Annotated in this window: 42 protein-coding genes (1 of these 42 cut by a window edge); 23 read left to right on the forward strand and 19 right to left on the reverse strand. The window is 42.8% G+C overall.

Features of this window, described 5'->3' with window-relative positions:
- On the forward strand, positions 1-261 hold a 261-nt coding region (locus BSAG_RS07610; protein ID WP_008997636.1), incomplete at its 5' end, for a transposase.
- 165 nt (positions 262-426) lie between these two features.
- Here the strand turns inward: BSAG_RS07610 and BSAG_RS07605 are convergent.
- From BSAG_RS07605 to ruvB, 5 genes are all read right to left on the reverse strand, one after another.
- Positions 427-2,568 carry a S46 family peptidase gene (locus tag BSAG_RS07605; RefSeq protein ID WP_004313752.1) on the reverse strand — a complete coding sequence of 714 codons (2,142 nt, stop codon included), beginning with the start codon at positions 2,566-2,568 and terminating at the stop codon, positions 427-429.
- 19 nt (positions 2,569-2,587) lie between these two features.
- A complete protein-coding gene (locus BSAG_RS07600; protein WP_004313751.1) occupies positions 2,588-3,943 on the reverse strand; it encodes a TIGR00341 family protein in 1,356 nt (451 codons plus the stop codon).
- 2 nt (positions 3,944-3,945) lie between these two features.
- A complete protein-coding gene (locus BSAG_RS07595) occupies positions 3,946-5,442 on the reverse strand; it encodes a polysaccharide biosynthesis C-terminal domain-containing protein (RefSeq protein WP_004313750.1) in 1,497 nt (498 codons plus the stop codon).
- Between the two features lie 30 nt (positions 5,443-5,472).
- Entirely contained in the window at positions 5,473-6,249 is a 777-nt protein-coding gene (locus tag BSAG_RS07590; RefSeq protein ID WP_004313749.1) for a dienelactone hydrolase family protein, read from the reverse strand.
- A 62-nt stretch (positions 6,250-6,311) separates the two neighbouring features.
- Positions 6,312-7,343 carry a Holliday junction branch migration DNA helicase RuvB gene (gene ruvB, locus BSAG_RS07585; RefSeq protein ID WP_004313748.1) on the reverse strand — a complete coding sequence of 344 codons (1,032 nt, stop codon included), beginning with the start codon at positions 7,341-7,343 and terminating at the stop codon, positions 6,312-6,314.
- 127 nt (positions 7,344-7,470) lie between these two features.
- Between ruvB and BSAG_RS07580 the strand changes: the two genes are divergently transcribed.
- Both BSAG_RS07580 and ybeY read left to right on the forward strand, forming a co-directional pair.
- A complete protein-coding gene (locus BSAG_RS07580) occupies positions 7,471-8,703 on the forward strand; it encodes a nucleoside recognition domain-containing protein (protein WP_004313747.1) in 1,233 nt (410 codons plus the stop codon).
- 16 nt (positions 8,704-8,719) lie between these two features.
- Positions 8,720-9,139, forward strand: coding sequence for an rRNA maturation RNase YbeY (gene ybeY / locus BSAG_RS07575; RefSeq protein WP_008770468.1), 420 nt, complete (start codon positions 8,720-8,722; stop codon positions 9,137-9,139).
- Positions 9,140-9,307: 168 nt separating this feature from the next.
- On the opposite strand, the gene BSAG_RS07570 is transcribed toward ybeY, so the two are convergent.
- From BSAG_RS07570 to BSAG_RS07525, 10 genes are all read right to left on the reverse strand, one after another.
- The gene (locus BSAG_RS07570; protein WP_008770469.1) at positions 9,308-9,724 is read right to left on the reverse strand and encodes a lipocalin family protein; all 417 of its coding nucleotides are present in this window, start codon (positions 9,722-9,724) and stop codon (positions 9,308-9,310) included.
- A 6-nt stretch (positions 9,725-9,730) separates the two neighbouring features.
- Positions 9,731-12,454, reverse strand: coding sequence for a prolyl oligopeptidase family serine peptidase (locus BSAG_RS07565; protein ID WP_004313745.1), 2,724 nt, complete (start codon positions 12,452-12,454; stop codon positions 9,731-9,733).
- On the reverse strand, positions 12,438-14,792 hold the full coding sequence (locus BSAG_RS07560) for a S9 family peptidase (protein ID WP_008770470.1): 2,355 nt from the start codon (positions 14,790-14,792) through the stop codon (positions 12,438-12,440). The genes BSAG_RS07565 and BSAG_RS07560 overlap by 17 nt, the downstream gene beginning before the upstream one ends.
- 17 nt (positions 14,793-14,809) lie before the next feature.
- Entirely contained in the window at positions 14,810-17,170 is a 2,361-nt protein-coding gene (locus BSAG_RS07555; RefSeq protein WP_004313743.1) for a S9 family peptidase, read from the reverse strand.
- 45 nt (positions 17,171-17,215) lie between these two features.
- The gene (locus tag BSAG_RS07550; RefSeq protein ID WP_004313742.1) at positions 17,216-18,928 is read right to left on the reverse strand and encodes a PKD-like family lipoprotein; all 1,713 of its coding nucleotides are present in this window, start codon (positions 18,926-18,928) and stop codon (positions 17,216-17,218) included.
- 17 nt (positions 18,929-18,945) lie between these two features.
- Positions 18,946-19,704, reverse strand: a complete 759-nt coding sequence (locus tag BSAG_RS07545) for a DUF4843 domain-containing protein (RefSeq protein WP_008770472.1) — start codon at positions 19,702-19,704, stop codon at positions 18,946-18,948.
- A gap of 43 nt (positions 19,705-19,747) precedes the next feature.
- A complete protein-coding gene (locus BSAG_RS07540; RefSeq protein WP_008997637.1) occupies positions 19,748-21,262 on the reverse strand; it encodes a RagB/SusD family nutrient uptake outer membrane protein in 1,515 nt (504 codons plus the stop codon).
- Positions 21,263-21,272: 10 nt separating this feature from the next.
- Positions 21,273-24,614: a SusC/RagA family TonB-linked outer membrane protein gene (locus BSAG_RS07535; RefSeq protein ID WP_008770474.1), complete on the reverse strand. Its 3,342-nt coding sequence runs from the start codon at positions 24,612-24,614 to the stop codon at positions 21,273-21,275.
- 39 nt (positions 24,615-24,653) lie between these two features.
- Positions 24,654-25,853, reverse strand: a complete 1,200-nt coding sequence (locus BSAG_RS07530; RefSeq protein WP_008997638.1) for a FecR domain-containing protein — start codon at positions 25,851-25,853, stop codon at positions 24,654-24,656.
- A gap of 246 nt (positions 25,854-26,099) precedes the next feature.
- Positions 26,100-26,669, reverse strand: coding sequence for an RNA polymerase sigma-70 factor (locus BSAG_RS07525; RefSeq protein ID WP_004307824.1), 570 nt, complete (start codon positions 26,667-26,669; stop codon positions 26,100-26,102).
- Between the two features lie 1,360 nt (positions 26,670-28,029).
- Here BSAG_RS07525 and mnmG point away from each other — a divergent pair.
- From mnmG to BSAG_RS07485, 7 genes are all read left to right on the forward strand, one after another.
- On the forward strand, positions 28,030-29,916 hold the full coding sequence (gene mnmG / locus BSAG_RS07515) for a tRNA uridine-5-carboxymethylaminomethyl(34) synthesis enzyme MnmG (protein WP_004313736.1): 1,887 nt from the start codon (positions 28,030-28,032) through the stop codon (positions 29,914-29,916).
- A 50-nt stretch (positions 29,917-29,966) separates the two neighbouring features.
- Positions 29,967-30,497 (forward strand): adenine phosphoribosyltransferase, encoded by a 531-nt coding sequence (locus BSAG_RS07510; RefSeq protein ID WP_004313735.1) that lies wholly within the window; start codon positions 29,967-29,969, stop codon positions 30,495-30,497.
- Positions 30,498-30,566: 69 nt separating this feature from the next.
- On the forward strand, positions 30,567-32,411 hold the full coding sequence (gene uvrC / locus BSAG_RS07505) for an excinuclease ABC subunit UvrC (protein WP_004313734.1): 1,845 nt from the start codon (positions 30,567-30,569) through the stop codon (positions 32,409-32,411).
- Between the two features lie 245 nt (positions 32,412-32,656).
- Positions 32,657-33,109, forward strand: a complete 453-nt coding sequence (gene dtd / locus BSAG_RS07500; protein ID WP_004313732.1) for a D-aminoacyl-tRNA deacylase — start codon at positions 32,657-32,659, stop codon at positions 33,107-33,109.
- A 39-nt stretch (positions 33,110-33,148) separates the two neighbouring features.
- Positions 33,149-33,487 (forward strand): nucleotide pyrophosphohydrolase, encoded by a 339-nt coding sequence (locus tag BSAG_RS07495; protein WP_004313731.1) that lies wholly within the window; start codon positions 33,149-33,151, stop codon positions 33,485-33,487.
- Positions 33,474-34,376, forward strand: a complete 903-nt coding sequence (deoC, locus tag BSAG_RS07490; RefSeq protein ID WP_004313730.1) for a deoxyribose-phosphate aldolase — start codon at positions 33,474-33,476, stop codon at positions 34,374-34,376. The genes BSAG_RS07495 and deoC overlap by 14 nt, the downstream gene beginning before the upstream one ends.
- A 398-nt stretch (positions 34,377-34,774) precedes the next feature.
- Positions 34,775-35,455, forward strand: a complete 681-nt coding sequence (locus BSAG_RS07485; RefSeq protein WP_008020027.1) for a DUF1266 domain-containing protein — start codon at positions 34,775-34,777, stop codon at positions 35,453-35,455.
- Here BSAG_RS07485 and BSAG_RS07480 read toward each other — a convergent pair whose 3' ends face one another.
- Positions 35,456-36,430, reverse strand: a complete 975-nt coding sequence (locus BSAG_RS07480) for a polyprenyl synthetase family protein (RefSeq protein ID WP_004313728.1) — start codon at positions 36,428-36,430, stop codon at positions 35,456-35,458.
- Positions 36,431-36,518: 88 nt separating this feature from the next.
- On the opposite strand from BSAG_RS07480, the gene polA reads away from it, so the two are divergent.
- Entirely contained in the window at positions 36,519-39,368 is a 2,850-nt protein-coding gene (gene polA, locus BSAG_RS07475) for a DNA polymerase I (RefSeq protein WP_004313727.1), read from the forward strand.
- A 129-nt stretch (positions 39,369-39,497) separates the two neighbouring features.
- Here polA and BSAG_RS24470 read toward each other — a convergent pair whose 3' ends face one another.
- The gene (locus BSAG_RS24470) at positions 39,498-39,641 is read right to left on the reverse strand and encodes a hypothetical protein (protein WP_008997641.1); all 144 of its coding nucleotides are present in this window, start codon (positions 39,639-39,641) and stop codon (positions 39,498-39,500) included.
- Positions 39,642-39,758: 117 nt separating this feature from the next.
- Between BSAG_RS24470 and BSAG_RS07470 the strand changes: the two genes are divergently transcribed.
- The gene (locus BSAG_RS07470) at positions 39,759-40,154 is read left to right on the forward strand and encodes a DUF3836 domain-containing protein (protein WP_004313726.1); all 396 of its coding nucleotides are present in this window, start codon (positions 39,759-39,761) and stop codon (positions 40,152-40,154) included.
- An 89-nt stretch (positions 40,155-40,243) separates the two neighbouring features.
- Here BSAG_RS07470 and BSAG_RS07465 read toward each other — a convergent pair whose 3' ends face one another.
- Together BSAG_RS07465 and BSAG_RS07460 are read right to left on the reverse strand one after the other, a co-directional pair.
- The gene (locus BSAG_RS07465; protein WP_004313725.1) at positions 40,244-41,023 is read right to left on the reverse strand and encodes a LytR/AlgR family response regulator transcription factor; all 780 of its coding nucleotides are present in this window, start codon (positions 41,021-41,023) and stop codon (positions 40,244-40,246) included.
- Positions 41,020-43,071, reverse strand: a complete 2,052-nt coding sequence (locus BSAG_RS07460) for a histidine kinase (RefSeq protein WP_004313724.1) — start codon at positions 43,069-43,071, stop codon at positions 41,020-41,022. Before BSAG_RS07460 ends, BSAG_RS07465 begins: the two co-directional genes overlap by 4 nt.
- Before the next feature lie 123 nt (positions 43,072-43,194).
- Between BSAG_RS07460 and BSAG_RS07455 the strand changes: the two genes are divergently transcribed.
- From BSAG_RS07455 to BSAG_RS07405, 11 genes are all read left to right on the forward strand, one after another.
- Positions 43,195-44,100 (forward strand): serine O-acetyltransferase, encoded by a 906-nt coding sequence (locus BSAG_RS07455; RefSeq protein WP_004313723.1) that lies wholly within the window; start codon positions 43,195-43,197, stop codon positions 44,098-44,100.
- A gap of 16 nt (positions 44,101-44,116) precedes the next feature.
- Entirely contained in the window at positions 44,117-45,559 is a 1,443-nt protein-coding gene (locus tag BSAG_RS07450; protein ID WP_004313722.1) for a class I SAM-dependent RNA methyltransferase, read from the forward strand.
- A gap of 144 nt (positions 45,560-45,703) precedes the next feature.
- Positions 45,704-46,252, forward strand: coding sequence for an ORF6N domain-containing protein (locus BSAG_RS07445; protein ID WP_004313721.1), 549 nt, complete (start codon positions 45,704-45,706; stop codon positions 46,250-46,252).
- Positions 46,253-46,266: 14 nt separating this feature from the next.
- Positions 46,267-48,465, forward strand: coding sequence for a S9 family peptidase (locus BSAG_RS07440; RefSeq protein WP_004313720.1), 2,199 nt, complete (start codon positions 46,267-46,269; stop codon positions 48,463-48,465).
- A gap of 68 nt (positions 48,466-48,533) precedes the next feature.
- Positions 48,534-49,808, forward strand: a complete 1,275-nt coding sequence (gene purD / locus BSAG_RS07435; protein WP_004313719.1) for a phosphoribosylamine--glycine ligase — start codon at positions 48,534-48,536, stop codon at positions 49,806-49,808.
- Between the two features lie 114 nt (positions 49,809-49,922).
- Positions 49,923-50,933, forward strand: a complete 1,011-nt coding sequence (locus BSAG_RS07430) for a hypothetical protein (protein WP_004313718.1) — start codon at positions 49,923-49,925, stop codon at positions 50,931-50,933.
- Positions 50,918-51,397, forward strand: a complete 480-nt coding sequence (locus BSAG_RS07425) for a YqaA family protein (protein WP_008023780.1) — start codon at positions 50,918-50,920, stop codon at positions 51,395-51,397. Before BSAG_RS07430 ends, BSAG_RS07425 begins: the two co-directional genes overlap by 16 nt.
- Positions 51,398-51,441: 44 nt before the next feature.
- Positions 51,442-52,245, forward strand: a complete 804-nt coding sequence (mnmD, locus tag BSAG_RS07420) for a tRNA (5-methylaminomethyl-2-thiouridine)(34)-methyltransferase MnmD (RefSeq protein WP_004313716.1) — start codon at positions 51,442-51,444, stop codon at positions 52,243-52,245.
- A gap of 38 nt (positions 52,246-52,283) precedes the next feature.
- Positions 52,284-53,213, forward strand: coding sequence for a metal ABC transporter solute-binding protein, Zn/Mn family (locus BSAG_RS07415; RefSeq protein WP_004313715.1), 930 nt, complete (start codon positions 52,284-52,286; stop codon positions 53,211-53,213).
- A gap of 37 nt (positions 53,214-53,250) precedes the next feature.
- Positions 53,251-54,087, forward strand: coding sequence for a metal ABC transporter ATP-binding protein (locus tag BSAG_RS07410; protein ID WP_008770478.1), 837 nt, complete (start codon positions 53,251-53,253; stop codon positions 54,085-54,087).
- Positions 54,088-54,649: 562 nt separating this feature from the next.
- Positions 54,650-57,671: the 5' portion of a DUF2723 domain-containing protein gene (locus BSAG_RS07405; RefSeq protein WP_008997643.1), read on the forward strand. 392 nt of this gene lie beyond the right edge of the window; the window shows 3,022 of its 3,414 coding nt (coding positions 1-3,022); it begins with the start codon at positions 54,650-54,652; the stop codon falls past the right edge of the window.

Genomic DNA, 57,671 nt, shown 5'->3' on the forward strand with positions numbered 1-57,671 from the left:
AAAGACAGTTATTACACACGCAAGAAGAAACATAAGCTATTCTGCAAGCGTGCAGGAATAGAGCCGACTATCGGGCATTTGAAATCAGACTTTCGTTTAGGACGCAACTTTTATAAAGGTGTGTTCGGGGATGTTGTCAATCTGCTCTTAGCCGCAGCAGCGTACAACTTCAAAAGAGCCATGAGGGTTCTTTGGCTACTTGTTGAAAAAATCTGCGGGACACTGTTTTCTTGCAATATCCCGCAGATGAGTACTTTTTAAGGGACGACTAAATAGGCTCTACATTAACGTCAGTTCGATATAAGCTTGTACTATTCCTATTCTCCTCCTTCCAGAAGGAGGAGTCCCCGTAGGGGGGAGGTGGTAGGTAAACACATAAGTTTATCATCCACAGTAAGATAGGAATACTTTATCAAAACATTTGCTTCATCGAGCTATCTTCAACTCCTGAACAAGATTGCCCGCCTTACCATATTTCTCCATAATAAAGAGCATATACCGCACATCTACCCCGATACAACGCTGCAAGTCAGGTTCAAATACGATGTCACTGCTCATTGCTTCCCAGTTGCCATCGAAAGCCAACCCAAGCAATTCTCCTTTGGCATTGAACATCGCACTGCCGGAATTACCGCCTGTAATATCATTATTAGAAATAAAGCAAACATTCATGTCTCCCTGTGCATTGGCATATCTTCCGAAATCACCGGAAGAAAGCAAACTCAACAACTCGGGCTGGACGGCAAAGTCAATATCACCTGCATGTTCCTTCACCTTCTCAAAGATGCCTTTCACGGTGGTATAATAATCGTAAGTGGCCCCATCAAAAGGAGTATACCCCCCAACCGTTCCGAAACTAAGCCGCATGGTGGAATTGGCATCCGGATAGAAATTCCGATCAGCATACATACGGCGCATGGCAGCGTTGAACAAACGTTCCCCCTGCTCTATCTGCTCGGAAACCTCGGAAATACTCTGATTCATCTCATAATACTTCACGATCAGATCCAGACTCAAGGAAACAGCCGGGTCCTCTATCAGATTATAGGTAGTATCCCGTTCCAGGAAACGTTTTAGGCCCTTAGGAGACGTTATATTGGACGTTGCATACAAAGAGTCTACATAAGCCTGAATATTCCCGTTATAGAGTGTATCTATCTTTTCATACATAGCAGGCAGATACTTCTTATCCACTTTCAACTGATACTCTTTGAGCATGGCAGCAAAAACCTCCTTATCAATGGAAAGATCAAGATTATCATACTTCTCCAATAACTTCTTCATGCGGGTAATCACCAGCTTCTCCTCAGCCTCAAAGTCGAAATTGAGAATTTCAAGAGCAAGCTGCACCAATTCGGGACCATTGATAAACGATTCACCGAAATAAGCCAACGCACGATTTGTTTCCCGACGATTACTATAACTCAACTCCAGAGAAGAGAATAAACGAATCAGTTTCTCTCTTTCTTCCGGATGAGACTGAATCCAGTCGCGAAGGGCTACTTCAGCCGCCCGCTTCTTTTCCAACACCTTCAGATGCTTGATGGCCTTGTTTGTTCCGATGCTATTCTTCCAATAATTGGAACTTTCATCGTATTTTGAAGCATACTTGATACGAATATCCGGACGACGATCCATCTCCCGTTTCCAAACCGTTTGTTTTACTCCCCGCACATCAATCATTGCCTGGTTGATTCCATTCATCATCTCTTCGATACCATACGAAGAAAGATAACGTTCCGTAGTTCCCGGATAACCAAGCGTCATACAGAAAGAACCTTCCTTGTATCCATCCAAAGAGATGGGCGCTACATATTCAGGGTGATAAGGGACGTTGTCAGGAGAATAATCAGCCGGACCATTCTTCGTATTAGCATAGATACGAAATACACTGAAATCGCCCGTATGCCGCGGCCACATCCAATTGTCCGTATCCCATCCGAACTTCCCGACAGAAGAAGGAGGCGCAAAGACTAAACGAACATCGTTATAATCACGATAAACGGAAAGCCAGAATTCATTACCTGCATAATAAGCATCGACAATACCGGTCAGCGTAGAATCTTTTTCGGAAACTTCCAGACCGATTACATTCATGATCGAATCGACAGCTACACGGCGTTCTGTTTCCGTTTTAGCATAGCGGGCGGCAGATAATACCCGTTTGGTTACGTCTTCCGTACGAAGCAGAAAACGGACATATAACTCCGGATTCGGCAGTTCTTCGTCAAGGCTACGTGCAAAAAAGCCATCTTTCAGATAATCATGTTCCACAGAAGAGTGTTGCTGGATACTGCTGAAACCACAATGATGATTGGTAAACACCAGACCGTCTTCGGAAACCACCACTCCCGAACAGAAACCTCCAAAGCTGACAACAGCATCAGAAAGAGAAGGTTTCTTCGGATTATATATTTTATTCACAGGCATTTGCAAACCAAGTTCTTTCATTACCCGGTCTGTCTGTTTGTTCTTGCGGAGATTTCCCAGCAGCCACATTCCCTCATCGGCAAATACATTCGACAGACAGAGGGAAAAGACTATCAAGACAGTTAGTCTGAATTTCATATTACTATTTTTAGATTCATTATTCGGTAATCAGCCTCAACTTCTTCGCTCCTACACGGGCTTTCAGCCATTCGCTGATTTTCTGTTTCTCGGCAGCAGACGGATGTCTGTCGAATTTCAAAACAGCCAATGTTACCGTATCGGTCTTCATCGAGTCAACCCGCACTTCGAGCGAATGAGCGATGGAGAGCGTAGTGATGGAAGGATAAAGCACTTTCAGTTCGGGCACTAATGTACGACTCATTGCGTCATACGTTCTGTATTGTTCCAACGTTGTCTCCAGTTGGGAAATCTTCACTGCCTGTTGCTGAAGTCGCTGCTCGCTGTTTTTGTAGAAGTCTTCCATGACCATGGCACGGATAGAAGTCACATCTACCGCTTCATTGTTCATCCCCTGCAATACAACTAGCTTCGTATCTTCCAACTTATATTCTTTCATCTTGCTACGGGCAATAGAAATCGAAGCATCGGGCACTTCAGGACCAATCAAAACAACCCGCACTTCTTTATGTTCATAGCTGATCTTTTTATCAAGTACCTGTGTATTTTCAAAGCTTAACTGATCGCTAATAAAACGATTGGCTGCCGCCTCATAGAAGGTGCTTTTTATAATTCCAAATGTCAGATAAACCGCAGGGCACATGGTAAGCACCACAATCAGAACGATGTATTTACGTACGGTCTTCTCACGGGTTTTATCTACAAACTCTTTTCGTTGGAAATGCATCACACGAACTCCGAGGAAAGTAGCCAGACTGATAAAAACAGAGTTGATGAAGTAAAGATAAAAAGCACCCAGGAAATAAATAAGATTACCGGAAGCCAGTCCGTAACCTGCCGTACAAAGCGGTGGCATCAATGCAGTAGCAATGGCAACGCCCGGAATCACATTTCCTTTTTCCTTGGTAGAGAGAGCCACCACGCCTGCCAAACCACCAAAAAGTGCGATGAATACATCATAAATAGTGGGCGATGTACGTGCCAGCAGCTCTGACTGTGAACCGGCAATAGGGGCAAGAAGGAAGAAGATAGTGGCCGTCGTCACACTGAAAGCGGTCGTTATGAGAAAGCTCTTTAAAGAGCGTTTCATCAATTCGAAGTCGTTCAGTCCGACAGAGAGTCCTACTCCCATAATAGGCCCCATCAGCGGAGAAATCAACATAGCACCGATAATTACTGCGGTAGAGTTTACATTCAATCCGAGTGATGCCATAAAGATGGCAAAAATCAGGATCCATAAATTGGCACCTTTAAACTCTACACCCTTACGGATAGAATCTACAGTGGCCAGTTCGTTATCCTTGTCTTTTTTCAAGTCCAGATATTCTCCCAGAAAGGACTTGATAGCAAACTTATTACGTTCATCTGTCTTCATAGTTATTTCTTCTTTATAAAGCGATTAATAACAGGAATCTGACTCAATGGTAAATCCTTCTTGATAATATAAGCTATAAATAGCAATAAAAGTACGGTACGGAAAGCGAGACGGAGCACCAGATTAGGGATAGGCACCTGTTCTCCAATAACGTAAAGTACCGCTGCCAGCAGAACATAAAGTCCGAGGCTTTTCAAATCATAACGAATCGGGTATTCTTTCTGTCCTATCCAGTAGGATAACAGCAAGATTACCGCATAGCCTGCAACAGAAGCCCATGCCGAAGCAAGATAGCCGTAAACCGGCACAAATAATATGTTCAATACAACAATAATGACACAGCCGATCACCGAGAAGTAAGCTCCCCAATAGGTCTTATCCGTCAGTTTATACCAAAAGGAAAGATTGAAATAAATCCCTTTACAGATTTCTGCAAGCATCACAATAGCCACCACTCCAAGGCCTTCCCAGTAACCTTTTGCCACAAGATAACGCAGCAAATCGAGGTAGAACATTACAGCAAGGAAAGCCAACAATGAGAAGATAAGAAAATATTTCATCGCAGCCGCATACATTTTTCGGTTATCTCCTTCGCGGTCTTTACCAAATACAAACGGTTCGTAAGCGTAACGGAAAGCCTGTGTAAACATGGCCATCACCATCGCTATTTTGCTGGTTGCCGCATAGATACCCAATTGTACCAACCCTTCCTGTCGATCTTCAAAGAGAAACGGATAGATCATCTTATCAACAGTCTGATTCAGAATACCTACCAAACCTAAGATCAATACCGGAAAAGAGTATACTACCATTCGCTTCAGTAACACCCGGTCCAACTTATAAGCAAATCCTGTCAGTTCCGGGATAAAGAAGAACATCTGGACAACCGAAATTATCAGGTTGCTGATGAAGATATATCCCACCAGATAATCCGGATCATAAAACCAAGAAATGGTTGCCGGACAATGTACATTCAGCCACGGACACACCAACAGGAAAAACAGATTCAAACCGATGCCGCCAATGATAGAGAGCAGTTTGATAGCTGCAAACTTGACAGGGCGTTTTTTATATCGCAAATAGGCAAAAGGAATGCATTGAAAAGAATCTAAAGCTACCACAACAGCCATCATCGCTATAAATTCCGGATGATCGCCATAATCCAGCAAATTGGAAATAGGTTGCAGGAATAACAGGCAAAGGAGAACGAAAATCAAAGATACGCCTCCTACTGACAATAGGGAGTTGGCATATACTTTCATCGGGTCTTCTCCCGATTTATTGGCGAAACGGAAGAATCCCGTTTCCATACCGAACGTAAGCAGTACGAGCATCAGGGCTGTAAACGCATACACGTTCGATACGACTCCGTAACCTCCGGTAGAAGCCGGTAATACAGCTGTATACAGGGGTACCAGCATGTAGTTAAGGAATCGTCCGACAATACTACTTAACCCATAAATCGCAGTATCTTTAGCTAATGATTTTAGTCCAGCCATGTTTTATTAGTGATTATCATTCAGATTGGTTCAACGTTTCTTCTTTTGTTTGAACAACCAATCCATAAATCCGGGATAATTGAAAGCCGGATTCCAGCTTCCATGATTACAACCGGGAAATTCAATATATTCCACATCTGCACCGGCAGCTTTCAGTGCTTTATATGCTTCGCGAGAACCTTTCACCGGAACTACATCATCCTCATCTCCATGAAAGATACGGAACTTCACATCTTTGGCAGCCGACAACCGGCTTGGATTGACTATACCGCAGATAGGAATTGCAGCAGCAAATATCTCCGGGTAGCGTATTACTAAATCATACGTTCCCATCGCTCCCATTGAAAGGCCGATAATATAAACCCGTTGCGTGTCCACTTCGGGCATCACCAGATAGGAATCGAGCAACTGTTTGAGTGTCTGCAATATAGGACTGATCTCCTGTCCTACCGGCATTTCAGCAGGTATAAAAGACTTCGGACGTTCCGTATAAGCCCAGTAACCGTCTGTCGGACACTGCGGAATCAGCACAAAAGCAGGATACTTTTCTTGATTGACCGGATTAAGAAACATCTGTCCGCCATGGGTCAACTGTTTCTCATTATCATTTCCCCGTTCGCCGGCTCCATGCAAAAACAGCACGAGGGGGTACTTCTCACCCGGTTTCACCGATTCGGGGTGAATCATCCGGTAAGGTAAGGAATCTCCTTTAGAAGAAACAAAAATGTCTCTTCCATATCCCTGTTGAGCCGATAAAGAAAGGCTCAAAAAGAGAAAAACAAATAAAGTAATCCATTGCTTCATCATCCAACTATGCTTTATAAAGTTCTTTTATACCGTTAATACCACTTGTCACATGCCGCTTTATGTCAGTCATTAAACAGTGTTTTCTGACTGTTATAAAGACTTCTTCCCAAATGCTTATAGGCAAGTTCGGTTACCTCACGTCCGCGGGGAGTACGTTTCATGAATCCTTCTTTTATCAGGAAAGGTTCGTAAACCTCCTCAATGGTTCCCGCATCTTCTCCTAAAGCCGTAGCAATGGTCGTTATACCGACAGGACCGCCTTTAAACTTGTCTATAATGGTACAAAGTATCTTGTTGTCTATCTCATCCAGTCCGTACTTGTCGATATTCAATGCTTCCAGTGCAAACTGGGCAATCTCCGTATCGATAGAGCCAGTGCCTTTCACCTGTGCGAAGTCACGTACTCGGCGAAGCAAAGCATTAGCAATACGGGGCGTCCCACGACTGCGGGAAGCAATCTCCGATGCTGCACGTACCGAGCAAGGTACATCCAGTATGGACGCAGAACGACGGATGATATTGCTCAAAATATCATCGTCATAATACTCCAAATGAAGGTTAATACCGAAACGTGCACGAAGCGGAGCCGTCAGTAGACCGCTACGCGTGGTTGCACCAACCAGCGTGAAAGGATTCAAATCGATCTGGATGCTGCGTGCCGAAGGTCCCTTATCGATCATAATATCGATGCGGTAATCTTCCATGGCCGAATAAAGATATTCTTCCACTACGGGTGACAGACGATGAATTTCATCAATAAAAAGCACGTCGTTCGGTTCGAGGCTGGTCAATACACCTGCCAGGTCACCCGGTTTGTCGAGCACCGGACCGGAAGTTACTTTAAAGCCGACTCCCAATTCGTTGGCGATAATATTTGAAAGAGTTGTTTTTCCTAATCCGGGAGGACCATGCAACAGCACATGGTCGAGTGCTTCGCCACGCAAGCGTGCCGCCTTCACAAAAATGCGAAGGTTTTCCACCACCTTGTCCTGGCCGCTGAAGTCTTCAAAGCTTAACGGACGGAGTGCATTCTCGAAATCCCGTTCTTTTGAAGTAAGCTGATGTTCGCGTATGTTAAAATCTTCCTGTTCCATTTATTTCTTGAAAAGTAGGAGACAAAGATAGAGATTTACATTCATTTTCAGTATAAGAAAGACGAAGATTTAGTTTATTTGAAACGTAATAACTACTTTTGCACTATCTATATACACGCTATCAACTATGGTTCTAAATTACATTTGGATAGGATTTTTTGTCGTCGCCTTTATCATCGCCCTTGTAAAAGTGATTTTTCTGGGAGATACGGAGATATTTACGGCTATCATGAACGCTACATTCGATTCTTCAAAGACAGCTTTCGAGATATCCCTGGGACTTACAGGCGTACTGGCTCTTTGGCTGGGTATCATGAAAATCGGAGAAAACAGTGGATTGATTAACGCACTGGCTCGCTTTCTTAGTCCGGTGCTTTGCCGACTGTTTCCGGATATTCCTAAAGGACATCCGGTGTTAGGGTCCATCTTCATGAATATGTCTGCCAATATGCTTGGCCTCGACAATGCAGCCACCCCATTAGGGCTGAAAGCGATGAAAGAGCTGCAGGAACTGAATCCGAAAAAGGACACTGCTTCCAATCCGATGATTATGTTTTTGGTGATTAATACATCCGGCCTTATCATCATTCCGATCAGTATCATGGTGTATCGTGCACAAATGGGGGGTGCACAGCCTACAGATGTATTTATCCCTATCCTGCTAAGTACTTTCATTTCCACTTTAGTAGGAGTCATAGCAGTGAGCATCGCTCAAAAGATAAACTTAATCAATAAGCCTATTCTCATTTTAATGGGCATTATTTGTCTTTTCTTTTCCGGCTTGATTTACTTGTTCCTAAGCGTTTCACGAGAGGATATGGGTACTTATTCTACATTGATAGCGAATATTCTGCTGTTCAGTGTCATCATCCTGTTTATTTTGACGGGAGTCAGGAAAAAAATCAATGTATACGATTCATTTGTAGAGGGAGCTAAAGAAGGGTTTACGACGGCTGTGCGCATCATTCCTTATCTGGTTGCTTTTCTTGTAGGAATTGCAGTGTTCCGCACTTCGGGAGCAATGGATTTTCTGGTGGGAGGCATCGGCTACATAGTAGGCTTATGCGGAGTGGACACGAGCTTTGTAGGAGCGCTGCCTACCGCATTGATGAAATCGCTTAGCGGTAGCGGTGCAAACGGATTGATGATCGATACGATGAAAGAACTAGGACCTGATTCGTTTGTAGGACGTATGAGTTGTGTAATTCGCGGAGCTTCGGACACCACATTCTACATTCTGGCCGTTTATTTCGGCAGTGTGGGGATCACCAAGACTCGTAATGCGGTGACTTGCGGTCTGATAGCAGACTTCTCGGGTATCATAGCCGCTATCTTAATCAGTTATTTATTTTTCTTTTAAATCATAACATTCAATTATGGCTGTAACTTATCAAACAGAAGGCGTAAAAATGCCTGATATCAAGAAACGTGAGACTACGGAATGGATAAAGGCCGTAGCTGCTTCTTACGGGAAAAGACTCGGTGAAATCGCTTATATCTTCTGCTCGGACGAAAAGATTCTGGAAGTAAACCGTCAGTATCTGCAACATGACTACTACACGGACATTATTACTTTCGATTATTGTGAAGGCGATCGTTTATCAGGTGACTTATTCATCAGTCTAGATACAATACATACGAATGCGGAGCAGTTTGGCACCTCATACGAAGACGAACTACATCGTGTGATTATCCACGGAATTCTTCACTTGTGCGGCATCAACGATAAAGGTCCCGGGGAGCGGGAGATTATGGAAGGTGCTGAAAACAAAGCATTATCTATACGAAAAGTGTAAACAAGCCTCAACAGCAAACGATTTCAATAAACAAACGATTTATTCAAACATACTATACTGTATAAATACTGTAAAACGAAGACGCCTCATCGTAATCACTACGACGAGGCGTTTTCATTAGCAACGTAATGCTAATTTAAACACTAAATTATTTAAGAGAGAGATTTATTACTTCTTATCAGGGGTTACTTCTGGAGTAACCAATTTCTTGATTGATTTCATATTCAGATACAGAAAGGCCAACCGCGGCTGTGCTTCCTGAACAACCAATTCCAATGAATCTGATGTTACATAACCAATACGTTCACGTGTTTTATACACTTCTACTTTTCCGTTATCTTCTTTACTAAATCCTTCTATAATCAAATAGCCGTTGTCGATCTTCCATGTTCTAAGATCTAAAGACGGTACATTGATAGCAGAACATTTACCGCCTTTTTTAAACTCAAACCCTTTGAGTTCCCCTGTAGATTCATAGGTATAAGGATTACACCATTTACCAATAATTTGTTTCTCCACTTTCTGTCCATAGCTGCTGAATGCAAAGCAAGACAGAACCATAACTGTCATTAATAGTTTCTTCATTTTAATTTATTTTTCTAGTAAATCATATTTCTGATCAATTCCACGTTCTCGCAAATGAATACCCTCTTTCATCCAACGCGGCTCTTTTGTTCCTTTCAGGTAATAATCAAAGAACTGTTTCATCCGGATAGTCCAGTCTTTCTGTGCAGCCTGATTACCAAGAAAATGCCCTTCGCCTTTGTAATTAAGATGCCATGCCGGACGTTGTAAACGACGCATAGCTAAATAAAGTGCACGACCTTGTTCGTAGGCAACAGCCTCATCCTTATCATTATGCCAAATTAATAATGGAGTATGTATTTTATCCGCTTCCACGATAGCAGAGCTTGCCAAATACTTATCTTTGGCTTCCCACAAACTCTTTCCCATACGGCTTTGCCATTCTTCATACATGAAATAACGCGGCAAACCGCTTCCACCACGAATACCCAAATAACCGGTTACCATATCAGTAATAGGAGCCCCGATATTAGCACAAGCGAATATATCCGTCTTCGTCACCAGATAACTAGTTTGGAAACCTGACCAACTATGTCCCTGAAGACCTATCTTTCCCGGATGCGCTATCCCCTGCTCTATCAAGTATTTCGTACCGCTTACTACTGCATCATAACTACTCTGTCCCGGTGTTCCTATGGTAAAATGCACATCCGGCATAAATACAATATACCCATTACTAACAAAGTACATCACATCCGCCATTGCACTACTCAACATTGGAGCATGATAAGTGTTCAGCCCTCCGGAATGTGTTTCATAGAACTGTACCAGAACAGGATATTCTTTCTTAGCGTCATAATCTTCCGGCAAGTAAAGTATTCCCTTGTTAGGCTTATTCTCATAATTAGTCCATTCCACTAACTTTGCAGTACCCCATTTGTATTCGCTTTGTTGAGGATTAGCATTCGTTATACGAATCGGATCAGAGAAATCCGATTTACTCCACCACAGATCACGGAATTCTGATATATTCTGACGATTCCAGATACAATACTTCTGATTGTCAGAAAAACGATGAATTGAATAGATATAAGGACCTTCTGCGAGCTTCTTCAAGCGACCTTTCATGTCAAGTGAATAAATACCTTCATCCATTGTATTTTCATCCCATACGCTGACTATAACCGTCTCGTCCGGATTGAATACTTCTTTGTCAATATTGCTGGTCATTTTACGGATAGATCTCTGATTTTTGCGACCATACCCCTTAGTGATGCATTCCGGTTGACGTTCTCCGGTCAAATCGATCTTCCACCAGTCATAAGCATCATAAATCAACACATTATTACCATCAGCAGTCCAACCAGCAATACCACAAGCAGGTGCAGGATTTGGTTTGTCATAAGTTTCCTCGAATATCGGATACCCAATAGCTGTTGAAATATCGGTAACCTCACCCGTTTTTCCGTCAAACTTATTCCATACTTGTGCAATAGGATCATACATCACAGCCCATTTGCCATTCATCGACCACCTCGGTCTTGTCCGGTAGCTACGTCCTACCAATTGCTTTTCTCCCGTATGTACATTCACAGAATAGATGTCAAACGGCATTTCATTAAGCCAGTCTTTCTGCGCACAATAAGGCGTTTCGTCTGTGTAAAGCACATTATGAATCTCTTCCGCACGATCCGGCTCCAACAAATCAGCATGCCCGGGAGCTACTTCCGTCAATTTTCGGGAAGCAATGTCATAGATATATTTCGAATATTGAGGACGGAAATAACGACTGCGTGTCTGCAAAGTAGGTACTTCATATTCATCCCAGGTCCACAACTCCAGCTCAAAACTCTTATCCGGCTTTATTTCCTCTTCTTTCTTATCTTTATTTATTTTTTCCTGATAAGGTCTGAGTTCCATTGTCAGAAACTTCTGGCTACTTGACAGGTTAGCCCGGACAAGTTCCATCCTTGCAGGGAGAACTATCTCTTTTCGGTCAAAGACCAAATCACAGGTGTTCTTCTTTAAGGAAAAGTTGTACCATAGTGAATCTTTAATACTGAACCCTCCTATCATCTGTTTTGCATTCAAGTTGAAAGAAACTGGTTCTTTCTTTACGGAACTCTGATAAATAGTCTGATAGGGTCCGGTTAATGGACCATAACACAATGCGTTACCTTTCGCTTGTTTACGTACAAAGATGATAGATTGTCTTTCGTTGTACAAGGTATAATAACCAATACTGTCAATTTGAAAGGAAGTGCCGTTTTTTAGATGACGAACTATCAAGCGGTCGAAAGATGGAACATGATTGATGGTATCCTTCGGCACATTTGTTACAGAAATTGAGTAAGGAATTCCTTTTGCTGGTCGGAAAGCTTCCTTATAAGTCCACTCGGTCTTTGTGCCTGAAGGCAGTTCTAACAGGATTGTTTTCGCATTCCCAGTAGAATCGGACACTTGATAATATGCAGCTTGATCTGAATTATAAAACTCAATATTTTCTACATCCTCCAACAGAATCTCCTTACGGGTGCGTGAGTCAAACAGGTGCAAGATCTTTCCGTCTTTGTACTCGGGATTATATTCCATAGGAACTATACGATAAGTCACCCATCGCCCTGTCGGAGAAATATCAGGCGACTCTACACGCATCCATGACATACACGCGTCAATATCAATCGGCTTCTTCGGTGTTTGTGCCTTAATATTCTGACCAAATCCGATCAAAAGTCCTACTGCTATTCCGATTCTTATTATTGTCCTGTTCATCTTATCTTCTCCTTTCATCTTCTATCATATATTTATTCAGATCAATATCTGCATCCGCCGAATGATCGTTCAATAGTAAACGTGCGAAATGACGCCACATTTTATGTTCAAAGAATACTTCTGATTCACCAAAGAATCCATGAGTGCATTTCGGTAGTACAAACATATCAAAGTCTTTGTCTGCTTTAATCAATGCATGTACCAGACGTAATGTATTCGCCGGATTTACGGTATTATCGACCGCACCAGTAAATAACAACAAGCCATGCTTGTAATTCTTGGCTAGTTCCTGATTAGGGCGTACACGAACACTATAATCATAAGTCGTATGCTCCACTCCCAAGCTATCTTTCCCTGTTTTCACCTTTTCATCTACGCCAAAGTGAATTTCCACAAAGCCCTTATTATAGATTCTGTTATCATGGTTACCCGCCGAAGAGACAGCAGCTGAATAGAAGTCGGGATAAGTACATATAGCTGCAGCCGACATGAATCCTCCTCCGGAATGACCATAAATACCGACTTTTGTACCATCAATGAAAGGATAACGGGCAGCCAGTTGCTCAATAGCATACTTATCATCTGCCAATGGATAGTCACGCATATTGTTATATCCATATGTATGATATGCTTTTCCACGCATCGGAGTACCACCTCTATGACCTACAGTAATAACAATGAATCCCAGTTGCGCCAGACGGGTATTATATACATCATTCACAGTAAAGCGTGTCGGCACATACTCAAAAAAAGGTCCCGGATAGACGTTCGAAATAATGGGATAAACCTTCGTCGAGTCAAAATCTGCAGGTTTCCACATCACGCCATAAAGATCAGTCACACCATCAGCCGCTTTCACCTTAAAACGCTCCGGAGCTTTCCATCCCATCTCATAAACAGGTTGCAAGTCCGGTTTTTCCAGTTTCATAACCACCTTTCCACGTGAGTTGCGAACGACATTGACAGGTTCTTGTGAAACTGTGGAGTAGGAATCTACAATATAATGGTTAGAGGGAGAAATTCTAGCTTCATGTGATGCGTTTTCGGGTGTCAACAAACGAATAGCATTCAGTTGATCCAGTTTAGCTTCATAAAGGATATAATAATAAGGGTCGATGCTTTTCTCACGACCATAACCATAAAAATAAAATTTTCGACCGACAGTATCAATCTTTGCAATCGGACCAGCCACCCAAGTTCCGTCTGTCACCTGATTTTTCAGGTTTCCGGTAGCAGTATCATACAGATAGTAGTGTCCCCACCCGTTCCGTTCCGAACGAAATAATATTTCTTTTCCATCTTTCAGGAAAGACACGCTACGCATCTGATAATCAAGGTACGGCTTATTCTCTTCATGAATTACGACGCGTACCTGTCCAGTTTCGACATCCACCTCACAAATATCTGATTGATTCCAAGAGCGGTTATAACGTTGAAAATAGAGACGTTTACCATCATTTGTTGTATACAGTACATCGATATACTGATCAGGCCAACGATTGATATCTACTTTCTTCACTTCCCTTTTATCTACGTCGCCAAGTAAAAGTTCATATTGTGTCACGTCTTTATCTCCTGCCAACTCGGCTTTATAAGTCGTTAATTCAGGAAACTTTGACAATGAATTGATTAACCACAGATCGCGCACTTTCCGATTGTCCTCACGAACAGCATAAAAACGATGAGTACCCGGAAGCCAATGAGCTGATTCAGCCCCGAAACGTCCCTCCATCTTTCCTTCATCCTCACGATTGAATGTATAGTCCGGTCCCCCGTCTGTTGTCAACTGTACAGGTATTGTATCCTGTCCCTTTTTCGGATTTCCGACAAAATACAGGTTGTCTTTACTGGCATACAACATATACAAGCTATCCGGAGAATATTTCTTCCAGTATGGATCACCGTCTTTATAAATAGGCTTTTCATCGAGTTTCTTCAACACTTTCGTACGAATGTTATAGGTATATAGCCCACGGTCGAAGTCGAGACGAATTGTCTCATTATCTTTCATGAAAGTGAAAGACAGATGAGGAGCTGCAGCAGAGTAAGCTTTTTTGGTATATACTGCAATCTTACTCAAGAGTTCGGGGGTATCAAACAACAGACGTTTTTCCTTTTTCTTCGGATTCACATAATAGTATTTCTCTCCCTCACGGGTAGTGAAAGAATAGTAGAAGCAGTCCGTATCATTGATGAACGTAGGGTTGACTTCCGTAGAATACTTCATGATAGGATTCTGTGTCAGTAAACGAAACTTCTCCGCCAACTGATAATTTGCTTTTTGCTGTGCGCTGGCCATGCTGCATATTAATGCAACAGCCGCCAAGCACAGATATCTAAAAAGAGAGTTTTTCATAAAATTTTGTCTATGTCTTATTTGGTACAGTTTATATCCCCCCAATAATCTGCCCGGTTATCACCCAGCAAGTGTTTAGCAAAGAAGCGATACATCTTTTTCTCAAAATATTTATCTGCAGAGCCATATCCATGCCCTGCACCGGGTATTACCAACATATCGAAATCTTTGCCAGCTTCAATCAATGCTTGAGCTACACGATAAGTGTGTGCAGGATTAACATTCTTATCCATATCCCCCGTCACAAGCATCAGATGCCCTTTCAGATTCTTGGCAATCTCTGCATTAGACTTCACACTGAATTTGTACTCATATTCTTTCGTTTCGTTGCCCAAGCTGTCTTTCACAACCTTTTCAACTTCTTTCACGCCATTATAGCATTCGCCCCAACCACGATTATAGATACTATTATCGTGATTCCCGGAACAGGAAACGGCAGCCGTATAAAAGTCCGGATAAGTGAATATAGCAGCTGCAGCCATAAATCCGCCACCTGAGTGCCCGTATATACCTACTTTCTTGCCATTGATAAACGAGTGGCGTTGAGCCAACTGTTCGATTGCATATTTATCATCTGCAAGGGGATAATCGCGCATATTGCCATAACCGTAGCGATGATAAGCTTTACCACGCATCGGAGTATCCCCTCTATGTCCTACAGTAATGACAATAAAACCTAGCTGTGCCATACGGGTACAATAGCTGTCATCCAATGTAAAGTTAGTAGGTACAAAGCCGAAATAAGGACCAGGATAAACGACTGAAATAATTGGATATTTCTTTTCAGGATTAAAATCAGACGGCTTCCACATCACTCCATATAAGTCGGTAATATTATCTGCTGCCTTTACAACAAAACGTTCCGGCTTTTTCCAACCCGATGCATAGACTAAGTCCAAGTCAGGTTTTGCCAACTCCATTATCACTTTGCCTTTTCTATCTTTCAGCATGATTTTAGGCTCCATGTCAACTCTTGAATATGTATCGATATAGTAATTATGAGATTTCAAGAAATTCACATTATGCTGCCCATCTTCTGTACTTAATGGAGTAACTCCTTCTTTGTCAATATCAACTTCGAAAAGCATATAATAGAAAGGATTTACTTTCTTATCTTTTCCATATCCATACAGATAAACTTTGCGTTTCAGTGTATCAATAGAATTAATGTAGCCTGTTACCCATTCACCAGAAGTCATCACATTCTTGAGGTTTCCATCGCCATCATAATGATAATAATGTCCCCAGCCAGTACGCTCTGAACGGAACAAAATATCCTTACCATCGTTCAAGATTGCCACATTACGAGCATGAGGATCACGATACGGTTTATCTTCTTCATGAATGATCTCCTTTACTTCCAAAGTTGAGAGATTAACCGAGCATACATCTACTTCATCCCAAGTACGTTTAGTGCGTTCAAAAAACAAATATTTGCTATCTGAGGTAACATGAAGAGGCATTACATACTGGTCTTTCCATTTGTCCACCTTCGCTTTCTTTGCCGTTTTTTCTACAATATCAATAATCGTCAAATCATTTTGAGTAACATATTTATCACCAGGGAACTCATATTTATATTTGACCAATGACGGTGAATCTTCTATTGAATTAATTACCCAAAAATCTCGTAATAAACGGTTATCATCACGCACTGCATATACATGACGATTATCCGGACACCAGCGTGCTAGCGTCGGTACTTCTCCGTCTTCTGCAGGTTCGTAATCATCTTCACGAGCATATGAAAAGTCTTTCATACCATCCGTAGTCAGTTGCACTTCAGTTGTATCTACTCCCAGTGACTTATTTCCTTTCACATACAAATTATGATTCTTTGCATACAAAATATATTTCTTGTCAGGAGAAAAGTTCATCCAAGTATAGCTTGGGTCTGATGATTCTTTCTTCTCTTCTTTCTTCTCAACTATTGTCAGTTTACCCGTCAAACGATTATAACTATACTGCTTACCCTTATAATCGAACTCAAATGAACGTTGATCTTTTGAAAAAGTAATAGATGAAATGTCCAGTTTATTTTTATCCACCACGCCTTTGGTGAATTCACTTAACTGCATAGCCATCTTACTTTTGTCAAAAAGAGGTTCACGTTTTCCTGCAGCAGGCATCACATAATAGTAATCTTTACCAGCTGTCGTTTGAAAATCAAACCAGAAATTATCTGTATCATTGATTTCCCGCGGATAAATCGATAGACTATTATTAGATAATTTACCTCCTAAGGTAAATTCCTGAAACTCCTGTACCAACTCGTAATTGGCTAGTATTGTATCATGCTTGCCAGAGGCTTGTCCCCATCCTTGCAATGCAAAAATAAAAGACAAGCTGCCGACAATAAAAACTCGTTTTAATACCATAATGGCTATTTTATTACTATATGAATCACTTTTAAAGCTATTCTTCTAGAAAGAAAATGACATATAATCATCACCACTTCCCCATTTATAAAGGACATCTACAATTTCTCCAAAGTTCTTATTTTCTTCTGAAGTGGTTTCATTCGGGAATTGCTGTTTAAGAGAAACCGCCGTACACGTACCGTCTTTTAGTCTTGTTTCTACAACACTATATATATAAAAACTTCCGTCTTCCAAAGCAACCCCTAATTGCCCACTGTAAGGATACTTGTATTTACGTAAATTGGTGGTCACATCCATACCTGACAAGGTCTTGACAGCAGCAGGCAACGGCTCACCTAATGGCATCAAACTCCCTCTATATTCCACATCTCCATAAGAATCCCATCCGTATTGATAATAATAAAGCTGGTTTCCGCTGGCAATAACCACATAACGTTTATTTCCAAAATTAGCCATACCACGATAATCATTGATAACTCCTAAAGGAGCCTCATAATACCAACCATCCATACAACTAACGGATCTGCTATCTGCCTCTAACCCGAAATAACGCAATTCATATACTGATGTAGCTTCATCTTTCAGCAAAACCGTCCAAAAAGGATAAGCCATTGTAAAATCATTCCCTCCATCATATGGAGCTGGCAATGCATCTACCACTGTCTTTTTTATATTTGAGAAGTGATCTTCACCACTCGGATCGGCAATATTATACATATTCCCACTTTCAGAACTAGTCATTTCGCCGATAGCTGAACTCTCACTTCCAGCTACATTACCCACATCCAAAATGCCCACTAATGAATTATCTTCTTTTGTCAACGCAAGCATCACATTCGTATAATAGTAATTAAACTTATAGGCTTGGAACAAGCGACTGAATCGGGTTTCATTATTTAATCCTATAGACATATAGGTACCTGCATGAAAATCAGCCGCATCTGCCTTTTTTTCCCAATAAATTAGTCCATTCTTATCCAACAATGCCTTAGCCGTATAAGTCATGGCAGCTTCTATCGGAGAAAAATGAGCAGGAATATCCCCACGGAACTCTTCATCTGTGTACACTTCACGTTCCAGCGTATTGCCATTAAGCTCCACCCAGCGATCTTGTTTCACTACCAATTCATCGTATACGCTAATACCGTACTGAAGATTATAATCTATATAACCAATGTTATTCATCAATCCTTTCGGATTTGATCCCAAATTGGAAACGACATCACGCTTCACTATATGATAAACCAATGAATCACGAGTAAAGGTTTCCCCATTATACGTTACCTGATAATGTTGTGTTGTAGGTACAATGAAATGAAGCACAGAACGTCCGCCTTCATCCGACAGAATAGTCCATCCACGTTGAAACATAGACATCACCTTAATAATCGTAGATTTTCCGAACTGGACCCCCGACTTATTGTCGGTCACTGCAAATGTCACTTGATACGTACCGCTTTTGTCGGCTTTAAATGTATAAGTGGCACCACTTTCACCTGTCTGCAACTGTTTGTCTATGTACCATTCGTAGCTGACGTCGGGCGTAATGCTGTCTATCGTAAACTTAAATGTAGGCGCCAATACCAATTCGTCTCCCTCTATCAAGTTATATCCAGAATTGATATTCTCAATATTGAAATTACCACCTTGTAAGTCATTAATCTGCTTGTAGTTATAATTATTGTCATCATCCAAACAACCGGACATAACTCCGACAAAAACAGCCATCACTGCATATATTCCTAATTTTTTCATACTTTGCAATTTTATAGTTATCCTGCCACTTCCACAGTAATCACATTTCCATGCTCATCTTTCTCCCAATCTTCCTTTTTCTTTCCTTCGTTCATCTGCTTCAAGGTATTCTTCAGTCTTAATGAATATTTACGTAATACTTGCTTGTTCTTTCCATCGAACACCATATCATCTTTTTTCAACTCGTCCAAAAACATCTGATACTTCCTTTCCGAATATTCACCTAGATAAAACCAATCGACCGAGTTCCCCGGATTAGATTCTGACCCTGCATCAATCACCGACCACCAGTGAGGTTTAAACAAACGATCGGTAACAGTAATAAAAGCACGAGAATATGAATGGTCACCTTGCTTCACCCCATTTGCCTCCACTACCTGCAATGCCAATATTTTCGTTTCTTTCTCCAGCATTGGGGCATTCTTCAGTATCACATAAATGGTATCCGTGAGCAATCCCTTTCTAATCCTACAGTCTGTAGGCAGCACATATAAGTCGGCAGGCAAGGTTGTATATTCTGCATCTACACTTACATTAAAATGTAAATCATCTTCCTGTATTTGCCCGTAGACAGAGACTTCTATCGGTATTTCGGCATCCTCACCCTCATTATACATTTTAAAAGATACTGTAGTCGTGTCTTTTGTCATATCATTAGCAAATCTCAAATAGGCTGTATCGTTACTGTTGACCAGCAATCCCTTCTCTTCACACGAAATGAGCATCAGATCTGCAATACAAATCAACGCTCCCCATATAGCATATTTTATCTTCATTTTCATTTCTCTTAAATAGTTATTATGAAAATATTCCTTATATTTAAATATTTGATTCCGAATCAGGTTTCGGCAATACCACATTCTCATCAGTCGGCAAAATATCACTACTATAATAAGAGCTGGCGGGGATCAATCTATTCAACCGTTTATACATATAGAATATCTGCCCTTCACCTAGAAATTCACGACGGGCATCATTTACCAACAAATCTATAAACTCCGATTTATTTGTCACATTATCAAACTTCTTTGATATCCCTCTTCCTTTTTTCACCAATTCCAAATAGCCTCGTGCTTCTTTGGGTTTGGTATCAAAAATCGCTTCAGCAGCAATGTAATACACCTCAGACATACGTATCATAGGGAGCATACGGTTATTTGTTTTCCCTTCATTTGTACTCTCTGTCTGTTTGTTATACTTCAATGTGCGATAATAAAACCCATAATACTTCTCTTCCAATTGATACTTAAACCGCCAGTCGCTATTTATTTCATCCCCATACAGTTCTTTCGCAACATCACCATCAAGACACAAATAATTCTCCTCACTGGCACCATCGGAACCATGATTTATTTCCTGATCCCATTCCACCAACTCCTTTGAAGAATAGAGCCCGAAAATAATATCATTATACATCTTCATATTTCCATTCCTAAAGCCAGACGAATTAGTTGAAGCCTCGAAATAGCCGGTTTTATTTTCTTCATCAATGATTTTCTTGGCTTCTGCATAAGCCTCTGCATTCTTTCCCGCATACAAGAAAACACGAGCCAACTCCGCCGTTACCGCATAATAATTCAGGCGATAGCCTCTGCTTTTTGCAAACAGGCTCTCTGAAACCGTTTCGATATTGAATCTAGCGTTCGCCCCCATACTAGATGTTGCATCCACTTCCTTCAGAATGCGCTGTGCTTCCTTCAAATCAGCAATAATCTGTTCCAAACAATAACTAACAGTTTGATGGTTGTTGACATAGCTAGGATAAACATTAACATAAGGAATGAAAGTACGATCATCTTTCCCGAAACCAACAGATGAAGGAGATGGAGCATAAATACGAAGCAAATCAAATTGTATAAATGCGCGCAATCCGATAGCCTCACCCAAAATCATCTGCCGCTCACCATCAAGTTCACTAAAGAGATTAGGGTCAGCTTTGGCGGCCTGTTGAGCCAATTCATTACAATTGGCAACCACATTCCAAGCAGCATTCCACATGGCATCTGTGACAGGGACTAATTCTGTATTTTTAAACTGAAGCGCTGCCATATTTCTCATAGCTGTTCCACCACCTATACTTGGAGCTTGATCTATATAATAAGACTGCGCCCAGGCATCCATAATGCCCCAAGTAAGGTTACTTCCATACAAATTGAAAGTAGCCATCTTCCGGTAAATACCGTTCGTTGCCGTACGGAAACCATCACCAGAAGAGAACAAATATTCCTCCTTTATCTCATCAGAAGGATAAAGGTCAAGCCAATCTGAACACGAAGAGAGTGTCAAGACTACAAACGCAAAAGAAACAAACGTAGTATATATTTTTCGTATCATAATGGTATACTTAGAATTGTGCTTTAATAGAGAAATCAACCGTCCATGACTTCGGGTAACTTAAACCTCGCTCCTGACGGATAGAATTCCAGTTAATAAAATCGCGTGTACTTGCTTCCAATCGGAGCATATTCATTCCCAAATACTTCTTTATCCATTCCCGATTGAAATCATAGCTTAAAGTTAATGCACTCAAACGCAGATAAGCCTTATCCTGAACGAAGCGTGAAGTCGGCATAGTGGCACTATCGGCATTTTTAATATCTTTAAACTGCGCAATATCTCCCGGCTGTTTCCATCTGTCGGTCAACACACGCAAGTCTACGTTTTGATATTGTATTCTGGCATTCTCCACCCGGTCTACCAAAGTCTGATTATACTCCTGCCCGCCCCATTCGTATTGGAAAGCAGCAAATAAGCTCCATTGTTTATAAGCAGCATTAAATCCGATAGAGCCATTGAATTTAGGTTCAGTATTACCAACAGCCACTTCTTGAGTGGCATTCCATGTGTCGGACACGCTACCATCACGGTTTAAGAATATTTCCTTACCTGTAGTAGGATCAATACCCAAAGATTTCACAGCCCAAATGGAAGTAAGTGACTGTCCTTCCTCATATTGAGAAATTGGTACTCCATATTTAGAATTATAGCGGCCATACTCTTCATTCACTATATTCTCATAGAATTCTTTTACTCGCTGATTGTAGGCACGTTGCGAATCAGAAATTTTTAGAATCTTATTCTTGTTGTGTGCCATATTTCCCCATAACGCCACCAACCAGTCACGATTACGGAATACTTCGCCACGTACCTGCAACTCAAATCCCTGATTCAGTACTTCACCCATATTGTCTTTATAACTAGAGAAGCCGGAAGTTTGAGACAGGCTGACATCGTTCACCAAATCAATTGTTTTATCATGATAATAATCTGCATCCACCGTCAAGCGCCGATTCAGAAATTGCATTTCAATACCTACATTAAACTTATCAGTCTTTTCCCAAGTCAAGTTGTTATTTCCCAAAGCTTTCAACACTGCGCCAAAACCTGTTGCATACCATTCATCAAAAAGCGCTTCGTACATAGTTGTAGCAGCATAAGCTGGAAAACTAGCTTTACCAGTCCGCCCATACGATGCACGTACCTTCAATTTGTTAACCATCTCATTTCCTTTTAGAAACTCATAATTATGAATGTTCACCCCCAAACCTCCGGAGAAGAACGGTGCCCAGCGTTGCTTGGAGCCAAAATCAGATGACCCATCAAAACGAACGGAGAAATCAGCCAAATAAATATCATTCCATGTATAGTTTCCGGTAGCCCATGCACTGACCATGCGTGAAGTACCTTCGGTACGTGACGGCTTTTCATATATTTCGGCTGCATAATTCGATGAATGGAATTGTCCACTCGGAAATCCGCGGTAATGAACGTTTGTCGCATCTGATGAACCAGAAGATGCCTCCCATGCCACAGACAGATTTAAATTATGTTTATTGAAAGAACGTGTATAATATAAAGCTGCATTTGCATTCCAATTCAAACTATTTCCATCATCCACATAGAGGTCACCCAAGTTATGTCCACCTTCATTAGGAGCAGCCGTGGTTTTTGAAGACAGCGGGTCAATAAACCGTTCTCCACTAGAATATTTACGGTTCACACTAAATTGACCTCTAACAGTCCAGTAATCGGTCAGATACCAATTCAAACTCAAATTATTGGATACTTCATCATAAGCACTCCAAGTATAATTGCCAAGAGTCGCTTCGTATAGTGGGTTGTTAGCCTCGCGTAAATTGCTATTCTTCGAGAAGCTCAACCTTTTTCGCAACGTCCCGTCATCATTATAAGGTGTATCATAGGGTTGCAAAATGGTATAGTCACTAAACGAACCATAAGGCGACTCTTTCGATTTAGAATGAGTGAACGATACAGTGTTCTTCACTTGCAAAGACTTCATACGATAATCCAGAGAGAAACCAACACTATAGCGATCACGTCCTGACCCCTTCATCACACCATTCGCTGCATTGTAAGAAGCATCTACACCCCAACGCAAGTTTTGCGTACCTCCCTCTATAAAGAGGCTGTGTTTATGGTCGAATGCATTTCGTAGAGGCAGTACCATCCAATCAGTATCCACACCACGTTGAATTTGTGCAAATCTCTTATTATAATCAAGAATTTGATTTTCCATGTTACTATTATCGAAAAGTCCGGCAAGGCGTTCCATCTCCAGTTTTTCTGAAGCATTTGCCAGATTATAGTCGCTCAAGTCGGGCATTTCCACCGTACCTGTAAAGTTGTAAGAGACACGCACTTCACCTGGTTTCGGAGTGACGGTAGTGATAACTACCACACCGTTAGCGGCACGCGAACCGTAAATAGCGGTAGCTGCAGCATCTTTTAGGATGGTCATGCTCTCTATGCGGCTGGGATCTAAGTCGTATACCTTTTCGATGCTAACTTCAAATCCATCCATAATGAATGTAGGCAGATTGGGATTATTTTCCAGATTCGATTTAGACAATTGATTCTTATCCAAATCTCTGGTACCTACCCCCGAACGTCCACGAATATACATTTCAGGCAATGCGTTCGGATCGGAACCAAACTGCGTATTGCTCATCAAACGAAAAGAAGGGTCGAATGACTGCATGGCATCCAGAACATTGGTTTGCGATACCTTACGCAACTCATCACCTGTTATTTGGGTAGAACTACCAGTAAAGCTTGATTTACGAACATTGCTATATCCGGTTACAACTACATCCTCTAATGTCTTCACATCATCCAACATAGTAATCTCAAGCATCTTCTTACGTGTAGCATCTACCTGAAGAGTCTGTTTCTTCATACCAATAAAAGAGATTTCCAAAGTCACCTTATCATCCTTAACATCCAAAGTAAACTCACCTTCAATATTGGTAGAAGTACCCGTACGAGTACCTTTTACGATGATGCTGGCTCCTGGAATCGGTTCCTTATTCGAATCAATAACCGTACCACGGATACGATTATCACGCTTCTCGGCCTGCAATTTACGAACAACAACAATACCGTCTTTCACCACATAATCAAATCCCTGGGGATTTAAAATCAACTTTAGAGCGACTTCCCATTTCTCATTTTTTGCATTAATTGATACGGGAGGAACTCCTTTAAACATTTGTGAATTATACAACATATTCACTCCTGTTTGTTTCTTCACTGCATCCAAAACTGTCTCGATAGAGACATTATGCAGATTCAAAGTTACCGTCTTATCTTGTGACGGTAGAGCCCATGTGCTAAATGTGCAACACACTGCCACTAAAAAACATAGTAGCCATCGTTTTTCTCTCATAAATTAATGATTAAACTTTACCTAATATTCTATTTATTCTTACTCTTTCATTCCATCGTATATCAATACTTTCCGGCCACTGATTTTATAAGTCAGATCGCCTGTCAGTTCCAAAGCATCCAAGAAAGAATTGATCGTTCCGTAGCGTTTCAAACTGCCACTGTAAGTTATGTCGCGTAGATCCGGTGTTTCATAATAAATCTGTATATCATACCAGCGTTCGAATGTCTCCATAATCTCCCCTAAAGAACGGTTTTTAAAGTTGTACACACCATTTACCCAACCGATATACTCATCCAGATCGACTGTACGTTTCTCTGTGCCATTGGCAGAAACTACTGCTTGTTCACCCGGCTGAAGAGTTACCGTTCCGACATTCGGTGCAGAAAATTGAACTTTTCCATGTACCAATGTAGTGTAACAAACGGAAGCATCGGTATAAGCATTCACATTAAACGCCGTACCAAGCACCATCACTTCGCCAAGATGAGTTTGTACCACAAACGGATGAGATTCATCCTGCACAACCTCAAAATAAGCCTCACCTTCCAGAGCTACAATCCTGCGTTTACCCACAAAGCGTACCGGATAAGTCAACTTAGAACCAGCATTCAAATGAACTGTTGTCCCGTCAGCGAGGACCACAGTATTTTCCCCTCCACGTGGTATGACTAGTTCATTTGATATTACCGGCTTCTCTACGACGCTTTTCTCTGTGTATTGTGTTGTGGCGGTCGGTTTATATGACAGCACTCCTTCCTTATATTTTACCTGAACGCCGTCTACTATTACGTTAACTTCTTTCTTATGTACATCAATAATGCTGCCATCGGGTAAAGTCAATTGTGCCTGTTGAACTCCCGGCTGAATCAATGGTCTGCTTTCCTCTTCAATCGAACCATAATTCGACATATAGAAAGATAAACCGATTACTAAAACAACAGCTGCTGCAACAGACCACCAAATCCGGAAAGCACGAGACTTCTTTATTACCTCCGGTTCCGTTTGTCCGATTTTCTGAAGGAAAGATTCATAGGCTTTCTTTGATGAATAATTTTTATATTCTTCAAATGCAACTCTTAATGTCTCACCATTCTGCAATTGTTCATACACTTTTTGTAAGTCCGGGCATTCCGCCAATCGCTTTTCAAGCTCTTGCTGTTCCGATTCATTAGCTTCTCCTAAAAGAGCTTTCTTCATTAAAGCGGCATCTTGATATACATTTTCGAACTTCTTCATCTTATTTTTCCTTTTTAAATCAAACAACTGTTTAATTTGCTTTATTATAGATATACATAACTCACAGAAAAGGGTGACAAAAAGATGATATTTTTTTGAGATAAGAATATAAAGGAGAGGAATTTAGAGGCAAAAATATAACATTATGTCACAATACAGAAGGAATCAGTTCGTTTTTAACAAAGAAAACAAATCTTAAGTAATCAATAAAAAGATAAAGATGTATCAAATTGACTTTTTATCTTTTTAGAGAAATAAACAAAGAATAATAGAATGAACAGAGTCGCCCAGCCTCTCACGAAGGAATTTATAGCTGCGTGTCTTTTGAGTTTTAACAGTATTGATACTTATTTCTAAACGTTCCGCTATCTCTTCCCATGTATGTCCTTCGATTCTCATTAAGATAATCCGGCGTTGCTCGGACGGAAGTTCTTCGATATAGCAATAGAGTTGCCGGATAATTTCTTCTTTCACCGTCAATGCATAAATCATATCTTCGTCCTCCACGCTTTCTTCTTCGGCTAAAGAATTCAATATGGTATCATGAATTTGATTATTGCGTATATATAATAAGGTATTATTATAGCAGGCACGATAAAGATAATTGGTAAGCTCTTTAATATCAGAAAAGGTACGCTTCCCTTCCCATACAGAAATAAAAACGTCTTGTACCAAATCTTCTACCGCATCGGGGACCGGCAATATCTTTGATACATAAACACATAAGGCAGTATAAAAACGATCGTAGAAATCGCCCCACATCTTTTCATCCTTCCGGTTTACTCCCGCTACTATAGTGTCAATTTTATCGTTCATACTGTCACATTACCTGCGAAAAAAGGAAACAGAATTCATAAAAATCGCCGTAACTACTTACTTTTGCGACATTTACGATTGCAAATATATTGTTTTTTTTCAAAAACGCAGACTTTGCCGGCTTACAAAATAGAAAATAAAAAAGTTCTTTCTCATACATAGAGATTTTTTCACTTTCATCTTTCATCTATCACCAGACTTCTTGAAACAGTTTATTCATAGCACTTTCAAGCATGGTGATAGATTGCCGGTAACCTATCACCTTATCTATCATCTATCACCACCATTTTATCGCTCTGATTTCTTGTTTTTTCCCTTCAATTTTACCGGGAATCTTGTCCTATGATAGCCACCAGACTTTATTTTTTTGATTTCAAATATGAGTCAGACAAGAGAAATGCTGACAAAACAATCGTAAGCTATAGGGCAGCGGTTCGTATCCCACAAGACGACAATCTGTTTCATGCTTTGAAACACTCTGTTTCATTACGGGAAACACTTTGTTTCACACCGAGAAACGAATCGTTTCAAACCTTGAAACAAACTGTTTCAAATAGGGTTGAAACTAATTGAATCCAGGCAAATAACAAATTGCCCCAAAAGAAACTCGAACGAGCTTACCATACAGTTCAAATGAGAAGCAAAAGAAAATAATAGTTGGAAATGAAAGGGCACAAAAAAAGAGCGAATCATTCCGCTCCACCTTTAAAGAATCCCCATAAATGGGATTCTTCTTTTTCTTCATCTTTCATTTACTCTTTACCTGAAAACGTCTTTCTCCTAATACCTAATCAAAACAATCTTTTTCCTAAAAACTAATCTTAAAATCTAATACCTTAATTTTATAAACTAACACCTTTTAATTATTACCTTTTTCTAATACCTAAAATATAAGTAGTTTCACAACTACACTGCAAAGGTATAGCTGTTTGCAAAAACAACAAAAGCCATCATGCAAAAAATTACATTCAGATTTATTTTTTTGACTTATGTCAAGACGTAGGGTAGATTTTGAGTGTAAACCTTACGTTTATTCCCACAACAATCCGTCTTTTCAACAAATCTTTCCTTTTACTCTCTAGTTGCATTCATAATTGAGCAAGCGCACAACTAACAAAAAGAAAGCAAAACAGGGAATTTAAAACACAATCTATTACCATTCTATTCAAAAACATACAATCACAAAAAACAATAAGCGGCCTATTTTCGAACAATCTGCATATTTCTAACTCAAAATTACGGCGATTTTTTCAGTCAAACCGGATTCCTCCCCGGATTTTCAGAAGCAAAAACAGCTTGAAGATACAAGTCTCACAACTTTTCCGTAACTTTGCAGCGTTTGATAATAAATAAGATAGGAATGGATTTTAAGTACGACGTAATTGTAATTGGTGCCGGACATGCTGGTTGTGAAGCAGCGGCTGCCGCAGCTAATTTAGGTTCCAAGACTTGTCTCATCACTATGGACATGAACAAGATTGGGCAGATGAGTTGCAACCCGGCTGTAGGAGGAATCGCCAAAGGACAAATTGTACGTGAAATAGATGCACTGGGTGGACAAATGGGATTGGTGACAGATGAAACAGCCATTCAGTTCCGAATTCTAAACCGTTCGAAAGGCCCTGCCATGTGGAGTCCCCGCGCCCAATGCGACCGGGCTAAGTTCATTTGGTCCTGGCGGGAGAAACTAGAAAATACACCCAACCTTCATATCTGGCAAGATACAGTATGCGAACTGCTCGTTGAAAACGGTGAGGCTACCGGATTGGTCACTGCGTGGGGTGTCACCTTCAAAGCGAAATGCATTGTGCTCACCGCAGGCACTTTCCTCAACGGACTGATGCACGTAGGTCGCCATCAATTACCGGGAGGAAGAATGGCCGAACCAGCTTCTTATCAATTGACCGAATCCATCGCCCGTCACGGCATCACCTACGGAAGAATGAAAACCGGTACTCCGGTACGAATCGATGCGCGCAGCGTTCATTTTGACCAAATGGATACACAAGCCGGCGAATGTGACTTCCACAAGTTCTCCTTCATGAATACCAGCACGCACCACTTAAAGCAACTTCAATGCTGGACGTGCTACACCAATGAAGAAGTACACCGGATTCTGCGTGAAGGTTTGCCGGATTCTCCACTGTTCAACGGACAGATACAAAGTATCGGACCACGCTATTGCCCGAGCATAGAAACCAAGATTGTTACTTTCCCCGATAAAGACCAGCACCAGTTATTCCTGGAACCGGAAGGAGAAACAACACAAGAGTTGTATCTTAATGGATTCTCTTCTTCACTTCCGATGGAAATACAAATTGCGGCACTGAAACAAATCCCGGCTTTCAAAGATCTGGTTATCTATCGTCCGGGATATGCTATCGAATATGACTACTTCGATCCGACCCAATTAAAACATACGTTGGAATCGAAGATTATCAAAAACCTGTTCTTTGCCGGACAAGTGAACGGCACTACCGGATATGAGGAAGCAGGAGGACAAGGATTGATAGCCGGCATCAATGCGCATATCAACTGCCACGGTGGAGAAGCCTTTACTCTGGCCCGCGACGAAGCATATATTGGCGTATTAATCGACGATTTGGTTACCAAAGGTGTGGATGAGCCCTACCGTATGTTTACCTCCCGTGCAGAATATCGTATTTTGCTTCGTATGGATGACGCCGATATGCGCCTGACAGAAAAAGCGTTTAAGCTCGGATTGGCAAAGGAAGATCGCTATCAACTGGTAAAAAGCAAGAAAGAAGCCGTGGAACAAATCGTTTCTTTCGCACGCAACTATTCGATGAAACCGGCATTAATTAATGATGCTCTCGAAAAGATAGGAACAACTCCCCTGCGTCAGGGATGCAAGTTGATAGAGATTCTGAATCGTCCGCAAGTGACAATCGAGAATATAACAGAATACGTTCCGGCGTTTCAGCGGGAACTGGAGAAAGCGACAAGTTCGGATCAGGATCGGAAAGAAGAGATTCTCGAAGCTGCTGAAATCTTAATCAAGTATCAAGGATACATTGACAGAGAACGAATGATTGCTGAAAAGCTGGCACGATTGGAGAGCATAAAGATCAAAGGAAAATTTGATTATTCTACCATTCAATCCCTATCCACCGAAGCTCGGCAAAAGTTGGTAAAGATAGATCCGGAAACGATTGCGCAAGCGAGCAGAATTCCAGGAGTCTCCCCAAGCGACATCAACGTACTGCTCGTGCTTTCGGGACGATAGGCGGCAACGTTTCACGTGAAACAAATCATTTAAAGAAACGATATAATTCAATGATTATGAGCAAAGAAACACTAATCAAAAGTATTCGGGAAGTACCCGATTTCCCGATCCCCGGAATCCTGTTCTACGATGTCACCACCCTATTCAAAGATCCATGGTGCCTGCAAGAATTATCAAACATTATGTTTGATATGTATAAGGATAAAGGGATCACCAAAGTAGTAGGAATAGAATCAAGGGGCTTCATCATGGGACCGATTTTAGCCACCCGCCTGAACGCCGGTTTCATTCCTATCCGCAAGCCCGGCAAGCTCCCTGCAGAAACAATTGAAGAAAGCTACGACAAGGAATACGGAAAGGACACCGTGCAAATTCACAAAGACGCACTGGATGAGAATGATGTAGTTCTATTACACGACGACTTGCTGGCAACAGGAGGCACGATGAAAGCGGCTTGTGAATTGGTGAAAAGATTAAAACCTAAAAAGGTATATGTAAACTTCATCATTGAGTTGAAAGAACTGAATGGAAAATCAGTATTCGGAGACGACGTAGAAGTAGAATCGGTATTGACTTTATAAAGGATTTGCATCTATTTGCAGAGAATGTGTCAAAAGTAAGCAGCTAGCGATCTCTCATACCTAACGATTATGAATGTAGAACCGGAAAGCAAAACCAATGAATATTTGAAAGGGATTGTAGCCAACCTTCCCGAGAAACCGGGTATTTACCAATACCTGAATACGGAAGGAACGATTATATACGTTGGAAAGGCAAAAAATCTAAAGAAAAGAGTCTATTCTTATTTCAGCAAAGAGCATGAGCCGGGAAAGACACGAGTATTGGTCAGTAAAATCGCTGATATTCGCTATATCGTAGTCAACACAGAAGAAGATGCGTTATTGCTGGAGAATAATCTGATAAAGAAATATAAGCCGCGCTACAACGTTCTGTTAAAGGACGACAAGACCTACCCTTCTATTTGCGTGCAGAATGAGTACTTTCCGAGAATCTTCAAAACAAGAAAGGTTATCAGGAACGGTTCGTCTTATTATGGCCCGTACAGTCACATTCCATCAATGTATGCGGTATTAGACCTGATAAAGCATTTATATCCCTTGCGCACATGCAATTTAAACCTAAGTCCGGAAAACATACGGGCGGGTAAATTTAATGTATGCCTGGAATATCATATAAAAAACTGCGCCGGGCCATGCATCGGGTTGCAATCACAGGAAGAATATCTCAAAAACATAGATGAAATCAAGGAAATCCTGAAAGGGAATACACAAGATATCAGCCGTATGTTGCTGGAAAAGATGCAGACGTTGGCAGCCGAAATGAAGTTTGAAGAGGCGCAGAAAGTGAAAGAGAAATATCTCCTGATAGAGAGTTACCGCTCCAAATCAGAGGTAGTAAGTGCTGTATTGCACAATATCGATGTATTCTCAATCGAAGAGGACGAGTCGAACTCTGCTTTCATCAATTATCTGCACATTACAAATGGTGCCATCAATCAGGCTTTCACGTTCGAATATAAAAAGAAGCTGAACGAATCAAAAGAGGAGCTTCTGACGCTTGGTATTATTGAAATGCGGGAACGCTATAAAAGCCAATCCAGAGAGATTATAGTGCCTTTTGAACTCGATTTGGAGTTAAACAATGTCGTATTTACCGTTCCACAGCGGGGAGATAAGAAGAAATTGCTGGATCTTTCGGTTCTAAACGTGAAACAGTACAAGGCCGATCGCCTAAAACAGGCGGAAAAATTGAATCCGGAGCAAAGAAGCATGCGTTTAATGAAAGAAATTCAGCAAGAGTTGCATTTGGAAAGACCGCCGCTACAAATCGAGTGTTTTGATAACTCAAACATACAGGGTTCTGATGCCGTGGCAGCCTGTGTTGTATTTAAGAAGGCCAAGCCATCAAAGAAAGATTACCGGAAATACAATATAAAGACGGTTGTAGGGCCTGATGACTATGCTTCCATGAAAGAGGTCGTCAGAAGGCGTTATCAACGCGCTATCGAAGAGAATTCTCCTCTACCCGACCTGATTATCACTGATGGCGGAAAAGGTCAAATGGAGGTCGTCAGAGAAGTCATTGAAGACGAACTGAATCTGGCTATTCCTATTGCCGGACTAGCAAAGGACAACCGCCACCGCACATCGGAGCTGCTTTTGGGATTTCCTCCGCAGACGATTGGTATCAAACAGCAAAGCCCATTATTCCGTCTGCTGACACAGATTCAGGATGAAGTACACCGTTTTGCTATTAGTTTCCATCGTGATAAACGCAGCAAACGACAAGTTGCGTCCGCACTGGATACCATCAAAGGTATCGGAGAAAAGACAAAAACAGCACTTTTGAAAGAGTTTAAGAGCGTAAAACGAATAAAAGAAACCTCTTTTGAGGAGATTGCCGCTATCATCGGAGAAGCGAAAGCCAAGACCGTAAAAGAGGGATTAAGCAATGAATCATCAAAAAATGAATAAGAAGCCGGCGGAATGGAGTCAGTTATCTTTCTATCATTTTTAGCCGCGGATTACACAGATTGCACGGATTTCACGGTTAAATTACTAAAAACCGCATTATCCTTTCAATCTGTATAATCCATGCCTAAATAATAAACCATTAAAGCTTTCGGCAAAACCTTATAATATTTTCCTGCCAACACACCGTTTTCTCTTTCGAATTTTGTAAATTTGCCTTTCCTAACCACGAAATAGAATAAATAACAATGCGAATAGTTATACAACGGGTAAGCCATGCGTCAGTAACCATTGAAGGACACTGCAAATCGTCCATCGGAAAGGGGATGCTGATATTAGTTGGCATCGAAGAATCAGACGGGCAGGAAGACATCGACTGGCTCTGCAAAAAGATAGTAAATCTACGTATCTTCGACGATGAAAATGGGGTGATGAACAAGTCTATTTTAGAAGATGGAGGCGAAATTTTAGTTATCAGCCAGTTCACGCTACACGCTTCTACCAAAAAGGGAAATCGCCCCTCCTACATCAAAGCTGCCAAACCGGATATCTCTATCCCACTCTACGAGCAATTCTGCAAAGATTTAAGCGGTGCACTGGGAAAAGAAATAGGCACAGGAATCTTCGGAGCAGACATGAAAGTTGAACTTTTAAACGACGGTCCTGTTACTATATGCATGGATACCAAAAACAAAGAATAGATATTCCATACTAATCATTAATCACTAATCATTAAAAAAATGACTCTGGAAGAAGCACAGAAACAAGTGGACCAATGGGTGAAAACATACGGTGTCCGCTACTTCAGCGAGTTGACCAATATGGTAGTCCTGACGGAAGAAGTAGGAGAACTGGCCCGTGTCATGGCCCGCAAATATGGCGACCAATCCTTCAAGGAAGGAGAAAAAGACAACATAGATGAAGAGATAGCAGACGTCTTATGGGTGCTTCTCTGCATCGCCAACCAGACGGGAGTAGACATCACTGACGCTTTCCGGAAAAGCATGGAGAAGAAAACGAAACGAGATAATAAAAGACATATCAACAACCCAAAACTGAAAGATCATGGAAGAGAATAACTCACAGCCCAACAAGTACAAGGCCGCATTGGCAAAGTATAATACCAATCTGAGCGATGCAGATATTCAAGCTCGCGTAGCTGAATTGATTGAGAAAAAAGTGCCGGAGAACAACACGGAAGACGTTAAGAAATTCCTGTTCAACTGCATTGATCTGACCACCCTGAACAGTACGGACAGCGACGAAAGCGTGATGCACTTTACTGAAAAAGTCAATCAGTTTGACGACGAATATCCTGATCTGAAAAACGTAGCAGCCATCTGTGTGTACCCCAACTTTGCAGCCATCGTTAAAAACACGCTGGAAGTAGACGGAGTCAATATCGCCTGTGTATCAGGAGGTTTCCCCTCTTCACAGACATTCATTGAAGTGAAAGTGGCAGAAACAGCACTGGCCATTGCAGACGGTGCAGACGAAATAGATATTGTGATTTCCATCGGCAAGTTCCTTAGCGGAGACTACGAAGGAATGTGCGAAGAAATACAGGAACTAAAAGAAGTTTGCAAGGAACACCATCTTAAAGTAATCCTCGAAACAGGCGCATTAAAGAGTGCTTCCAACATCAAGAAAGCCTCTATCCTATCCATGTATTCGGGCGCAGACTTTATCAAGACGTCTACCGGAAAGCAGCAGCCTGCCGCAACGCCGGAAGCCGCTTACGTGATGTGTGAAGCTATCAAAGAATACTATCAGAAGACAGGAAACAAGATTGGATTCAAACCAGCAGGTGGTATCAACACTGTTAACGATGCGATTATTTACTACACTATTGTAAAAGAACTATTAGGTGAAGAATGGCTTGACAACCAACTGTTCCGCTTGGGAACCAGCCGTTTAGCCAACCTCCTCCTTTCCGACATCAAAGGCGAAGAAATCAAGTTCTTCTAAAAATTAAAGGCTACATTAGCAATCAAATACGCCTTACCGCGCGACTCCCGTATCACGGGAATCGACGCGGTATTTTTTATTTAAGAAAAACTAAAGATAGTTACTGGAGAATTCGGAAAAATAATTATCTTTGTAAAAGGTTTAGCGATGAAAATATAGCTAATTAGTTATATTAGAGAACGTTTCATTTATTACCAGTTCCTGGAATTCGGCAAAATTCAAAGTTATGAATGGTAATAAGCAAACGGGTCTCACGCACCTTCATGTATATAATTTTGTTATATATCGAATGGAGCGTGGGACTGTTGCTTGTATACTCATAACGGCTTGCCGAAGCCTCAGGAAAATACATGGCAACAGTTCTCACGCTTTTCATGAACTTTATGGAGGTATTAAGGATGGACGCTTACACAAGAACCTTACGATTCAATCACAACCCTCTGAATCTCATCCTCGGAACAGAGAAAAAGAAGGGGCTACGCATCGGTTATATGGAAGCTGGACTGCAAGGCTTCTATCTCAACTCCATGGAGACCGGAGTCCATCCGCAAAAGCTATCCAGACTGCTGGCAGAAGAGTTCCACTGCACCGATACCGAGTCCGTCACCGGATTATTCCAGTTCCTGATTAACGAAGGAGACAGAGTCTCCTACCAGATTATGCTCCCCTACTTACTCTCCACAGAGAACATCAACGAGTTCGAAAGTATCATCCAAAAGCGCTTTTTCGGAGTAGAACGCTTCATTCAGCAAGGAAAGAATCTATACAGATTCGTGAAATATACAGAAGAAAGAAGAGACCCGATTATATGGATAAATGACTTAGAAAAAGGGATTATCGGATGGGACATGGGATTGCTTGTCAGCTTGGCGCGCGCCTCCCAAACATGCGGGCACATCAGCAAGGAACAAGCCTGGAAGTACATAGAACAAGCAGCCCAATTATGTTCGTTAGATCTTCATACAGCTGAAGAAATAGACAAGAGTTTCCTTTTAGGAAAAGCGATGAAATCGGGAAAGATAGAAGATTGGGATCGATTATTATCGTGCTATTCACTTCTGGGCAAACACCGGAGGTAATTATTTTTCGCGGTCTACCACGTAATCCAAGTAAGCCCGGAGGGCTACACAAATATCAGATTCCGGCAAAGAAGCCAGTAAATCAAAAGCCTTTTGCTTATAGATATTCATCGTCTGAACGGCATATTCAATGCCCCCATTTTCTTTGATAAACGAGATCAAATGAGCAATTTCATCGAGAGTAGCTGCACCCTCCTTTACCTTGATTGCCAATTCCTGCGCCTCATCGTTTTTTGTCGTGTTCAATACATACAAAGCGGGCAATGTCAGTTTACCTTCAAGCATATCATTACCTGTTGGTTTGCCAATCTCTCTATTATCAAAGTAATCGAAAATATCATCTTTTATCTGAAAGCAGATACCAATATATTCGCCCAACAAACGAGCCAGTTCGGCTTCTCCCTCCCCTACACCTACCGAAAAAGCGGCAGCTTTCGTACAGGCAGCAAAAAGAGCGGCAGTCTTCTTACGGATTACATCAAAGTAAACCTCCTCAGAAAAGCTATGATTACTTACATTTGAAAGCTGAAGCAACTCGCCGTCAGCAAGATCCTGCCCAAGAGTAGACACCAGTTGAATAATGCGGTGGCTGTTCGTCAGTTCGGCATGCACCAAACTGGTTGCCAGCAGATAGTCGCCCGTCAATACGGCTACTTTATTATTAAAGATAGCATTCACCGAGAGTTGTCCACGGCGTTCGGTACTTTCATCCACGACGTCGTCATGCACCAAACTGGCTGTATGAAGGAGTTCCAATGAAACAGCTGCATGAAGAGTGGAAGGACATACAGCACCATAAAGACGTGCCACCAGCAAAACAAGAATAGGACGCATCATCTTACCATTCCTCTGCCGTATGTGAGATACGACACTATCGAGCAATGCATTTGAACTGGAGAGAGAACTATCAAAAAGTTCTTTGAAGTCTCTTAGTTCTGCTTCAATCGGAGTTCTGATGAGTGAGATGCTGTCCATTAATTACACAATTTGAGCACAAAAGTAATAATAAAACGCTGAATACCGTATTTTTTTGTACTTTTACCATGAAAAATTAATTAAATCTATGGATTCAAGTAATAAATTATTTCTTTTAGACGCTTATGCACTGATATACCGGGCATATTACGCCTTTATCAAGAACCCAAGAATCAATTCCAAAGGATTCAACACTTCAGCTATACTGGGTTTTGTAAACACCCTCGAAGAAGTGCTGAAAAAAGAGAATCCCACTCATATAGGAGTAGCCTTCGACCCTGCAGGACCTACCTTCCGCCACGAAGCTTTCGAACAATATAAAGCGCAGCGTGAAGAAACTCCGGAAGCGATCCGCCTTTCCGTGCCTATTATAAAGGATATTATTCGTGCTTACCGCATCCCTATTCTGGAAGTTGCAGGCTACGAAGCCGACGACGTGATAGGTACGCTTGCCACCGAAGCCGGTCGCCAAGGTATCACCACCTATATGATGACTCCCGACAAAGATTACGGGCAGTTGGTAAGCGACAAGGTATTTATGTACCGTCCCAAGCACACAGGAGGTTTCGAAGTGATGGGTGTTGAAGAAGTGAAAGCCAAGTTTGACATTCAGTCTCCGGCACAAGTGATTGACATGCTCGGACTGATGGGCGACTCTTCGGATAATATCCCCGGATGTCCCGGAGTAGGAGAAAAGACTGCCCAAAAACTAATTTCTGAATTCGGAAGCATCGAAAACTTATTAGAGCATACCGACCAACTGAAAGGTGCACTGAAAACAAAAGTGGAAACGAACCGGGAAATGATTACTTTCTCGAAATTCCTCGCCACGATTAAAATCGATGTGCCCATCCAACTTGAAATGGATTCTCTTGTCCGCGAAGAAGCAGACGAAGATTCACTTCGCAGCATTTTCGAAGAACTGGAATTTAGAACGCTCATCGACCGGGTACTAAAAAAAGAGGTTTCCGGAAATGGAATAACCTCCACTCCCAAAAGCAAAGTAGCCACCGGAAAAAGCGCCCCCTCTCCTCTTCCACTTTTTCCCGAAGAAGGAGGCGGAATACAAGGCGATTTGTTTGCGAATTTCACGCCCAATGAGCCGAATGAAGCAAAAAAATCGAATCTAGAGACGTTAGAATCGCAGTCACGTAACTACCAACTCATTGATACAGAGAAGAAAAGAAGAGAAATTATTCAAAAGTTACTTACATCGAAAATTCTCTCATTAGATACGGAAACTACCGAGACCGAACCAATGGATGCCGAATTGGTCGGAATGAGTTTTTCCATTGCCGAAAATGAAGCATTTTATGTTCCTGTTCCATCAGACCGGGACGAAGCGTTAAAAATCGTAAAGGAGTTCCGCCCGGTCTTCGAAAATGAGAATTCGTTAAAAGTCGGACAGAATATCAAGTACGATATGATCGTTCTTCAAAATTATGGTGCAGTAGTAAAAGGTCCGCTTTTCGATACGATGATCGCTCACTATGTTCTTCAACCGGAACTTCGTCATGGCATGGATTACCTGGCAGAAATTTATCTGCATTATCAGACCATCCATATTGACGAACTGATAGGCCCCAAAGGAAAGAATCAGAAGAACATGCGCGACCTCGACCCGAAAGATGTATATCTGTACGCTTGCGAAGATGCGGACATCACTCTGAAACTGAAAAACGTATTGGAGAAAGAGCTGAAAGAGAATGACGCCGAACGTTTATTCTATGATATAGAAATGCCTCTTGTTCCGGTATTAGTCAATATCGAACGGAACGGAGTATTGCTAGACACGGAAGCACTGCAACAATCATCCGCTCATTTCACCGCCCAGATGGAGCAAATCGAAAAAGAAATCTACGAACTGGCCGGTGAGACCTTCAACATCGCTTCACCCAAGCAAGTCGGCGAAGTCTTGTTTGACAAGCTGAAGATTGTAGAAAAAGCGAAAAAGACCAAGACCGGGCAGTATGTCACCTCGGAAGAAGTGCTCGAAAGCCTCCGGCATAAACATCCTGTGGTAGAAAAGATTCTGGAACATCGCGGACTAAAAAAGCTATTGGGCACGTATATCGACGCACTTCCCCTACTTATCAACCCACGCACAGGAAGGGTGCATACCTCTTTCAACCAGACTGTAACCGCTACGGGACGCCTTAGCTCAAGTAACCCGAATTTACAGAATATCCCTATCCGCGACGAGAATGGAAAAGAAATCCGTAAAGCATTCATCCCCGATGAAGGCTGCCTCTTCTTCTCTGCCGACTATTCGCAGATCGAATTGCGTATTATGGCACACCTTAGCGAGGATAAGAATATGATTGATGCTTTCCTTAGCAACCACGATATTCATGCTGCCACCGCTGCCAAAATCTATAAGATTGATCTGAAAGATGTAGATTCCGACATGCGCCGTAAAGCCAAGACTGCCAATTTCGGTATCATCTATGGCATATCCGTATTTGGTCTTGCCGAACGGATGAATGTAGACCGCAAAGAAGCCAAAGAACTAATCGACGGTTACTTTGAAACTTATCCGGGAGTGAAAGCCTATATGGACAAAAGTATTCAGGTGGCCCAGGAAAAAGGTTATGTAGAAACAATTTTCCACCGGAAACGCTTCTTGCCGGACATCAACTCCCGCAATGCCGTTGTACGCGGATATGCGGAACGAAATGCCATCAACGCCCCTATCCAGGGAAGTGCGGCAGATATTATAAAAGTAGCAATGGCACGTATCTATCAACGGTTCCAGGCCGAAGGAATACAAGCCAAAATGATCCTACAAGTACATGACGAATTAAACTTCAGCGTTCCTGTCAATGAAAAAGAGCGTGTAGAAGAAATTGTCATCGAAGAAATGGAGAAAGCATACCGCATGCACGTCCCCTTGAAAGCAGATTGCGGATGGGGCAAAAACTGGCTTGAGGCACATTAAACCATCAAGTGGATAAAGGCCACCTCAATAAGGAATTGCTATCTTTTAGATACTAATTGCGCAGGGAGACTCCACCTTATCCGGGGTTTCCGCTTACAAAATAGAAGCAAGTATGGATAATAACATTATTTAACTCATTATCCAGAAAGCTAGAAAAAGGAATCCTTTTTCGACGAAGTGATTCATTCTATATCCGGCAGATTGACTGCCGGATATTTTTTTGTCACCAATCTTGGCAAAAAGCAACCCATCTCCGACCCTACATCTTGACATTTTGACAATATTTTATCTTCAAAAATGCATAAATACCAAATTAATATGTAGATTTGCAGCGTAAAACCAACGCATTTGATAGACAAATGAAAGTATAACTCAAAAACTTAAATAGCCATGAAAGCAAAAGTATCTTTAAAAATGTTCGTTTTATCTGCAGCTCTTCTTGTTGTGTCGCTTGCTACTTCTGCACGTAGCTACGATAATCAATTGATTTATAATCCAATCGAAGAGAATGGTATGACAGTGGGACAGACCGTTTACAAAATGGACGGAAACACACTTGCCAACTACATGAAGTACAACTACAAGTACGATGACAATAAACGTATGATTGAAAGCGAAGCCTTAAAGTGGAATAGCAACAAGGACGAATGGGAAAAAGACCTACGCATCAACTATACGTATGAAGGCAAGACCGTTACCACCAATTATTATAAATGGAACGCTAAAAAACAAGCCTATATACTGGTACCCGAAATGACTGTTACGATGGATAATACAAATATGTAACATAAACTCTCTCTCATTCTAATATTCTAACAAAAAAGATACGCCGCTTCTGCTGAAGAAGTGGCGTATTGCAATTTATAAGGTCTACATTACAAAACAAAGAAACGTTCTTGCAGTTCTTTCAGATAACTTCGAGAAATCATCAAATCGTTTTTATCGTGAAAAGGTGGATAGAGTTGGCAACACTTACCATCAATCATTGCCAAATAATTAACATTTACAATAGCCGATTGGCTAATCTGCACAAAAGCTTGTGAATAACTGATAATATCTTCTGCTTTTGTATTCCGCTTCAAATTCAGGCGAGTCTGATTAAACAAGACTACCTGCCATTGACGTTTATCTTTCAGATACTCAAAAAAGCCGATTTCTTCCAGGCGTAAAAGCTTGAAACCCGTCACTGTGCTAATCATAAACATGCCTTGTTGTGGCATTAATGCACTGATAGAAGAGGCAAAAGAAGGCAAAAGAGGAAGCGCAGCAGAGGTCATTGCCTTCCGGTAACGCTCCATAATCACTTTCAGGTCTTCCGCCTCAAAAGGCTTTAACAGGAAGTCGAAAGCCGACTCACGCAATGCCTGAAGCAAGTATTTATCATAAGAGGTGTAAAACACCACCTTCATATCCCACAAAATATCCTCTCTAATTTCACTTAGCAGGTTAAGCCCCAATGTATCCGGAAGCTCCACATCGAGAAACAATAAATCCGGATGCAACTCCATAATCATCTTTTTACCCTTTGCACCATTCCCTGCAATTCCTTTTACTTCAAATTCACGATAGGGCTCTAACTCGCGGCGCAAAGCATCAATCGCTGTACGTTCATCGTCAACGATGACTACCTTATACTTTTCTTCTGTCTCCATCATAAATCATAAGAAAAACGAAACGGGATATATACCGACACTTCCGTACCGGTTTGTCCATCGCTTCTGTTGGTTATATTAAAACGTATTTTATCACTCTTGTTCTTTGTATTCAGTAATTGAATGGTCTGATACAACACTTTCAATCCTGTACCAGTACCCCGTGTGGCGGAAACTACCTGCGGGAGATACCCGCGTCCGTTGTCGGTAACCGTTATGCGAATCCCATTTGTTTCACGGGAAACATATACCATTAGCTCCTTTTTTCCGTCCTTTCCCGCCAGTCCATGTTTAATAGCATTCTCCACCGGAATTTGCACAATCATAGATGGAATCATGATGCGGGTTGCATCTAAACCGTCCTCCACCGTGATTGTTGCGACAAAATCTTCTCCGACACGTCCACGTTCCAGTTCGATGTATGTACGGACGAAATCCAGTTCGTCTTGCAAAGATACGCTCAATTTCTCGGTAAGTTCGAGGCTACGACGGAGATATTTCACCAGTTCCATCAGATTATGTTTCACCTCTTCCGAGCCGTTAAACTGATTGATCTCACGTCCCAGTACATTAAAAGTAAAATGAGGAGAAATCCGGCTTCTCAAATTCTCCATGCGGACACGGTTGATTTGCTGGAAGAAACGCTGGCGAAGAAACTCCCTCTTTTTACGCATATACCAGACAACTACCACTACCCCCGCCACAAGCAGCACGCAGACAAGCACCCAGATAAATACGCTCAATTTGAGCACCCTCATCTCTCCTGCCTGTCGCTGAATCTGCATTTCTTTACGAAGCACGATTGTATCTTGCCGGTAGCGCATATCCAGTTCGGCAACACGCATCTGTACTCGTTCGCTACGAATGGAATCATCCAGATGACAATCGCGTTTCAGATACTCATAGGCATGGCGGTAATCACCAATCTGCTCAAAATAATGTTGTAGATACTGATTGCGTATAGTCAGCATATTAGCGTCAAGATGCCCGACAGGAGCAGTCCGGGCAATCATTGTTTTCGCTTGAGCTATATTTCCTTTCTTCAATGCCAGTTCAATCATCTGGGTTTCGATGTAATGTACGGCCGAGTTATGCTGTATATCGGAGAAGAATCGATAACTCTCGTCCAGACAGACCTGTGCGGAGTCCAGTTTGTCAGTCAGCAGGTACAATTCTCCCAGGTTTACTTTAATAAAATTCTGTTCAAACACCATCTGCGGATAAGAAGAGACAAGCACATTGGCCCTGCGCATATACTTCAAAGCTTCCTGATAGTCTTTCCGGTAATAATAATGATTACCGCGATTGTTGAGATAAGTCCATCGTTCGCTCACGTTCATCTCATCGAAATACTGTCCGGCCAATTCATAGTAATGATTGGATAAATCGAAATCCCGCAGTTCCATATAGGTTTGCCCTAATCCGTAGTAGACAGGGAATTTCGCGTGCTCGGACAAGTTTAGCGAATCACAGAGAAATAGGGCACGACGATAATACGAAGCAGTGTGTGCCAAGTCACTGCGATGCAGGTAGGCATCAGCAGTATTGATACAAATATCCGGGAGCAGGTGTAGTTTCTTTCCTTTCAGACGATATTCGTAGGCTTTCTTATAGTCGGTAATTGCAGAATCAGGGCGGTTCAGTTGCATCCACACGTTGCCTTCGATATTATAAACATCGGATAATACATCATTCCATTGTGGAGATTGGAGAGATTCAGAAGATTGGGAAGCATTGCGGGAAAATTCCTTTACCCGCCGGTTATAATAGAGTATAGAATCAAAATCGGAAGAGACAAAGAATGTTTTCCCATAAAGGGCAAGCAGACGATAATAGATCTGGGAATCTTGTGCCTGTGCCAATGCATCAAGCACCTGTGAACGGGAATAATGCACATTGGAAAACAAAGAATCCTGTACACGAACTTCCAGAGAATCAACCAACACCTGTTCGCACGAAGAGTTATTGCGGTGTCTATCAGCATATCCGCAACTCAACAACATCAACAACCCCAACAGTCCAAATAGTTTCATAGCAGTCTTCCGATTCATCAGTCCCCTTATTCATGTCATGTTTTGAATGTGACAAAAATACATTATTTATCCTGAATCCCAGCGAATTTTATTATTTTTTTTAATACCTTTGTGCCCATATAAATATGAGTAACTGACCTAATGAGTCCACTGAACTTCACCCACATTTTGACACAGGCAGTCGATGAGCTATCGGAAAGCGAATCTTATAAAGGACTGTTTCATCAGCACAAAGATGGCGAACCACTGCCCTCTGCTAAAGTCTTGTATGAAATTATTGAGCTTTCACGCTCCATTCTCTTCCCCGGATATTACGGAAATTCTACTATTAACAGCCGGACAATTAATTATCACATCGGCGTCAACATTGAAAAATTGTTTGATTTACTTTGTGAGCAGATCCTGGCCGGATTGTGTTTTAGCACTTCCATAGAGGGAAAATGCATCGTCTGCTCCGACTCGAAACGGGAAGAGGCTGCACGTCTTGCTGCTAAATTCATCAGTAAGCTACCTGCCATGAGAAGAATACTGGCAACGGATGTGGAAGCCGCCTATAACGGCGATCCGGCTGCCGAAAGTTATGGAGAGGTAATTTTCTGCTATCCGGCTATTAAAGCGATCAGCAATTACCGTATCGCGCATGAACTGCTGGAACTGGGTGTTCCTTTGATTCCCCGTATCATCACGGAGATGGCGCATAGCGAAACGGGAATTGACATCCATCCGGCCGCAAAGATTGGCACTCACTTCACTATCGACCATGGTACGGGTGTCGTTATCGGTGCTACGAGTATTATCGGAAATAACGTCAAGCTATATCAGGGCGTCACACTGGGAGCCAAGAGTTTCCCGCTGGATGCCGACGGAAAACCAATCAAGGGAATCCCCCGCCATCCGATCCTGGAAGACAATGTGATTGTTTATTCCAACGCCACTATTTTGGGAAGAATCACCATCGGACGTGACGCAACCGTAGGCGGTAATATCTGGGTAACGGAGAATGTTCCTGCAGGAGCAAGAATCGTACAAACTAAAGCAAAAAAATAAAATCAAAAGAATCTATATGAGCGAACAATTCGAGATGATAGCCAAGACTTTCCAGGGACTGGAAGAGATACTTGCAGAAGAACTGACAGCATTAGGAGCCAACGACATTCAAATAGGACGCCGCATGGTTTCATTCACAGGAGATAAACGTATGATGTATAAGGCGAATTTTTGCCTTCGCACCGCCATCCGTATCCTGAAACCAATTAAAAACTTTACAGCCAAAGATGCCGATGAGGTTTATAATCAAATACAGGCTATTCCATGGGAAGAATATCTCGATGTGAACAAGACGTTCGCTATCGATGCAGTAGTATTCAGCGATGAGTTCCGCCATTCGAAATTCGTTTCGTATAAGGTGAAAGATGCGATTGTGGATTATTTCCGTGATAAAACAGGAAAACGTCCGTCGGTACGTATCAACAATCCGGATGTACTTCTGAATATTCATATTGCACAGACTACCTGTACGTTGTCTTTGGACTCGTCCGGAGAATCACTTCACCGTCGCGGTTATCGCCAGGAAGCAGTAGAAGCCCCGTTAAATGAGGTATTGGCTGCCGGCATGATTCTAATGACCGGATGGCGCGGAGAATGTGATTTGATCGACCCGATGTGTGGTTCGGGTACTATCCCTGTTGAAGCGGCACTGATTGCTAAGAATATTGCTCCGGGAGTATTCCGTAAAGGGTTTGCTTTTGAGAAATGGGTAGATTTCGATGCGGATATGTTCGATGAGATTTACAATGATGACAGTCAGGAGCGCGAATTTGCTCATAAGATTTACGGATACGATAACAATCCGAAAGCTAATGAGATTGCGACTCACAATATAAAAGCTGCCGGTGTATCGAAAGACATCGTGTTGAAGCTGCAGCCGTTCCAGCAGTTTGAACAGCCGCAGGAAAAGTCGATTATCATCACTAACCCGCCATATGGTGAACGTATTTCCACTAATGATTTGCTTGGACTTTATCAGATGATCGGTGAACGTCTGAAACATGCGTTTGTAGGAAACGAGGCATGGGTGCTTTCTTATCGGGAAGAGTGTTTCGACCAGATTGGTCTGAAAGCAAGTCAGAAAGTTCCTTTGTTCAATGGACCATTGGAGTGTGAGTTCCGCAAATATGAGATTTTTGACGGAAAATACAAAGAGTTCAAGAGCCAGGAAGAGGGAGAAGAAAAGAAAGAGGCTGAAGGAGAACAGGCTCCAAGATTTAGAGAAAGAAAAGAATTTAAGCCACGCCGCGAAGGTGAGTTCAAACCGCGTCGGGATGGTGAATCCAGACCTCGCAGAGAGGGAGAATACAAGCCGCGCAGAGAAGGTGGTGAGTTCAAAGGTGGTGATGGAAGAGATAGAAAGCCACGGGGAGAATTCCGTGGAGGAAGAGATTCGAGAGGGCCAAGAGAATTTAGGGGGAACCGGGAGCCGAGGATTCCGAAGAAGGAAGAGGAATAAACCATTCAATAGTTAATGACACATTATAACATCACACACTCATTAACACCCTGATAACCAACTTGAGGTCACAAATTGCAACCTCAAGTTCAAATAACATTTTCGCCAATAAGCTATCTATGATAGCAACCAATTAAAGAAAAAATGAACGACATTGTTATCATTGAAAATAAAATTTATGAGATCAGAGGTCAAAAAGTTATGTTGGACTTTGATTTGGCGGAGATGTATGAAGTTACCACAGGTAACTTCAATAAAGCCATTAAACGAAACATCGAACGATTTCCTGCAAGATTCATGTTTCAATTAAATAAAGACGAGTTCAACTTGATATTCCAAAATGGAATATCAAGTTGGGGTGGTACTCGCAAAATGCCTTACGCTTTTACAGAACAAGGTGTAGCAATGTTATCTGGAGTTCTGAAAAGTCCCCGTGCTATTGAAGTCAGTATTAATATTATGGATGCCTTCGTCCACATGCGTCAATACCTACTCTCCCATGCTCCGAAACAGGAATTGGAAGAATTGAGGAAAAGGATTGAATACTTGGAAGAGGACATATCCTCCGACAGAGAAAGCTACGAGAAGCAATTTGACGACCTATTCACCGCTTTTGCCAAGTTGAGTGCTGCCATTCAAATAAAGCAGACTCCCTTGGACAGAGTAAAAATAGAAGGATTTAAAAACAAATAATAAAGAAAAGAGCAATGAGTAAAATTGGAAAAAGAGCCATGCTTTTATTGTTGGCACTACCAATCGGATTCAATGTTATGGCACAAGAAACCAAAAAGCCGACACTGGAAGAATTGATTCCGGGTGGCGAGAGTTACCGCTATGCAGACAACCTGTACGGACTGCAATGGTGGGGTGACGAATGTATCAAGCCGGGCGTAGATACCCTTTATTCTATCCAACCCAAAACGGGGAAAGAAACAATGGTTATCACTCGTGAACAGATCAACAAAGTGCTTGAAGAGAACAAGGCAGGAAAGTTATCACACCTGTATTCCGTCAGTTTCCCATGGGCCGATAAGCCACAAATGCTATTCAAGATAGCAGGAAAGTTCATTGTATATGATTTCAAGAGCAATCAAGTTGTCAGCACTCTCAAACCCAAAGACGGAGCAGATAATGAAGACTATTGCGCAGCCAGTGGAAACGTGGCATACACGATAGGTAACAATCTGTATGTAAACGAGAAAGCGGTAACTAATGAACCCGAAGGCATCGTTTGCGGACAGACTGTACACCGGAATGAATTCGGTATCAACAAAGGTACTTTCTGGAGCCCGAAAGGTAACCTGCTCGCTTTCTACCGTATGGACGAGAGCATGGTGACACAATACCCGCTTGTAGACATCACTGCACGCGTAGGCGAAGTGAACAATGTACGTTATCCGATGGCAGGCATGACGAGCCATCAGGTAAAAGTGGGTATTTACAATCCTGCCACAGGCAAAAGCATTTATCTGAACGCAGGTGATCCCACAGACCGTTATTTCACCAATATCAGCTGGTCACCGGATGAAAAAAGCCTCTACCTGATTGAAGTAAACCGTGACCAGAACCACGCCAAACTTTGCCGGTACAACGCAGAAACAGGAGAGCCGATGGGCGTTCTCTACGAAGAAATGCATCCTAAATACGTGGAGCCACAAAACGCAATCGTATTTTTGCCGTGGGACCCTACCAAGTTCATCTATCAAAGTCAGCGTGACGGCTACAATCATCTTTATCTCTTTGATGCCGATGCAGCCAACATGAAAGGTGAAACTTATAACAGCGCCAACGGTGGTACTTATTTCCAGGCCGGCAAAGTCAAACAACTGACCAAAGGCAACTGGCTGGTCAGCGACGTCCTGGGATTCAACACAAAGCGTAAAGAAATCATCTTCACAGCCGTAGAAGGCTTGAGAAGCGGACATTTCGCTGTAAACGTGAGCAATGGAAAAATAAGCCAACCGTTCGAGAACTGCAAAGAAAGCGAACATAGCGGCATGCTTAGCGCTTCCGGCACTTATCTTATCGACCGTTATTCAACAAAAGACCAGCCTCGCATCATCAACCTGGTAGACACCAAAAACTTCAAAGAAACAGCCAATCTGCTGACTGCTGAAAACCCTTACGAAGGCTACCAAATGCCAAGCATCGAAACCGGAACAATCAAAGCGGCAGACGGCACCACCGACCTGCATTATCGCCTGATGAAACCGGCAAACTTTGACCCGGCCAAGAAATATCCCGTCATCGTATACGTCTACGGAGGTCCTCACGCGCAATGCGTCACCGGAGGATGGCAGAACGGCGCACGCGGATGGGACACATACATGGCAGGTAAAGGCTATATCATGTTCACCATCGATAACCGTGGCAGCAGCAACCGTGGACTGGCATTTGAAAATGCCACCTTCCGCCGTCTTGGCATCGAAGAAGGTAAAGACCAGGTAAAAGGCGTTGAATTCCTGAAATCCCTCCCCTACGTAGACAGCGAACGCATCGGCGTACACGGATGGAGCTTCGGAGGACACATGACTACCGCCCTGATGCTTCGTTACCCGGAAATATTCAAAGTAGGCGTTGCCGGAGGCCCGGTAATCGACTGGGGGTATTATGAAGTGATGTACGGCGAACGCTATATGGATACACCGGAAAGCAACCCAGAAGGCTACAAAGAATGTAACCTGAAAAACCTTGCCGGCCAACTGAAAGGTCACCTATTGATTATTCACGACGACCACGACGACACCTGCGTGCCACAGCACACCCTGTCGTTCATGAAAGCTTGTGTAGATGCCCGCACTTATCCCGACCTGTTTATCTACCCGTGCCACAAGCACAACGTAGCAGGACGCGACCGTGTACATCTGCATGAGAAAATCACCCGGTACTTTGAGCAGAACCTATAAAACTGACAAAGACACCACCGTATCCATACAAATCATAGATAACAGTATAAATCCATAACAATACAAAGATGAAGATATTATTACTAGGCTCGGGCGGCCGCGAACATGCACTGGCATGGAAAATTGCCCAAAGTCCGAAAGTTGAAAAACTATACATTGCTCCGGGAAATGCCGGAACAACTGCCGTAGGCGAGAATGTCAACATCAAAGCAACCGATTTTGAAGCAATCAGTGCTTTTGCTCTAAAAGAGAACATCCAAATGATAGTAGTAGGCCCCGAAGATCCGTTGGTAAAAGGAATCTACGATTACTTCCAAAACCGTCCGGAGCTAAAGCATATTGCCGTGATCGGTCCTTCGGCTCAAGGAGCGCAACTGGAAGGCAGCAAGGAGTTTGCCAAAGGCTTCATGATGCGCCACAACATCCCGACAGCCCGCTACAAAAGCATCACTTCCGAAAACCTCGAAGAGGGTCTCGCTTTCCTCGAAACGTTGGAAGCTCCCTATGTATTGAAGGCTGATGGCCTTTGTGCCGGAAAAGGAGTTCTCATCCTTCCTACGCTTGATGAAGCGAAGAAAGAACTGAAAGAAATGCTCGGCGGCATGTTCGGTTCCGCATCGGCAACCGTTGTGATTGAAGAGTTCTTGAGCGGTATCGAGTGCTCTGTATTCGTACTGACAGACGGAGACAACTACAAAGTCCTCCCTGTAGCAAAAGACTACAAACGTATCGGTGAAGGCGACAAAGGATTGAATACAGGCGGTATGGGTAGCGTTACTCCGGTTCCGTTTGCTGATGAAGTATATATGGAGAAAGTACGCACACGCATCATCGAACCGACCATCAATGGTCTGAAAGAAGAAAAGATCACCTACAAAGGTTTCATCTTCCTCGGTCTTATCAAGGTGAAAGGCGAGCCGATGGTTATCGAATACAACGTCCGCATGGGCGACCCGGAAACAGAAAGCGTGATGTTGCGCATCCAAAGCGACTTCGTAGAGTTGCTTGAAGGCACAGCGGCAGGCAATCTGAACGAGAAAACACTAGTGATGGACCCACGTTCGGCCAGCTGCGTCATTCTTGTCAGCGGCGGTTACCCCGAAGCCTACGAAAAAGGATTCCCTATCAGCGGACTGGAACAGGCTGCCGCCACCGACAGCATCATCTTCCATGCCGGAACAGCCATGAAAGACGGACAAGTGGTGACGAACGGCGGACGTGTGATTGCCGTTTGCTCTTACGGTGCAACGAAAGAAGAAGCACTGGCACAGAGCTACAAAGTGGCAGACATGATCGACTTCGACAAGAAGTATTTCCGCCGCGACATCGGATTTGATTTGTAAGAAACAACCTGTAATGATACGCCACGGCAGGCATAAATCCCCTATTTGCACGGCATATAGATCCTACAAAGCGATGATATATGCCCGCCGGGCAGCAAAAGAACTGACAGACAAATGAGAAATAAAAGACTACAAAGTCAAGTGACGGCAGGACGGTGGACCCTGCCTGCCGTTATCTTTATCTGCGCCCTATGCTGGGTGTTGACTTACTTTTTATTTCCCGACTCCATAGCCTCAACAACACCCAAGGAGAGCTCTTCTTTCTTGCAATCCACCCGCGATCTACTGCTTCCGGGATGGGCAGAACGAATTGTCAGCTTTCTGATTTACGCAATCATCGGCTATTTTCTGATAGAATTGAACAACCAGTTCAGTATTATCCGCATGAGGGCTTCCATGCAGACAGCTATTTATTTCCTGCTGGTCACCGTCTGCCCGGGAATGCATTTACTATACATAGGAGACATTGTCGCCCTCGGTTCTCTTATTTCCATTTATTTTCTGTTTAAAAGCTATCAGCAAGCTCAAGCTGCGGGCTATCTATTCTATTCCTTCTTCTTTATCGGAGCGGGAAGTATTCTTTTCCCACAGCTCACCATCCTATCGGTACTTTGGCTATTCGAAGCCTACCGTTTCCAGTCGCTCACTCCTCGCAGTTTCTGCGGTGCGCTGCTCGGATGGATGCTGCCCTACTGGATGCTGTTCGGACACGCCTTCTTCTATAATGAGATGGAGTTGTTCTACCGCCCTTTCAACCAGCTATTAGCTTTCGGAGAAATCTTTAACTTACAAATCCTTCAACCCTGGGAATTGGCTATACTGGGCTATCTGCTCGTGATGTTTATCGTCAGTGCCGTTCATTGCATCGCTGCCGGATTTGAGGATAAGATACGCACACGTGCCTATCTCCAGTTCTTGATAGACCTGACGCTCTTCCTGTTCCTGCTGATTGCCTTGCAACCGATATATTGCAGTGCCCTGCTGCCTTTGCTTATCATAAGCAACAGCATCCTGATCGGGCATTTCTTTGTACTGACCAATAGTAAAAGTTCGAATGTGTTCTTTATCATTTCATTGGTCGGCCTCATCCTCTTATTTGCTTTTAATATATGGACGCTTTTGTAGATTCAATGATACAACTCCTCATAGAATGGGGACTTCCGGGATTATTCATCTCGGCTTTATTGGCTGGGAGCATCGTGCCTTTCAGTTCCGAACTGGTACTGGTGGCATTGGTGAAACTCGGCTTGCCCCCGATAGCCTGTCTGATATCCGCCACTCTGGGCAATACAGTGGGCGGAATGACCTGTTACTACATGGGGCGCCTGGGCAAAATTAGCTGGATTGAGAAATACTTCAAGGTAAAGAAAGAAAAGGTAGACAAAATGGTGAAATTCCTGCAAGGGAAAGGGGCATTGATGGCATTCTTCACCTTTCTTCCTGCCATTGGCGAAGTGATCGCCATTGCACTAGGATTTATGCGAAGTAACACATGGCTTACTATTGTTTCCATGTTTGTCGGCAAACTGATACGTTATATCCTTCTCCTGTATGTGCTCGAAAGTGCCTGGGATGCTATGGCGGGGTAGAGGTCTTTTTTAAGTATTAAGTATTAGGTATTAAAGATTGAGTGATGGAAAGAATAATTGAGAGAACCGATGACGGGAGCGCTACTCTGTTTGTTCCGGAATTGAATGAACATTATCATTCGACGAAAGGGGCACGCACGGAGTCTCAACATATTTTCATCGATATGGGGCTGAAAGCCTCTCCTGCCGCTACTCCACGTGTTCTTGAAATCGGCTTCGGGACAGGATTAAACGCTTGGCTCACCCTTGAAGAAGCGGAAAGAAGCAGACGAAATATACACTATACAGGACTGGAACTCTATCCACTAGACTGGCAGACAGTAGAACAGCTAGGGTATATCTCCAGCGATGAGCAGCTTACCATACATCGGAAGCAGACAGCAACCGATGAGCAATTTACCCCGAATGATGAAGAAGAACAACAACCGGCTATCGAATTGTTTAAGCAGCTTCATACATCGCCCTGGGAGAAAGACGTGCAGCTTACGCCACACTTCACCTTACGAAAAATAGAAACGGACGTCAATCAATGGATAACGGGAAAGAAGGAAGAGTCAAAAATGAACAGCACCAACAACAATGCAGTCATTTCTCAATACTCAACTTCCAATACTCCGTTTAATACCATCTATTTCGACGCCTTCGCCCCGGAAAAGCAACCGGAAATGTGGTCGCAAGAACTATTCAACCGCCTCTATGTTTTATTAGATAGAGACGGAATTCTGACTACCTACTGTGCCAAAGGTGTAGTACGCCGAATGTTGCAGACAGCCGGATTCACAGTAGAACGCCTCCCCGGACCTCCGGGTGGTAAACGGGAAATATTACGGGCCCGGAAACAAGAGTAGAAACAAGATAAGATTGAAACCCCGAAACAGAAAAAATCATGAAACAACAACTAAAAGATATGAGAACACTTTTCCTTCTTGGTACCTGCCTCCTGATAGCAGCCTGCACAGGACGTTCCTCCCAAGCAAGTAACGATGACGAGACAAAGCCGGTGATAACCGTCACACTGGAACCGCAACGTTATTTCACCGAAGCTATTGCCGGAGATAAATTCAAAGTAGTCAGCATGGTACCCAAAGGTTCCAGCCCGGAGACATACGATCCTATCCCCCAGCAACTTGTTTCTTTAGGAGACAGCAAAGCCTATTTCCGCATCGGGTACATCGGTTTCGAACAAACCTGGATGGACCGCCTGATGAACAATACTCCCCATATCCAAGTGTTCGACACCTCGAAAGGAATCGACCTCATACTCAATAATGATGACCATGGCCATGCCCACGGCCACAACAGTCACGACGGCCATATCCACGCCGTAGAGCCACACGTATGGAATTCTACCGGTAATGCTTTAATCATCGCCGGAAACACCTACAAAGCCCTTAGCCAACTGGATAAAGCAAACGAACCATATTATAGAAACCGTTACGACTCTCTCTGTCAGCGCATCCAGCACACCGACAGCCTGATTCGCCGGCAACTCTCCACCCCCGAAGCAGCCAAAGCCTTCATAATTTATCATCCGGCCCTCTCCTACTTCGCCCGCGACTACGGATTGCATCAGATTTCGATCGAAGAAGGAGGCAAAGAACCCTCTCCCGCTCATCTGAAAGACCTGATAGACGTCTGTCAGGCGGAAAATGTAGGCGTTATCTTCGTTCAACCGGAGTTTGACAAACGCAATGCGGAAACCATCGCACAGCAAACCGGAACGAAAGTGGTCCCTATCAACCCGTTAAGTTATGACTGGGAGGAAGAGATGCTGAATGTAGCCAAAGCCCTTGCGCCGCAAGCTGCCACCAAATAAACGTATAAAGAAAGAACCAATCAAGCCCTTTCCAATGATGAAACCAATAATCGAAATAAAGAATCTTTCCGCCGGATATGACGGTCGCACTGTTCTCCACGATGTTAATCTAAGCATCTACGAACGGGATTTTCTAGGTATTATAGGTCCGAACGGAGGCGGCAAAACAACGCTTATAAAGTGCATCCTCGGTCTGTTAAAACCAACCGGAGGGGAAATTATATTCCATACTCCCGAGAAGGCTCCCATAAGAACATCTACGGAAGGGACTTCGACAGAAACATCTGCCAAAAACTCCCACCAAAGTTCTTCCGCGAAATCCCAGCTTTTCCTCGGTTACCTGCCGCAATATAGCACCATAGACCGGAAGTTCCCTATTTCCGTGGAAGAAGTGATCCTGTCCGGATTGAGCATACAGAAGTCGCTCACCTCCCGGTTCACTCCCGAACAGAGAGAGAAAGGCAAACAGATTATCGCCCGCATGGGGCTTGAAGGGCTTGAAAGCCGCTCTATCGGACAATTAAGCGGTGGACAACTGCAACGTGCCTTGTTAGGACGTGCCATCATCTCGGACCCTGCAGTGTTGATTCTCGATGAACCCAGCACGTATATCGACAAGCGTTTCGAAGCACGCCTTTATGAGTTATTAGCTGAAATCAATAAAGAATGTGCCATTATCCTTGTCAGTCACGACATCGGCACTGTATTACAACAGGTAAAATCCATCGCCTGTGTCAATGAAACACTGGATTACCATCCGGACACGGGCGTCACTACCGAATGGCTGGAAAGAAACTTCAACTGCCCCATCGAACTATTGGGACACGGCACACTGCCTCATCGGGTTTTAGGGGAACATCATCACCATCATTAAAGGATACACATATTCAATATCCCAAACATATATATACAGCAACCCAAGTATTAATACCTGAAATCTCAACCATTAACAGCTGATATTACAAGTGTTAACACCTAACGTCCAAGCTATTAATAGTAAACTTCCGTTGTATTAATAGTAAACTTGTTCTTCTCTAACAGGAAAGTTATGATTGACTAAGGATAATCTATAAACGCAAGTTACGTTTATAAAATTGCAAGCTTTGTTTTTATAAATGAAACTTGCAATTATAAAAACAAAGCTTGCAATTATAGTTTATGATTAATGAAAAGGAAGTTTGTTATTAAGGCAAAAGAAGTTCACTAACAGGATAAAGGAAGTTTATCTCTAATACACCAGAGCTTATTTATTAAAGGACTAAAAATAATTTCCTTACTTGCCAACACACAAGTTCCCGCCTTCCGGAAGAGTGAAAGAGATAGTAAATCACCCCTCCGTTACTTAATATTTCTTACTTTCTTCCTCATTATCCTTACAAATCACTATCTTTGCGACCTCATAATTTGTTTTTAACGAATAAACTACGATAGTGCTAATGAAACAGTACAGAACCGTAAACAACCTTATGGGTTGGCTTACATTCATCATTGCGGCAACCGTCTACTGCCTGACAATAGAACCGACCGCAAGTTTCTGGGATTGCCCGGAGTTCATAACCACCGGCTATAAACTGGAAGTCGGACACCCGCCCGGCGCGCCTTTCTTCATGCTAGTGGCGAATCTGTTTTCTCAATTTGCTTCCGACGTAACAACTGTTGCTAAAATGGTGAATTACATGAGTGCCCTCATGAGTGGCGCCTGTATCCTGTTCCTTTTCTGGAGCATCACCCACCTGGTACGCAAACTGATTATCACTGACGAAAACAATATCACCAAAGGACAGCTTATCACAGTGATGGGTAGTGGACTGATCGGTGCACTGGTTTATACATTCAGTGACACGTTCTGGTTCTCGGCCGTGGAAGGTGAAGTATATGCCTTCTCCTCCCTGTTTACCGCTGTTGTTTTCTGGTTGATTCTGAAATGGGAAGACGTAGCCGACCAGCCGCACAGCGACCGTTGGATTATCCTCATCGCCTATCTGACCGGATTGAGTATCGGTGTGCACTTATTGAACTTGCTTTGTCTGCCTGCCATCGTATTGGTATACTACTACAAAAAAACACCGAATGCTACCGCCAAAGGTTCGTTAATAGCGCTATTAGGTTCAATGGTGCTCGTTGCAGCCGTGCTTTACGGCATCGTACCGGGTATCGTGAAAGTAGGTGGCTGGTTTGAACTGTTGTTCGTCAACGGACTCGGAATGTCATTCAATTCGGGCGTAGTGGTTTATATCATTCTGCTTGCAGCCGCTCTGATTTGGGGTGTATACGAAAGTTACACCGAAAAGAACAAAGCGCGCATGGCTATCTCCTTTATCCTGACGATCGCTTTGCTGGGTATCCCATTCTACGGACACGGAGCCAGCAGTATCATCATCGGTATTTTGGTTATTGCCGCACTGGGACTTTATCTTGCTCCGAGTGTACAGGCTAAAATCAAAGAGAGATGGCGTATCACCGCCCGCACCATGAACACAGCATTGCTGTGCACCATGATGATCGTAATCGGGTATTCTTCTTACGCACTGATCGTTATCCGTTCTACTGCCAACACTCCGATGGACCAAAACTCACCGGAGGATATATTCACCCTGGGCGAATACCTCGGCCGTGAACAATACGGAACCCGTCCGCTCTTCTACGGCCCTGCTTTCTCTTCGAAAGTGGCACTCGACGTAAAAGACGGCTATTGTATTCCGCGCCAGTCGGAAGCAGGAAGCAAGTTTGTCCGCAAGGAAAAGACTTCTCCCGACGAAAAAGACTCTTATATCGAACTTCCCGGACGTGTGGAATACGAATATGCACAGAATATGTTTTTCCCGCGTATGTACAGCTCGTCACACGCACCACTCTACAAGCAATGGGTAGACATCAAAGGACACGACGTTCCTTACGACCAATGCGGAGAAATGGTAATGGTGAACATGCCTAACCAATGGGAAAATATCAAATTCTTCTTCTCCTACCAGTTGAACTTCATGTACTGGCGTTATTTCATGTGGAACTTTGCCGGACGGCAGAACGACATACAGGGTAGCGGAGAAATTGAACACGGCAACTGGATCACCGGTATTCCGTTTATCGACAACTTACTGGTAGGTAATCAGGAACTGCTTCCGCAGGATCTCAAAAACAATAAAGGACACAACGTATTCTACTGTCTGCCGCTGATTCTCGGCTTAATCGGACTCTTCTGGCAAGCTTATCATAGCCAGCGGGGTATCCAGCAATTCTGGGTGGTCTTCTTCCTGTTCTTCATGACAGGTATCGCTATCGTGCTCTACCTCAACCAAACTCCTGCACAACCCCGTGAACGAGATTACGCGTATGCCGGTTCGTTCTACGCCTTTGCCATCTGGGTAGGTATGGGAGTGGCAGGTATCATCCGTATGCTGCGAGAATACTGCAAGATGCAGGAACTTCCGGCAGCCGTATTGGCTTCAGTGCTTTGTTTGTTCGTCCCCATCCAAATGGCGGGACAGACTTGGGATGACCACGACCGTAGCGGACGCTTCGTTGCCCGCGACTTCGGACAGAACTACCTGATGACCTTACAGGAAAAAGGAAATCCGATTATCTATACCAATGGTGATAATGATACTTTCCCATTGTGGTACAACCAGGAAACAGAAGGCTTCCGTACAGATGCCCGCACCTGTAACCTAAGTTACTTGCAAACAGACTGGTATATCGACCAAATGAAACGCCCGGCCTACGATTCCCCGTCGCTTCCTATCACTTGGGACCGTGTGGAATATGTAGAAGGACAAAATGAATATATTCCTATCCGTACGGAAATGAAGGCTTTCATCGACAGCTATTTCAAACAGGCAAACGAACTGGCTGCACAGGGAGACACTACCATATTATCACTCGTTCACTCCATTTTTGGTGAGAATCCATACGAATTGAAGGAAATCATCAACCGTTGGATGCTCGGTAAGAACGACCAGTTGAAAGAGCTTCTCAAAAAGACTGGAAAAGATATCCAACTGCCGCTTATCCCTACGGATAGCATCGTAATGAAGGTGGACAAAGAAGCCGTACGCCGCTCCGGCATGAAGATACCGGAAGCTCTGGGCGATTCTATCCCCGAATACATGACAATCACCCTTAGAGACGCCAACGGCAACCCGAAACGCGCCCTCTACAAGAGTGAACTGATGATGCTTGAAATGCTTGCCAATGCCAACTGGGAACGTCCTATCTATATGGCAATCACCGTAGGAAGCGAAAACCATCTGGGCATGGGCAACCACTTTATGCAGGAAGGTCTTGCCTATCGTTTCACACCGTTCGATACGGACAAACTGGACAGCAAGATTGACAGCGAAAAGATGTACGACAACCTGATGAACAAGTTCAAGTTCGGCGGTATCGACAAACCGGGTATCTATATCGACGAGAACGTGATGCGTATGTGCTACACGCACCGCCGTATCTTCACGCAACTCG

Source organism: Bacteroides sp. D1, assembly GCF_000157095.2.
Classification (GTDB): Bacteria; Bacteroidota; Bacteroidia; order Bacteroidales; family Bacteroidaceae; genus Bacteroides; species Bacteroides xylanisolvens.

What these genes read in the sequence shown, in the direction of transcription:
- BSAG_RS07605 (WP_004313752.1), bottom strand. Translation starts at nt 2,568, where the DNA reads ATGAAATTCAGACTAACTGTCTTGATAGTCTTTTCCCTCTGTCTGTCG.
- BSAG_RS07600 (WP_004313751.1), bottom strand. Translation starts at nt 3,943, where the DNA reads ATGAAGACAGATGAACGTAATAAGTTTGCTATCAAGTCCTTTCTGGGA.
- BSAG_RS07595 (WP_004313750.1), bottom strand. Translation starts at nt 5,442, where the DNA reads ATGGCTGGACTAAAATCATTAGCTAAAGATACTGCGATTTATGGGTTA.
- BSAG_RS07590 (WP_004313749.1), bottom strand. Translation starts at nt 6,249, where the DNA reads ATGATGAAGCAATGGATTACTTTATTTGTTTTTCTCTTTTTGAGCCTT.
- ruvB (WP_004313748.1), bottom strand. Translation starts at nt 7,343, where the DNA reads ATGGAACAGGAAGATTTTAACATACGCGAACATCAGCTTACTTCAAAA.
- BSAG_RS07580 (WP_004313747.1), top strand. Translation starts at nt 7,471, where the DNA reads ATGGTTCTAAATTACATTTGGATAGGATTTTTTGTCGTCGCCTTTATC.
- ybeY (WP_008770468.1), top strand. Translation starts at nt 8,720, where the DNA reads ATGGCTGTAACTTATCAAACAGAAGGCGTAAAAATGCCTGATATCAAG.
- BSAG_RS07570 (WP_008770469.1), bottom strand. Translation starts at nt 9,724, where the DNA reads ATGAAGAAACTATTAATGACAGTTATGGTTCTGTCTTGCTTTGCATTC.
- BSAG_RS07565 (WP_004313745.1), bottom strand. Translation starts at nt 12,454, where the DNA reads ATGAAAGGAGAAGATAAGATGAACAGGACAATAATAAGAATCGGAATA.
- BSAG_RS07560 (WP_008770470.1), bottom strand. Translation starts at nt 14,792, where the DNA reads ATGAAAAACTCTCTTTTTAGATATCTGTGCTTGGCGGCTGTTGCATTA.
- BSAG_RS07555 (WP_004313743.1), bottom strand. Translation starts at nt 17,170, where the DNA reads ATGGTATTAAAACGAGTTTTTATTGTCGGCAGCTTGTCTTTTATTTTT.
- BSAG_RS07550 (WP_004313742.1), bottom strand. Translation starts at nt 18,928, where the DNA reads ATGAAAAAATTAGGAATATATGCAGTGATGGCTGTTTTTGTCGGAGTT.
- BSAG_RS07545 (WP_008770472.1), bottom strand. Translation starts at nt 19,704, where the DNA reads ATGAAGATAAAATATGCTATATGGGGAGCGTTGATTTGTATTGCAGAT.
- BSAG_RS07540 (WP_008997637.1), bottom strand. Translation starts at nt 21,262, where the DNA reads ATGATACGAAAAATATATACTACGTTTGTTTCTTTTGCGTTTGTAGTC.
- BSAG_RS07535 (WP_008770474.1), bottom strand. Translation starts at nt 24,614, where the DNA reads ATGAGAGAAAAACGATGGCTACTATGTTTTTTAGTGGCAGTGTGTTGC.
- BSAG_RS07530 (WP_008997638.1), bottom strand. Translation starts at nt 25,853, where the DNA reads ATGAAGAAGTTCGAAAATGTATATCAAGATGCCGCTTTAATGAAGAAA.
- BSAG_RS07525 (WP_004307824.1), bottom strand. Translation starts at nt 26,669, where the DNA reads ATGAACGATAAAATTGACACTATAGTAGCGGGAGTAAACCGGAAGGAT.
- mnmG (WP_004313736.1), top strand. Translation starts at nt 28,030, where the DNA reads ATGGATTTTAAGTACGACGTAATTGTAATTGGTGCCGGACATGCTGGT.
- BSAG_RS07510 (WP_004313735.1), top strand. Translation starts at nt 29,967, where the DNA reads ATGATTATGAGCAAAGAAACACTAATCAAAAGTATTCGGGAAGTACCC.
- uvrC (WP_004313734.1), top strand. Translation starts at nt 30,567, where the DNA reads ATGAATGTAGAACCGGAAAGCAAAACCAATGAATATTTGAAAGGGATT.
- dtd (WP_004313732.1), top strand. Translation starts at nt 32,657, where the DNA reads ATGCGAATAGTTATACAACGGGTAAGCCATGCGTCAGTAACCATTGAA.
- BSAG_RS07495 (WP_004313731.1), top strand. Translation starts at nt 33,149, where the DNA reads ATGACTCTGGAAGAAGCACAGAAACAAGTGGACCAATGGGTGAAAACA.
- deoC (WP_004313730.1), top strand. Translation starts at nt 33,474, where the DNA reads ATGGAAGAGAATAACTCACAGCCCAACAAGTACAAGGCCGCATTGGCA.
- BSAG_RS07485 (WP_008020027.1), top strand. Translation starts at nt 34,775, where the DNA reads ATGGACGCTTACACAAGAACCTTACGATTCAATCACAACCCTCTGAAT.
- BSAG_RS07480 (WP_004313728.1), bottom strand. Translation starts at nt 36,430, where the DNA reads ATGGACAGCATCTCACTCATCAGAACTCCGATTGAAGCAGAACTAAGA.
- polA (WP_004313727.1), top strand. Translation starts at nt 36,519, where the DNA reads ATGGATTCAAGTAATAAATTATTTCTTTTAGACGCTTATGCACTGATA.
- BSAG_RS24470 (WP_008997641.1), bottom strand. Translation starts at nt 39,641, where the DNA reads ATGTCAAGATGTAGGGTCGGAGATGGGTTGCTTTTTGCCAAGATTGGT.
- BSAG_RS07470 (WP_004313726.1), top strand. Translation starts at nt 39,759, where the DNA reads ATGAAAGCAAAAGTATCTTTAAAAATGTTCGTTTTATCTGCAGCTCTT.
- BSAG_RS07465 (WP_004313725.1), bottom strand. Translation starts at nt 41,023, where the DNA reads ATGATGGAGACAGAAGAAAAGTATAAGGTAGTCATCGTTGACGATGAA.
- BSAG_RS07460 (WP_004313724.1), bottom strand. Translation starts at nt 43,071, where the DNA reads ATGAATCGGAAGACTGCTATGAAACTATTTGGACTGTTGGGGTTGTTG.
- BSAG_RS07455 (WP_004313723.1), top strand. Translation starts at nt 43,195, where the DNA reads ATGAGTCCACTGAACTTCACCCACATTTTGACACAGGCAGTCGATGAG.
- BSAG_RS07450 (WP_004313722.1), top strand. Translation starts at nt 44,117, where the DNA reads ATGAGCGAACAATTCGAGATGATAGCCAAGACTTTCCAGGGACTGGAA.
- BSAG_RS07445 (WP_004313721.1), top strand. Translation starts at nt 45,704, where the DNA reads ATGAACGACATTGTTATCATTGAAAATAAAATTTATGAGATCAGAGGT.
- BSAG_RS07440 (WP_004313720.1), top strand. Translation starts at nt 46,267, where the DNA reads ATGAGTAAAATTGGAAAAAGAGCCATGCTTTTATTGTTGGCACTACCA.
- purD (WP_004313719.1), top strand. Translation starts at nt 48,534, where the DNA reads ATGAAGATATTATTACTAGGCTCGGGCGGCCGCGAACATGCACTGGCA.
- BSAG_RS07430 (WP_004313718.1), top strand. Translation starts at nt 49,923, where the DNA reads ATGAGAAATAAAAGACTACAAAGTCAAGTGACGGCAGGACGGTGGACC.
- BSAG_RS07425 (WP_008023780.1), top strand. Translation starts at nt 50,918, where the DNA reads ATGGACGCTTTTGTAGATTCAATGATACAACTCCTCATAGAATGGGGA.
- mnmD (WP_004313716.1), top strand. Translation starts at nt 51,442, where the DNA reads ATGGAAAGAATAATTGAGAGAACCGATGACGGGAGCGCTACTCTGTTT.
- BSAG_RS07415 (WP_004313715.1), top strand. Translation starts at nt 52,284, where the DNA reads ATGAAACAACAACTAAAAGATATGAGAACACTTTTCCTTCTTGGTACC.
- BSAG_RS07410 (WP_008770478.1), top strand. Translation starts at nt 53,251, where the DNA reads ATGAAACCAATAATCGAAATAAAGAATCTTTCCGCCGGATATGACGGT.